General features: G+C 54.5%; 50 protein-coding genes (2 of these 50 only partly in view). 23 read left to right on the top strand and 27 right to left on the bottom strand.

All coding sequences use genetic code 11. The features are described from left to right. From APU02_RS08475 to APU02_RS08440, 8 genes are all read right to left on the bottom strand, one after another. Positions 1-1,163 carry part of the coding region annotated (locus APU02_RS08475) for an autotransporter outer membrane beta-barrel domain-containing protein (RefSeq protein ID WP_072197092.1) on the bottom strand (this coding region is incomplete at its 3' end). Its footprint begins 879 nt before the window's first position, so 1,163 of the 2,042 annotated nt are shown. A gap of 338 nt (positions 1,164-1,501) precedes the next feature. Next, complete coding sequence (gene narI, locus APU02_RS08470; protein WP_042283097.1) at positions 1,502-2,182, bottom strand: respiratory nitrate reductase subunit gamma; 681 nt, start codon at positions 2,180-2,182, stop codon at positions 1,502-1,504. Continuing rightward, positions 2,179-2,874 (bottom strand): nitrate reductase molybdenum cofactor assembly chaperone, encoded by a 696-nt coding sequence (gene narW, locus APU02_RS08465; protein ID WP_060569792.1) that lies wholly within the window; start codon positions 2,872-2,874, stop codon positions 2,179-2,181. The genes narI and narW overlap by 4 nt, the downstream gene beginning before the upstream one ends. Next, positions 2,874-4,418 (bottom strand): nitrate reductase subunit beta, encoded by a 1,545-nt coding sequence (gene narH / locus APU02_RS08460; protein WP_060569791.1) that lies wholly within the window; start codon positions 4,416-4,418, stop codon positions 2,874-2,876. Before narH ends, narW begins: the two co-directional genes overlap by 1 nt. After that, complete coding sequence (locus APU02_RS08455; protein WP_060569790.1) at positions 4,415-8,155, bottom strand: nitrate reductase subunit alpha; 3,741 nt, start codon at positions 8,153-8,155, stop codon at positions 4,415-4,417. Before APU02_RS08455 ends, narH begins: the two co-directional genes overlap by 4 nt. Positions 8,156-8,251: 96 nt before the next feature. After that, the gene (locus APU02_RS08450) at positions 8,252-9,640 is read right to left on the bottom strand and encodes a NarK family nitrate/nitrite MFS transporter (protein ID WP_060569789.1); all 1,389 of its coding nucleotides are present in this window, start codon (positions 9,638-9,640) and stop codon (positions 8,252-8,254) included. Positions 9,641-9,866: 226 nt separating this feature from the next. Beyond that, on the bottom strand, positions 9,867-10,445 hold the full coding sequence (locus tag APU02_RS08445; protein WP_042283084.1) for a TetR family transcriptional regulator: 579 nt from the start codon (positions 10,443-10,445) through the stop codon (positions 9,867-9,869). A gap of 68 nt (positions 10,446-10,513) precedes the next feature. Next, positions 10,514-11,311 carry an IclR family transcriptional regulator C-terminal domain-containing protein gene (locus APU02_RS08440; RefSeq protein ID WP_042283082.1) on the bottom strand — a complete coding sequence of 266 codons (798 nt, stop codon included), beginning with the start codon at positions 11,309-11,311 and terminating at the stop codon, positions 10,514-10,516. 211 nt (positions 11,312-11,522) lie between these two features. On the opposite strand from APU02_RS08440, the gene APU02_RS08435 reads away from it, so the two are divergent. The 8 genes from APU02_RS08435 to APU02_RS08400 all read left to right on the top strand — a co-directional run bounded on the left by APU02_RS08435 (position 11,523) and on the right by APU02_RS08400 (position 19,394). Next, entirely contained in the window at positions 11,523-12,695 is a 1,173-nt protein-coding gene (locus tag APU02_RS08435; RefSeq protein WP_192841977.1) for a muconate cycloisomerase family protein, read from the top strand. 12 nt (positions 12,696-12,707) lie between these two features. After that, positions 12,708-12,998, top strand: coding sequence for a muconolactone Delta-isomerase (catC, locus tag APU02_RS08430; RefSeq protein WP_042283075.1), 291 nt, complete (start codon positions 12,708-12,710; stop codon positions 12,996-12,998). 66 nt (positions 12,999-13,064) lie between these two features. Next, complete coding sequence (gene catA / locus APU02_RS08425) at positions 13,065-13,991, top strand: catechol 1,2-dioxygenase (protein WP_060569787.1); 927 nt, start codon at positions 13,065-13,067, stop codon at positions 13,989-13,991. Positions 13,992-14,053: 62 nt separating this feature from the next. Further along, complete coding sequence (locus tag APU02_RS08420; protein ID WP_060569786.1) at positions 14,054-15,436, top strand: Rieske 2Fe-2S domain-containing protein; 1,383 nt, start codon at positions 14,054-14,056, stop codon at positions 15,434-15,436. Further along, the gene (benB, locus tag APU02_RS08415; protein WP_042283068.1) at positions 15,436-15,921 is read left to right on the top strand and encodes a benzoate 1,2-dioxygenase small subunit; all 486 of its coding nucleotides are present in this window, start codon (positions 15,436-15,438) and stop codon (positions 15,919-15,921) included. Before APU02_RS08420 ends, benB begins: the two co-directional genes overlap by 1 nt. 9 nt (positions 15,922-15,930) lie before the next feature. After that, positions 15,931-16,947, top strand: a complete 1,017-nt coding sequence (benC, locus tag APU02_RS08410; protein ID WP_060569785.1) for a benzoate 1,2-dioxygenase electron transfer component BenC — start codon at positions 15,931-15,933, stop codon at positions 16,945-16,947. A gap of 10 nt (positions 16,948-16,957) precedes the next feature. Beyond that, complete coding sequence (gene benD, locus APU02_RS08405; RefSeq protein WP_060569784.1) at positions 16,958-17,731, top strand: benzoate diol dehydrogenase BenD; 774 nt, start codon at positions 16,958-16,960, stop codon at positions 17,729-17,731. 175 nt (positions 17,732-17,906) lie between these two features. Beyond that, entirely contained in the window at positions 17,907-19,394 is a 1,488-nt protein-coding gene (locus APU02_RS08400) for an MFS transporter (RefSeq protein ID WP_060569783.1), read from the top strand. 1 nt (position 19,395) lies between these two features. Here APU02_RS08400 and APU02_RS08395 read toward each other — a convergent pair whose 3' ends face one another. From APU02_RS08395 to yddG, 3 genes are all read right to left on the bottom strand, one after another. After that, positions 19,396-19,782: a GFA family protein gene (locus APU02_RS08395; protein WP_256380021.1), complete on the bottom strand. Its 387-nt coding sequence runs from the start codon at positions 19,780-19,782 to the stop codon at positions 19,396-19,398. Positions 19,783-19,923: 141 nt separating this feature from the next. Continuing rightward, positions 19,924-21,024 carry a porin OmpC gene (gene ompC / locus APU02_RS08390; RefSeq protein ID WP_042283054.1) on the bottom strand — a complete coding sequence of 367 codons (1,101 nt, stop codon included), beginning with the start codon at positions 21,022-21,024 and terminating at the stop codon, positions 19,924-19,926. Positions 21,025-21,475: 451 nt separating this feature from the next. Beyond that, a complete protein-coding gene (gene yddG / locus APU02_RS08385; protein WP_060569782.1) occupies positions 21,476-22,357 on the bottom strand; it encodes an aromatic amino acid efflux DMT transporter YddG in 882 nt (293 codons plus the stop codon). Positions 22,358-22,645: 288 nt separating this feature from the next. On the opposite strand from yddG, the gene fdnG reads away from it, so the two are divergent. Genes fdnG through fdnI form a run of 3 tightly spaced genes read left to right on the top strand, consistent with a single transcriptional unit; the run spans position 22,646 to position 27,239 of the window. Continuing rightward, complete coding sequence (fdnG, locus tag APU02_RS08375; RefSeq protein ID WP_082636799.1) at positions 22,646-25,693, top strand: formate dehydrogenase-N subunit alpha; 3,048 nt, start codon at positions 22,646-22,648, stop codon at positions 25,691-25,693. A 12-nt stretch (positions 25,694-25,705) separates the two neighbouring features. Then, positions 25,706-26,590, top strand: a complete 885-nt coding sequence (fdxH, locus tag APU02_RS08370) for a formate dehydrogenase subunit beta (RefSeq protein WP_042283047.1) — start codon at positions 25,706-25,708, stop codon at positions 26,588-26,590. After that, entirely contained in the window at positions 26,583-27,239 is a 657-nt protein-coding gene (gene fdnI, locus APU02_RS08365) for a formate dehydrogenase-N subunit gamma (protein WP_060569780.1), read from the top strand. The genes fdxH and fdnI overlap by 8 nt, the downstream gene beginning before the upstream one ends. Positions 27,240-27,350: 111 nt before the next feature. On the opposite strand, the gene maeA is transcribed toward fdnI, so the two are convergent. The 3 genes from maeA to bdm form a co-directional block, all read right to left on the bottom strand. Beyond that, entirely contained in the window at positions 27,351-29,048 is a 1,698-nt protein-coding gene (maeA, locus tag APU02_RS08360; RefSeq protein WP_042283043.1) for a malate dehydrogenase, read from the bottom strand. Between the two features lie 158 nt (positions 29,049-29,206). Beyond that, entirely contained in the window at positions 29,207-29,350 is a 144-nt protein-coding gene (gene sra / locus APU02_RS08355) for a stationary-phase-induced ribosome-associated protein (protein ID WP_042283041.1), read from the bottom strand. A gap of 92 nt (positions 29,351-29,442) precedes the next feature. Beyond that, positions 29,443-29,658 (bottom strand): biofilm-dependent modulation protein, encoded by a 216-nt coding sequence (gene bdm, locus APU02_RS08350; protein ID WP_042283038.1) that lies wholly within the window; start codon positions 29,656-29,658, stop codon positions 29,443-29,445. A gap of 331 nt (positions 29,659-29,989) precedes the next feature. On the opposite strand from bdm, the gene osmC reads away from it, so the two are divergent. After that, positions 29,990-30,421 (top strand): peroxiredoxin OsmC, encoded by a 432-nt coding sequence (osmC, locus tag APU02_RS08345; protein WP_060569779.1) that lies wholly within the window; start codon positions 29,990-29,992, stop codon positions 30,419-30,421. 69 nt (positions 30,422-30,490) lie between these two features. Here osmC and APU02_RS08340 read toward each other — a convergent pair whose 3' ends face one another. Genes APU02_RS08340 through APU02_RS08315 form a run of 6 tightly spaced genes read right to left on the bottom strand, consistent with a single transcriptional unit; the run spans position 30,491 to position 36,205 of the window. Continuing rightward, entirely contained in the window at positions 30,491-31,261 is a 771-nt protein-coding gene (locus APU02_RS08340; protein WP_060569778.1) for a 3-hydroxybutyrate dehydrogenase, read from the bottom strand. A gap of 10 nt (positions 31,262-31,271) precedes the next feature. Further along, entirely contained in the window at positions 31,272-32,666 is a 1,395-nt protein-coding gene (locus APU02_RS08335) for a GntP family permease (protein WP_199957257.1), read from the bottom strand. Positions 32,667-32,709: 43 nt separating this feature from the next. Next, positions 32,710-33,633 (bottom strand): 3-hydroxyacyl-CoA dehydrogenase family protein, encoded by a 924-nt coding sequence (locus APU02_RS08330; protein WP_042283028.1) that lies wholly within the window; start codon positions 33,631-33,633, stop codon positions 32,710-32,712. Continuing rightward, a complete protein-coding gene (locus tag APU02_RS08325) occupies positions 33,623-34,828 on the bottom strand; it encodes an acetyl-CoA C-acetyltransferase (RefSeq protein ID WP_060569777.1) in 1,206 nt (401 codons plus the stop codon). The genes APU02_RS08330 and APU02_RS08325 overlap by 11 nt, the downstream gene beginning before the upstream one ends. Before the next feature lie 10 nt (positions 34,829-34,838). Continuing rightward, positions 34,839-35,495 (bottom strand): CoA transferase subunit B, encoded by a 657-nt coding sequence (locus APU02_RS08320; RefSeq protein WP_042283025.1) that lies wholly within the window; start codon positions 35,493-35,495, stop codon positions 34,839-34,841. Positions 35,496-35,506: 11 nt separating this feature from the next. After that, on the bottom strand, positions 35,507-36,205 hold the full coding sequence (locus tag APU02_RS08315) for a CoA transferase subunit A (protein ID WP_060569776.1): 699 nt from the start codon (positions 36,203-36,205) through the stop codon (positions 35,507-35,509). 142 nt (positions 36,206-36,347) lie between these two features. Here APU02_RS08315 and APU02_RS08310 point away from each other — a divergent pair, with 142 nt between their 5' ends. From APU02_RS08310 to APU02_RS08300, 3 genes are all read left to right on the top strand, one after another. Next, entirely contained in the window at positions 36,348-37,235 is an 888-nt protein-coding gene (locus tag APU02_RS08310) for a LysR family transcriptional regulator (RefSeq protein ID WP_060569775.1), read from the top strand. Between the two features lie 213 nt (positions 37,236-37,448). Then, complete coding sequence (gene hdeB, locus APU02_RS08305) at positions 37,449-37,778, top strand: acid-activated periplasmic chaperone HdeB (protein ID WP_042283018.1); 330 nt, start codon at positions 37,449-37,451, stop codon at positions 37,776-37,778. A 156-nt stretch (positions 37,779-37,934) separates the two neighbouring features. After that, a complete protein-coding gene (locus APU02_RS08300; protein ID WP_060569774.1) occupies positions 37,935-39,866 on the top strand; it encodes a methyl-accepting chemotaxis protein in 1,932 nt (643 codons plus the stop codon). Between the two features lie 49 nt (positions 39,867-39,915). Here APU02_RS08300 and dosP read toward each other — a convergent pair whose 3' ends face one another. Next, complete coding sequence (dosP, locus tag APU02_RS08295; protein ID WP_060569773.1) at positions 39,916-42,321, bottom strand: oxygen-sensing cyclic-di-GMP phosphodiesterase DosP; 2,406 nt, start codon at positions 42,319-42,321, stop codon at positions 39,916-39,918. Between the two features lie 26 nt (positions 42,322-42,347). Then, positions 42,348-43,730: a diguanylate cyclase gene (locus APU02_RS08290; RefSeq protein WP_042283011.1), complete on the bottom strand. Its 1,383-nt coding sequence runs from the start codon at positions 43,728-43,730 to the stop codon at positions 42,348-42,350. 578 nt (positions 43,731-44,308) lie between these two features. Between APU02_RS08290 and treZ the strand changes: the two genes are divergently transcribed. Genes treZ through APU02_RS08270 form a run of 4 tightly spaced genes read left to right on the top strand, consistent with a single transcriptional unit; the run spans position 44,309 to position 51,539 of the window. Further along, positions 44,309-46,099, top strand: coding sequence for a malto-oligosyltrehalose trehalohydrolase (gene treZ / locus APU02_RS08285; RefSeq protein WP_060569772.1), 1,791 nt, complete (start codon positions 44,309-44,311; stop codon positions 46,097-46,099). Next, complete coding sequence (treY, locus tag APU02_RS08280) at positions 46,096-48,666, top strand: malto-oligosyltrehalose synthase (RefSeq protein WP_060569771.1); 2,571 nt, start codon at positions 46,096-46,098, stop codon at positions 48,664-48,666. The genes treZ and treY overlap by 4 nt, the downstream gene beginning before the upstream one ends. Further along, positions 48,666-50,747: a glycogen debranching protein GlgX gene (glgX, locus tag APU02_RS08275; RefSeq protein ID WP_060569770.1), complete on the top strand. Its 2,082-nt coding sequence runs from the start codon at positions 48,666-48,668 to the stop codon at positions 50,745-50,747. Before treY ends, glgX begins: the two co-directional genes overlap by 1 nt. Further along, positions 50,748-51,539, top strand: coding sequence for an OBAP family protein (locus APU02_RS08270; protein WP_042282999.1), 792 nt, complete (start codon positions 50,748-50,750; stop codon positions 51,537-51,539). A gap of 65 nt (positions 51,540-51,604) precedes the next feature. Here the strand turns inward: APU02_RS08270 and APU02_RS08265 are convergent, their stop codons facing one another. The 3 genes from APU02_RS08265 to ycgZ are packed head-to-tail and all read right to left on the bottom strand — an operon-like array spanning position 51,605 to position 52,514. Continuing rightward, positions 51,605-51,871: a biofilm development regulator YmgB/AriR family protein gene (locus APU02_RS08265; RefSeq protein WP_060569769.1), complete on the bottom strand. Its 267-nt coding sequence runs from the start codon at positions 51,869-51,871 to the stop codon at positions 51,605-51,607. A gap of 46 nt (positions 51,872-51,917) precedes the next feature. Then, on the bottom strand, positions 51,918-52,223 hold the full coding sequence (locus APU02_RS08260; protein ID WP_060569768.1) for a hypothetical protein: 306 nt from the start codon (positions 52,221-52,223) through the stop codon (positions 51,918-51,920). Positions 52,224-52,274: 51 nt separating this feature from the next. Beyond that, a complete protein-coding gene (gene ycgZ / locus APU02_RS08255; RefSeq protein WP_042282993.1) occupies positions 52,275-52,514 on the bottom strand; it encodes a regulatory protein YcgZ in 240 nt (79 codons plus the stop codon). A 344-nt stretch (positions 52,515-52,858) separates the two neighbouring features. Here ycgZ and APU02_RS08250 point away from each other — a divergent pair, with 344 nt between their 5' ends. Next, positions 52,859-54,076 (top strand): diguanylate phosphodiesterase, encoded by a 1,218-nt coding sequence (locus APU02_RS08250; protein ID WP_060569767.1) that lies wholly within the window; start codon positions 52,859-52,861, stop codon positions 54,074-54,076. Between the two features lie 149 nt (positions 54,077-54,225). Next, a complete protein-coding gene (locus APU02_RS08245; RefSeq protein WP_042282988.1) occupies positions 54,226-54,963 on the top strand; it encodes a MerR family transcriptional regulator in 738 nt (245 codons plus the stop codon). A gap of 4 nt (positions 54,964-54,967) precedes the next feature. Here APU02_RS08245 and APU02_RS08240 read toward each other — a convergent pair whose 3' ends face one another. Further along, on the bottom strand, positions 54,968-56,329 hold the full coding sequence (locus APU02_RS08240; RefSeq protein WP_060569766.1) for a glycoside hydrolase family 10 protein: 1,362 nt from the start codon (positions 56,327-56,329) through the stop codon (positions 54,968-54,970). Between the two features lie 204 nt (positions 56,330-56,533). Here APU02_RS08240 and APU02_RS08235 point away from each other — a divergent pair, with 204 nt between their 5' ends. Next, on the top strand, positions 56,534-56,800 hold the full coding sequence (locus APU02_RS08235; protein WP_060569765.1) for a DUF1778 domain-containing protein: 267 nt from the start codon (positions 56,534-56,536) through the stop codon (positions 56,798-56,800). After that, positions 56,788-57,273 carry a GNAT family N-acetyltransferase gene (locus APU02_RS08230; RefSeq protein ID WP_060569764.1) on the top strand — a complete coding sequence of 162 codons (486 nt, stop codon included), beginning with the start codon at positions 56,788-56,790 and terminating at the stop codon, positions 57,271-57,273. The genes APU02_RS08235 and APU02_RS08230 overlap by 13 nt, the downstream gene beginning before the upstream one ends. Before the next feature lie 277 nt (positions 57,274-57,550). On the opposite strand, the gene APU02_RS08225 is transcribed toward APU02_RS08230, so the two are convergent. Continuing rightward, positions 57,551-57,671, bottom strand: the final stretch of a protein-coding gene (locus APU02_RS08225; RefSeq protein WP_060569763.1) for a PLP-dependent aminotransferase family protein. Its footprint extends 1,343 nt past the window's final position; the window shows 121 of its 1,464 coding nt (coding positions 1,344-1,464); its start codon lies beyond the right edge, outside the window; it ends in the stop codon at positions 57,551-57,553.

Here is a 57,671-nt window from a genome sequence, read left to right as displayed (position 1 = left end):
ATGGCAATGTTGCCGACGATCGTATCGGCGTCCCATTGCACGATACCGTCATCCTGATTCACGTTGGCGCTAAAAAAGCCCCACAGCGTTGCCTTATCATTGCCGGATAACGTTATTTTCGCATCGTTGATACGATGCGTAGCCGTCTCAGCAGGATCGTCACCCCACAAATAAATACCGCGGACAATATCATTTCCCGAGCTATCAATATCAATTTTATTGATAATCAGATCGGTATGTTTACCGTTGCCGCCGAGGTATGTCAGGCCATCAGCGTAGCCTTCCTCGGTGGTGCTTTTAATTTTGATGCTGACATCGTTGAAGACACGCTTACCGCTCAGGGAGGAACTGGTGAACGAGTCGAAAATAAGAATGCCTGTGACATCAGAGTAGCGGTCAGTTGAATTACTGGTTAACTGAATATCCGTATGTCCGGCCAACTCCAGGTCGGTATATGTGCGAATCCCTTCCAGATAAAAGGTGGGGGAGACAATATTAATGGTGGTGTTACCGGTGACGGTGACTTTCCCGCCCCATAAAGCCATGCCGGTATCGGTTGAGTCGCCAGATTCACGGATGCCGGGACGGGTATACGCGATATCAATATTCTCGGCGTTTAAAATCCCCTGCGATCCGGCGCTGATACCGCCGCCTCTGATGGTGGTCAGGCCTTTCAGGTCGGCCCGGGCATTATCGCCAACGTACAGCCCGTCCGATTCTTCGCTGTCATTCATGTTAATGAAGGTGTAATTTTCGGCGGTCAGTTTGCCGGTGCCGTACAGGGCAATACCATCGGAAGTCGAATAGGTCCCATTCGTGCGCGGGTCGAAGTTAAGGGTAAAATGATTACCCAGATTTATTTCACCGGCTTTAAGGTAAGCGAACCAGACGTTTCGGGAACCTGTTGCGTTTACTACGCCGGTACTGTTCATTGTGATATTGTCGGCGAAATCAACGCGACCATCAGCAACGTTAATATCAATTCTTGAGATTTCATCCCCATTGGTGATATTCACCGTGCGTTGGTCGCTGGGCGTGCTGGCGTCGAGAGTATATTTTACTGGCGCGGAAAAAGCAGAAAAGGTTGTAGTGGCTAATAATGCACTTAATAATAAAGCAATTTTTTTGGGTTTAATTTGGGGTGATAAGGCAGGTATCTTCATAGATAAATTCCAGTATCCTTGAGTAATGCGTAGATAAGACACCAGTCCTGGCGTCTGTTATTTATTTCATAGAAAGAAAGGTAGAACGGCAGGAAAATTGTCTAATTCTGCTTAAGCGAAGGCAAATGAAATTATTTTAACTCGTTGCCAGCATTAATGGCTCAGGCGGGCGCTGAGTGCTGGTCAGAGATGCGATATTTAAGGTATTTAAGAGAATTTTCAACTGTGGCACACAAATCTTCGTCATTTCTTAAATACAGCGCCGTCGTGTTAAGGAAACAGAAAATGATACTTAAGGAAATAAACCCGGCAGGCGAGGCGCTACCGGGCGAAAAAACTTATCGGCGAGAACGGACTATCTGGTATCGGCGGGTAAAATACTCAAACGGCGCGCTCCAGACGTGTACCAGACGGGTGAACGGGAACAGCAGAAAAATGGTCATCCCCAACACCAGATGGACGCGGAAAACAAAGGCAACGCCATTAAGCATTTCTGACGAGCCGCCACGGAAGGTGACAATACTCTGTGCCCAGCCAACCAGCTTCATCATTTCACTGCCGTCAGGATATTGGGCTGAAAACGGAATAGTACTCAGCCCAAGCAGGCACTGGATCAGCAGGATGCTCATGATGATTATGTCAGGCGTGGTCGAGGTGGCGCGGACGCGCTGGTTGGTGAGACGACGCCAGAGCAAACCAGCGCCGCCAATGAGCGTCAGTACACCGCACACGCCGCCGAGAACCATCGCCATTTGCTGTTTGACCGCGATCGGCAAAAACCAGGCGTACATCCAGTGCGGTGTCAACATGCCGAAAAGATGGCCGAAGAAAATGCCGAGTATGCCGATGTGGAACAGGTTCGACCAGACCACCATGCCGCGCTTATCCAGCATCTGGCTGGACGAGGCGCGCCAGGTGTACTGACCATAATCATACCGCAGCCAACTGCCGAGAAAAAAAACGGTCGCGCAGATGTACGGGTAGATATCGTAAAAAAAGACGTTCAGGTACTGTATCATTTCGGGCCTCCCGCACTGACGTCGACGTACTGCGGCGCCACGTCCTGGCTAAAGCGTCGTTGATATTGCTGTAACGGTGAGCTGTCACAGGCTGTGGCGTTATCTTCAATAAACTTCACCTGTTCTTCTTCCCAGACGGCATCAAGCGCCTGACGAGTGTCATCACGGCTTTCTTGCGTTACCTGTGGCGTGACGCTGTCACTTGAAAGCGGGCTTCCGGCGAGGTTCAGCAGGGCATCGAATAATTGATACCACGGGGCGCCGCGCTGTTTCAGCCTCCCTCCCAGTAACGCCAGAATCGGCGCGACGTTTTGCAGACCTTCGCGCGCGTCGGCTTCCGACAAAATGCTGAGATATTCGAGATACAGCGGCAAATGGTCGGGAAGTTCGCGACAGTCGAGTTGCAGACCCACTTTCTCGTACTGGGTCATCAGATCGACCATCGCCTGGCCGCGATCGCGGGACTCGGCGTGGACATGTTCAAACAGCAGTAGCGACGTGGCGCGGCCACGGTCAAAGACTTCACACCATTCGGCCTGCTTATCCAGCAGCGGGGCGTTGAGCATGTCGGTGGCGAAGCCGTTGAGCGCAGGCGCGTCGTGACGCACCATCGCCAGCACTTCGTCTTTGCATTCCCAGAGAAACTCATCCGGGTATTCCATCAACAGACCGATCGCTTTGAGGATTTGCATTATTCTCCCTCCGCTTTATCACGCACTTCGGTGATGTTGATGGCGTCAATGCGGCTACTGTTGAACAGGTTGAACTTGGTGTCGGAACCGTGGCAGCCGTCGCCAAAGGTAAAGCCGCAGCCGTTGCGCTCAGGGAAGGCGTCGCGCGCCATCTCGCGATGGCTGGTCGGGATCACGAAACGGTCTTCGTAGTTGGCGATCGCCAGATAGCGATACATCTCCTCAACCTGTTCGACGCTCAGGCCCACTTCCTCAATGGCGCGGGTATCCGTCACGCCTTCCACTGTTTGCGAACGCATGTAATGACGCATGGCCATCATGCGCTTCAGGGCGCGCAGCACCGGGCCGGTATCGCCTGCGCTGAGCATATTCGCAAGGTACTGCACCGGAATGCGCAGGCTTTCGATCGCCGGCAGTACGCCATTTGACGGCGGCAGCCCTCCGGCGTCGGCGTAAGACTGAATCGGCGACAGCGGCGGGACGTACCAGACCATCGGCAAGGTGCGGTATTCCGGATGCAGCGGCAACGCCAGTTTCCAGTCCATCGCCATTTTATAGACAGGGGAACGCTGCGCCGCGTCGATCACGTTCTGCGGAATACCCTGTTTCAAGGCCTCATCAATCACCGCCGGGTCGTTCGGGTTCAGGAACACGTCGCACTGACGCTCGTACAGATCGGTTTCATGCTCGGTGCTGGCGGCTTCTTCGATGCGGTCTGCGTCATACAGCAACACGCCGAGGTAGCGAATGCGCCCAACACAGGTTTCAGAACACACGGTTGGCTGCCCGGACTCAATGCGCGGATAGCAGAAGATGCATTTCTCAGACTTGCCGCTCTTCCAGTTGAAGTAGATTTTTTTGTACGGGCAGCCGCTAATGCACAGACGCCAGCCGCGGCACTTGTCCTGGTCGATCAGCACGATGCCGTCTTCTTCACGCTTATAGATCGCGCCGCTCGGGCAAGTGGCGACGCAGCTTGGGTTCAGACAATGTTCGCAAAGGCGGGGCAGATACATCATGAAGGTGTTTTCAAACTGCCCGTACATTTCCTTCTGGATCTTGTCGAAGTTACGGTCACGGGCGCGCTTTTCAAACTCGCCGCCAAGCAGTTCTTCCCAGTTTGGCCCCCAGATGATTTTGTCCATCCGCTTACCGTCAATCAACGAGCGCGGGCGGGCAGTCGGCTGGTGTTTACCCTCCGGCGCGCTGTGCAGGTGCTGATAGTCAAAAGTAAAGGGCTCATAGTAGTCGTCTATCTGCGGCACAACCGGGTTTGCGAAGATTTTGGTGATGACGCCCATTTTTCCGCCCATGCGCGGACGTATTTTACCGTTCACGTCGCGAACCCAGCCGCCTTGCCACTCCTCCTGATCTTCCCAGTTTTTCGGATACCCGATACCCGGTTTGGTTTCGACGTTGTTAAACCATGCGTATTCCATCCCTTCACGTCCGGTCCAGACGTTTTTACAGGTGACAGAGCAGGTGTGGCAGCCAATGCATTTATCGAGGTTAAGCACCATCCCAACCTGTGAGCGTATTTTCATTTTTTCGCTTCCTGTACCTGATTGCGACCTTCATCATCCAGCCAGTCGATATTTTTCATTTTTCGAATCATGATGAACTCGTCGCGGTTAGAGCCGACGGTGCCATAGTAGTTAAAGCCATAGGCCAGTTGAGCGTAGCCGCCGATCATGTGTGTGGGTTTCGGACAGACGCGGGTTACCGAGTTATGAATACCGCCACGCATCCCGGTAATTTCTGACCCCGGAATATTCATGATGCGTTCCTGGGCGTGATACATCATGGTCATCCCCGGCGGTACGCGCTGGCTGACCACCGCGCGAGCGGTCAGTGCGCCGTTGGCGTTGAAGGCTTCAATCCAGTCGTTATCTTCAATGCCCAGCTCGCGGGCGTCGGTTTCGCTGATCCAGACAATCGGTCCCCCACGTGACAGCGTCAGCATGAGCAGGTTTTCGCTATACGTAGAGTGGATGCCCCATTTCTGATGGGGCGTCAGGAAGTTGAGCGCTTTTTCCGGGAAGCCGTTGGGCGGGATCTCGCGCATTTCGCTGACGCTGCGGGTGTCTATCGGCGGTCGATAGGCGACAAGGCTTTCACCGAATGCGCGCATCCACTGATGATCCTGATACAACTGCTGGCGGCCAGAAAGGGTGCGCCAGGGGATCAGTTCGTGGACGTTGGTGTAACCCGCGTTATAAGAGACATGTTCGCTTTCCAGACCGGACCAGGTGGGGCTGGAGATGATTTTGCGCGGCTGCGCCTGAATATCACGAAAACGGATCTTCTCATCTTCTTTATTCAGCGCCAGATGGGTATGTTCGCGCCCGGTCATCGCGCCGAGCGCTTCCCACGCTTTCACCGCCACCTGACCGTTGGTTTCCGGCGCCAGCGCAAGGATCACTTCGGACGCGTCCAGCGCGGTGTCGATCCGCGGTCGGCCTTTAGCCGGGCCTTCGCGCTTGGTATAGTTCAGTTTACCGAGGAATTCGACTTCCGCCTCGGTATTCCAGGTGATGCCCTTGCCGCCGTTGCCCAGTTTATCCATCAGCGGGCCGAGCGAGGTGAAGCGCTCGTAAGTGGCGGGGTAGTCGCGTTCCACGACCACCAGGTTGGGCGCGGTTTTGCCGGGGATCAGATCGCACTCGTTTTTGCGCCAGTCGAGGATATCAAACGGTTGCGACAATTCTGCCGGGGAGTCGTGCTGCAACGGCTGCAACACCACGTCGGTTTCCTGACCCAGATGGCCGACACACACCTCGGAAAAGACCTTAGCGATACCCTTGTAGATCTCCCAGTCGCTGCGCGATTCCCACGCGGGATCCACCGCCGCCGACAGCGGGTGAATAAACGGGTGCATATCCGACGTGTTCATATCATCTTTTTCGTACCAGGTGGCGGTCGGCAATACGATATCGGAGAACAGGCAGGTGCTGGACATTCGAAAGTCGAGCGTGACCAGCAGATCCAGCTTGCCTTCAATGGCGGCAGACTGCCATTCCACTTCTTCCGGCTTAATCCCCTCGCTAGAGCCGAGCGCTTCACCCTGAATGCCGCTTTCGGTCCCGAGCAAATATTTGAGCATGTATTCATGCCCTTTGCCGGATGAGCCGAGGAGATTCGAGCGCCAGACAAACAGGTTGCGCGGGTGGTTATTGCCGCTGTCCGGCTGTTCGCAGGCAAAGCGGATATCGCCCGATTTTAGCGCCTGCACGGTGTAATCCACGGGTGACTGACCGGCTTTTTCCGCACGGGTTTTTAGCGTCAGCGGGTTAAGATTGAGCTGCGGCGCGGACGGCAGCCAGCCCATACGCTCAGCCCGCACGTTGAAGTCAATTAAATGGCCGGTAAATTTCGCCGGGTCGGCTAACGGTGAGAGAAGCTCCTGCGCAGTGAGTTTCTCATAACGCCACTGGCTGGCGTGATTATAGAAGAATGAGGTGCTGTTCATCTGGCGCGGCGGACGGTTCCAGTCCAGCGCGAAGGCCAGCGGCAGCCAGCCAGTCTGCGGACGCAGTTTTTCCTGGCCGACGTAGTGCGCCCAGCCGCCGCCGCTTTGTCCGACACAGCCGCAGAACACGAGGATGTTGATCATTCCGCGGTAGTTCATGTCCATGTGATACCAGTGGTTAACGCCGGCACCGAGGATAATCATCGAACGCCCGTGGGTTTTATGCGCCGTATCGGCAAATTCGCGGGCAATGGTTTCAATATGGTAACGCGGTACGCCGGTGATCTGTTCCGCCCAGGCGGGCGTATAGGCTTTCACTTCCGCATAATCTTTCGCGCCGTACGCATCGTCCAGCCCACGATCGAGGCCGTAGTTGGCTAGCACCAGATCATAGACGCTTACTACCGGACAACTGCTGCCGTCAGCAAGCGTCAGGCGTTTCACTGGCAACTGACGGACCAACACCGGTTCCTGCTTCACGCTACGGAAATGCGGGTTTTCGTTCCCTCCGAAATAGGGGAACGCCACCCCCAGGACCTCGTCATGTTGACCGAGCAGAGACAGCGTCAGTTCAGTTTCGTGGCCTGCCGCCAGCGGCTCGAGGTTCCATTTGCCTTTTTCACCCCAGCGGAAGCCAATTGAGCCGTTGGGCGCAACTAACTCACCGGCGCTGTTGTATGCCACGGTTTTCCATTCCGGATTGTTGGCTTCGCCGAGACCGCCGACCAAATCGGACGCACGCATCATGCGGCCCGGAACGAAGCTGCCATCTTCGCGCGCATCCAGCAAAACCAGCATCGGCATGTCGGTATAGCGGCGGCAATAGTTGAGGAAGTAGTCGCTGGGGTTATCGAGATGGAACTCTTTGAGAATGACGTGGCCCATCGCCATCGCCAGCGCGCTGTCGGTGCCTTGCTTCGGCGCCAGCCACTGGTCGCTCAGCTTGGCGACCTCCGAAAAGTCAGGCGTAATGGCAACGGTTTTCGTGCCTTTGTAGCGGACTTCGGTAAAGAAGTGGGCGTCCGGGGTTCGGGTCTGGGGGACGTTTGACCCCCAGGCGATGATGTAGCTGGAGTTGTACCAGTCGGCGGATTCCGGCACATCGGTCTGTTCGCCCCACGTCATGGGCGATGCAGGCGGCAGGTCGCAATACCAGTCGTAGAAGCTCAGGCAGGTCCCGCCGAGCAGCGAGAGATAACGGGTTCCGGCGGCATAGGACACCATCGACATTGCCGGGATCGGCGAAAATCCGGCAACGCGGTCCGGACCGTAGGTTTTTATCGTCCAGACGTTGGCCGCCGCGATCAGTTGATTCAACTCTTTCCAGTTGGACCGGATAAATCCGCCACGCCCGCGCACCTGTTTGTAACTCATGCATTTCTGCGGGTCGTTCATGATCGATTCCCAGGCCAGTACCGGGTCGCTGCACTGGGTCAACGCTTCGCGCCACAGTTCGATCAGGCGCTTGCGCACTAACGGGTACTTCAGACGATTGGCACTGTATAAATACCACGAATAGCTGGCCCCGCGTGGGCAACCGCGCGGTTCGTGGTTGGGCAGATCCGGACGGGTACGCGGATAGTCGGTCTGCTGGACTTCCCAGGTGACCAGGCCGTTTTTCACATAAATTTTCCAGCTACAGGAGCCGGTACAGTTCACCCCGTGGGTGGAACGCACAATCTTGTCGAACTGCCAGCGTTGACGATAACTGTCTTCCCAGTCGCGGTTGGTGTGCATCACCTGACCGTGACCGTCAGCGAAGGTGTCGCCCTTAGATTTAAAATAGCGGAAGCGATCCAACAGCTTGCTCATGACATTTCTCCTGCTTCGATAATGTTGCCGTCGTTCTGCAAGCCGGAGGATGGGGCAAGCGCCTTCTCCGGCCTGATAACAGCGATGTATATGTTGTTATTGTTGTGTGGGTTTGCGGCGACCGTAGACCAGCCAGGTCACCAGTACGCAGACGATGTAGAACACCAGAAAAATTTTCATGGCGCCGACGGGGGAGCCGGTCATTGCCAGTGACGTACCAAAGGCTTTCGGGATAAAGAAGCCGCCGACCGCGCCGATGGCGGAAATAAAGCCCAATGCCGCCGCGGTATCGGTCACCGCTTCACGCTGCGCCTGCTCATCTGTGCCGCCGCGAAGTTTGACTTTGTAAAGGGTGAGCTGGCGGAAGATCACGGCAATCATCTGGAAGGTGGAGCCGCTGCCCAGGCCCGCCGAGAAAAATAGCCCCATAAAGACGAGGTAGAAGGCGATAAAACTTCCTGAACCTGTACCGGGCAATGTCAGGAACAGTAGCGCGGAAAACAGCGCCATAAAGATGAAGTTGATCAGCGTCACGCGAACGCCGCCGAACTTATCGGAAATCACACCGCCAGCAGAGCGCGCCAGTGCGCCGATAAACGGGCCGAAAAACGCCAGATTCAGAATGTCGACCTCCGGAAACTGCGTTTTGGACAGCATGGCAAAGCCTGCTGAAAAACCGATAAACGAGCCGAAGGTCGCCAGATACAGCAGGCTGAGCAGCCAAAGATGAAAACGCTTGAGCACCGGTAACTGCGAGGCGATGGAGGCTTTTGAACTGGCGATATCGTTGGTGCCCATCCAGGCGGCGACAGTGGCGATAGCCAGTAGCGGCACCCAGATCCACGCGGCATTCGCCAGGGAGAGCAGACTGCCGTCAGGCTGCGGAACGCCCTGCACGCCGAGGAAGGTGAAAAGGGGCAAGAAGATCACCAGCGGCGCGACCAACTGCATTACGCTCACCCCGAGGTTGCCCAACCCTCCGTTAACGCCCAGCGCGCTACCCTGTTTCGCCTTTGGAAAAAAGAAGCTGATATTGCCCATGCTGGAAGCAAAGTTGGCCCCGGCAAATCCACAGAGCAGCGCAATAATAATAAACACCCCGAAAGGGGTATTCGGGTTCTGAACGGCAAAACCGAGCCAGACGCAGGGAATAATCAGGATCGCGGTGCTGAAAACCGTCCAGCGACGTCCGCCAAATATAGGCACCATAAAGGAGTAGGGGACGCGTAATATTGCGCCAGAGAGAGAGGGTAATGCCGTTAATAAAAACAATTGATCGGTGGTGAAATTAAAACCAATTTTATTAAGATTGACCGCTACCGCGCTAAAAAGCATCCAGACACAGAAGGCAAGTAACAGACAAGCCACTGAAATCCAGAGATTTCGTCGTGCGATGTGTTTTCCTTTATGTTCCCAGAAAGCGGGATTTTCAGGCTTCCAGTCACTCAAGAGATAACGATTATTTTTCTCATTTTGTAGCGCCATATTGCCCCTCGCATGCACATGTCGTTCATAAAAAAATAAAAAAGCAGGCCAAAGGGCGCATAACGCACGCTGTGCATTCGCCCTTTTTAGAATTTATTGATGTTTTTAGGAATATTGATGAAAGGATAGATAGAAAACGCGCAACCGGGCGGCGCGAAGGGGCAGAAAAAGTTGCTTAAGTGTTACTAAATGTAAACAAAAGATGTACTGTTTTTACATCTACGGTTCAGGAAAACAGCTCCAGGCTGATCATACGATCCAGATGACGTTCAAAAGCGGGATCCGCCATTTCCTGAAGACCAAGCACATACATGCCATCCAGGCCGCACACCAGGGCAATCAAACGCCAGGCAATATCCGCAGGGCCATCTGCCGTCGAGAATTCCCCTTCTGCCAGTCCACCTTCAATAATGGCCGTGGTCTTTTCATGCCACATGCGCATAGTGAGCAGGTAGGCGCTTTTGATATCCGCGTCCTGGTCGGCAAGGATCTGCGCTTCACGCCAGAGTTTGATATAAGGTTCGAAACCGCCGTCGTCGCTGCCAAGCATAGCATGCAGGCGCGCGCGCCAGCTGGCATCTTCGCCCGGGACGTCTGCGTCAAGCAACGTACTGATAATGCGCACAAATGCTTGCGATTTCAGATCGCCGGCAGAGGTAAAGTGATGATGTACCTGACCAGCGGCGACTTTCGCCTCGGTGGCAATACGTCGGACCGTCATGGCTTTAAACCCATCTTCCAGCCCCACGCGCATTGCCGCCTGCAAAATCACTTCACGACGCTCATCTTTATGCAGATAGCCCATATGTACCTGTATCTTCCTGAAAAATGGCAGTGTAACAAAAAGCTGGACGCCTGTTCAATTACGGCAGTTTATAGCTTAAGCGACAGCTCCATCGCAGCGCGACGCAAGGGCGCGAGGGCTTTTAGCTTTAGTGCGTCGGCGCTCATCGATGAAGCCGGTACGCCGACGTTTAACGCGGCGACAAGGGTGCCGCTACGCGAAAGCAGCGGTACCGCCAGCGAGCATAAGCCCACTTCGATCTGACGATCGGCGAGCGCGTACCCCTGCATCCGCACCCGTCTGATTTCATCGCGTAGCGCAGAACGATCGCAAAGGGTATACGGGGTATAACGCAGTAAACTTGCTCGTGACAGTGTCACCTCTAACTGCTCTTCCGGCAGCGCGCTTAGCAGTACCCGTCCCATTGACGTAGCCCACGCCGGTAAACGACTCCCGCGCCCGATATCGACGCTGAGCAAATTGTTCATGGCTGCCCGGGCGATGTAAAGCACGTTGTCGCCGTCCAGCGTGGCCGCAGAGCACGACTCGCCGAGCGTTCTGGCAAGGTCATCTAATGCCGCCTGCGCCACTTTCGCCAGCGGCGTACCGGCCAGATAGGCATGGCCTACGGCCAGAACGCGCGGAAGCAGCTCATAGCTGCGGCCATCAGGGGTGTGCACCATGCCAAGTGCGGCGAGAGTGTACAGACAACGCCTGACCGCGGCGCGTGAAATCTGCGTCTTTTGACTGAGTTGTGAGATGGTCAGGCGCTGACGCTGCGGGGTGAAGGCGTTCAGTACCGCCAGACCGCGCGCCAGCGACAGCATGAAATTCGGGTCCGATGCGGCCTGTCGCGTGCCGATCGTCGGCTGATGTTCATCGCTCATTGAATTCCTCTCCGCTGCAATTCGAAGCCATAGCGCACTCACTATACCTCGCGTGTGGGGACGGAAGGCGGAATATCCCCGTTTTCCCACGGGGATCACATTATTAACTTCAATGTAACATTCGCGCCGATAATCGCACACCATTTCGATTATCGCCGTTGACCCACTTCCCGGCTGACCCCTATTGTCAAAAGCACCGTCACCGTTCGTTATTGATGACGATCGCAAAAGTTATGACACGCATTCTCAGGAAGAAATGATGAGCGCAACCGTTGAAGAGATTGAAAGCTGGCTGGTCGATGTTCCGACCATCCGCCCCCATAAATTATCGATGACCACGATGGGCTGTCAGAGTCTGGTTATCGTGCGTATCACCCGTTCGGACGGCATTCAGGGCCTGGGAGAGGCGACAACCATCGGCGGGCTGAGCTACGGCGTAGAAAGTCCGGAGGCAATCCAGTCTGCGATTAGCCATTATCTGACCCCGCTGCTCAAAGGTCAGCCCGCAGATAATCTCAATGTGCTGACGGCGCGGATGAACGCAGCCGTGAAGGGCAATACTTTTGCGAAATCGGCCCTCGAAACGGCGCTACTGGACGCGCAGGCAAAAGCGCTTGGGTTGCCCGTTTCTGCGCTACTGGGCGGCGCGCTGAACACTGCGCTGCCCGTTCTCTGGACGCTGGCAAGCGGGAATACCGCAAACGACATTGCCGAAGGGCAGCGACTGCTGGAGGAAGGTCGACACCAGGCGTTTAAGCTGAAAATTGGCGCCAATGCGCTGGATGACGATCTTGGCCACACGCGGGCTGTTGTCGAGGCGCTTGGCGACCGCGCCAGCATTCGGGTAGATGTCAATCAGGCATGGGACGCGACCGTCGCCGCGAAAGGCTGTCGGGAACTGGCGGCGATGGGGGTCGATCTGATTGAGCAACCGGTCAGCGCGCAGGACAGCGCGGCGCTGGTACGCCTGAGTCAGCAAACTGACGCCGCCATTCTGGCCGACGAGTCCGTCGCCAGCCATTTTGACGGTTACCGTCTGGCACAGCAGGGGTTTAGCGGCGCCTGGGCGTTAAAAATCGCCAAAGCGGGGGGGCCCGCCAGCGTGTTGAAACTGGCGCACGTCGCGCAGGCTGCCGGAATCAGTTTGTATGGCGGCACCATGCTGGAAGGAACGATTGGCACTGTCGCGTCGCTGCACGCCTGGTCGACGTTGTCATTACCGTGGGGAACGGAGATGTTTGGGCCGCTGCTCCTGAAGGATGACATTGTCTGCGTACCGCTGTCTTTCGCGAATGGCCACGTGGCGCTGCCGCAAACGCCCGGACTGGGCGTGGAACTGGATGAGGATAAATTACGCTTTTATGCCCGCGCACAGCGGGAATAACAGGAGGTCAACATGCTATTTAAAGTGGAAATGACCGTCAATATTCCGTACGGACTGCCGGTTAAAGAACAAGAAGAGATGAAAGCCCGCGAAAAAGCGTATTCCCAAAGGTTACAACGGGAAGGGAAATGGCGCCATATCTGGCGCGTCGCAGGGCTGTACGCCAATATCAGCGTTTTCGATGTTCAGGATGCTGAAGAATTACATCAAATACTTATGGGGTTGCCGCTTTATCCTTTCATGGAGATTCATGTGGAAGCGCTGTGTCGCCACCCGTCGTCGATTCATGACAGCGATAAATAATCCTTACGCCGAACGCCGGAAATCGTTCTGGTATGACCCTACAGAAAATAAGAAGCGAGAAATATTATGAGCCATTCATTTATCAACCAACACACTGTTCAGGATTTATTGCGTGAAAGCGCCGGATTAAACTCGACCGATGGAAACGAACGTTTTAAATCGATTATTCATCGCTTGCTCACGAATATCTGTACATTAATTGACGACTACAATGTGACACAGGAAGAATTCTGGCATGCGGTGAATTATCTGCATGAACTTGGCGGACGTAAGGAAGCGGCGTTATTGGCGGCCGGATTGGGTCTGGAGCACTTTCTTGATCTGCGCCAGGAAGCGATCGAAGCCAGCCAGTCATCCGAAACGGGAACCCCACGCACCATTGAAGGGCCACTTTATGTTGCAAACGCGCCGCTGGCTGACGGGCATGACCGGATGGATGACGGTCTGGACGACGGAGAAGTCATGTGGCTGTACGGTGAAGTAAAAGACGTGCAGGGACGCCCCGTCGCAGGCGCGATCGTGGACATCTGGCACGCCAATACGCTCGGCAACTATTCGTTTTTCGACTCCAGCCAGAGCGAATATAACCTGCGTCGCCGCATACGCACCGACGCGGAAGGACGCTACAGCGTGCGGAGTATTTTGCCTTCCGGCTATGGTTGTCCTCCTGATGGCCCTACCCAGGCGTTACTCGTCCGTCTGGGCCGCCACGGTAACCGGCCTGCTCATATCCATTTCTTTGTCTCTGCGCCGGGCTTTAAGCACCTTACCAGCCAGATTAATCTTAATGGCGATCGCTACCTGTGGGACGATTTTGCGTTTGCCACTCGCGATGGTCTGATCGCCGATCCGGTGAAGGTTACCGATCCCGCATTAATTGCGCAGCGTCAACTGGCAGGAGAACATACCGAGGTGCGATTCGACTTTACGCTCTGCAAGGCGCAGCGCGCCGAAGAAGAACAGCGTATTACTCGCCTGCGCGCGCTGGAATAATTCACCGCCTAATAAAGATTCACTGAATGCTTAATCCTGAATGATGCAGGAGGACCAGACACATGCAAAAAACGCTCTCGGCATTAAAAGATAAAATTTCCCAGGCCTTAATTGTCGATCGGGAAAACCATATTTATCGCTGTCATCGCTCTATCTTTACCGATAGCCAATTATTTGATTTTGAAATGAAGCATATATTCGAAGGTAATTGGGTATTTCTGGCGCATGAAAGTCAGATCGCGCAACCCGGCGATTATTATACTCTGACACTGGGCCGCCAGCCCGTTATTATTACACGCGACAAGCAGCAGACCCTCCATGCGTTAATTAATAGCTGTGCGCACCGCGGCGCGATGTTATGCCGACGTAAAACCGGAAATAAAAACTCGTTTACCTGTCCGTTTCATGGCTGGACGTTCAGTAATAACGGCAAGCTGCTTAAGGCGAAAGATGAAAGTACCGGCGGGTATCCAGACTCTTTTAAGCAGGACGGATCGCATGATTTAAAAGCCCTGCCACGCTTTGCGTCTTATCGTGGATTTTTATTCGGTAGCCTCAATGACGAGGTACAACCGCTGGAGGAGTATCTTGGCGAGACACGGAAAATCATCGATCTGATTGTCGACCAGGCGCCGGAAGGGCTGGAAGTGCTGAAGGGGTCTTCCAGCTATGTCTACGAAGGGAACTGGAAGTTGGGAGCGGAAAACGGCGCCGACGGCTACCATGTCAGCGTCGTGCACTGGAACTATGCCTCGACGATGTCGCGACGCAACTATGAAGCGGACGGTACGCGCGCGGTGGACGCCAACGGCTGGTCAAAAAGCCTCGGTGGCGGCTATGGCTTTAAAAATGGCCACATGTTGCTCTGGACGCGCGCCATCAACCTGGAAGTGCGCCCGGTTTATGATCACCGGGCGCGGCTTCAGGCGACATTCGGAGAACGACGCGCAGACCAGATGGTCAACGAAACCCGCAATTTATGCCTGTATCCCAACGTCTATCTGATGGATCAGTTTTCGACACAAATTCGCGTTATTCGTCCTCTGGCGGTAGACAAAACGGAAGTCACGATCTGGTGTTTCGCGCCAAAAGGGGAATCTGATCAAGCGCGAGCGCTACGTATTCGTCAATACGAGGATTTCTTTAATGTCAGCGGTATGGGAACCCCTGACGATCTCGAAGAGTTCAGCGCCTGCCAGCGTGGATACCTGGGGGAAAATCTGGCCTGGAGCGATCTGAGCCGCGGCGCGCTGCACTGGGTCGACGGTCCGGACGAGCACGCCCGTCACGCCGGTTTTACGCCACTGTTGAGCGGGGTGAAGTCCGAAGACGAGGCGCTGTATATCGCGCATCACCATCACTGGCAAAACGTGATGCTCGCGGCAGTCGAAAAAGAGCGGCAACGTTACGAGCAGTCGATCACCCAACGCGTGGAGGTAGTCTGATGTTGACCCTGGAACAGGTGCGTCAGTTTCTGTATTACGAAGCGCGGTTGCTGGATGATCGCCAGTGGGATGCGTGGCTGAACTGCTATAGCCCCGGCGTGGTGTTCTGGATGCCCGCGTGGGGAGATGATGATAAACCGACCCGCGATCCGCAACGTGAAATCTCGCTTATTTATTACCCGAATCGCGAGGGGCTGGAAGATCGGGTGTATCGCATCAAAACGGAACGGTCCGGCGCCAGCACGCCGGAACCGCGTACCACCCATATGATCGCGAATGTCGAACTGTTGGGCGAAACGGCGGAAGGCCTGGCGGTGCGCTACAACTGGGTGACCTACAGCCACCGGTATCAGCATACCGATGCGTATTTTGGCACGACGCACTGCACGCTGATTGAAGAAAGCGGCGTCCCGCAAATTGTGCGTAAAACAGTGCGGCTGAACAATGACTATATCCGTCAGGTGATTGATGTGTATCACATTTAAGAGGTGCTTATGAGTTTTACGATTGCCCTTAATTTTGAGGACGGCATCACCCGTTTTATTCAGTGCAACGCGGGCGAAAAGGTGCTTGATGCGGCTTACCGGCAGAAGGTTAATCTGCCAATGGATTGCTCAGATGGCGTCTGCGGCACCTGTAAATGTCATTGCGCCAGTGGGGAATATGCCCTCGGTGACGATTTCATCGAAGACGCTTTGAGCGACGATGAAGCCCAGGCAAGACAGGTACTGACCTGCCAGATGGTGCCGTGCAGCGACTGCGTGATCGATGTGCCTGTTGCCGCCGCGCAGTGTAAAACCGGGCTTATGACGCTGGACGCGACGGTACGGGCAGTGGAAGCGCTGTCGGCTACGGCGTTTGAACTGGTGATAGACGCCGATGAACCGCTGGCATTTTTGCCGGGACAGTACGTCAATATTCAGGTTCCCGGCACGAACCAGGTGCGCGCCTATTCATTCAGTTCGCTGCCGGATAACCGCGAATGCCGGTTTTTGATCCGCAATGTGCCGGGCGGGCTGACGAGCCAGTGGCTGACCCAGCGCGCACGTTCTGGCGACCGTCTGACCCTCAGCGGCCCGATGGGCAGTTTTTATCTGCGCGGCGGCGAGCGTCCGTTGTTGATGCTGGCGGGCGGAACCGGGCTGGCGCCCATGCTCTCCATGCTGGAAGCGCTGGCGGCGCAGGGAAGTCAGCGTCCGGTGACGCTGTTGTATGGCGTGACTTATGACATTGATCTTGTCAAAACGGCCCGGCTGGAGGCATTTCGCGAGGCGCTGGTCAATTTCCACTGGCTACCGGTGGTTGCGGATGCCGACAGCGCCTGTCCGCAGCGGGGTTATGTCACCGCGTATCTCAATGACGCCCTGCTGAATCAGGGGGATGTGGATATTTACCTGTGCGGGCCGCCGCCGATGGTCAACGCGGTCGCTGCTACGCTGCGGGAAAGGGGAATCGATCCCGCCGGATTCTGGTATGAGAAGTTTATCGCCAGTCAAAGCGCCGCGGCATAAGGAGAACAGGATGCGATTTCACACTAAAGTCGTCGCGATTACCGGCGCGGCGCAAGGGATTGGTCGCCAGACCGCAGAGCAGGCGGCAAAAGAGGGCGCAACGCTGTTACTGATCGATCGTTCCCGTCACGTTCATGAACTGGCTGCGACACTCACCGCTGAGGGCGTTCAGGTGCTGGCGCTGGAGGCCGATCTTGAGCAGTGGGAAAGTACCGAACAGGCCTTCGGAGCAGGTGTTGCACATTTCGGTCGTATAGACGTATTGATTAATAACGTCGGCGGGACGATCTGGGCGCGGCCTTTTGCCGACTATCAACCAGATCAGATCGAAAAGGAGATCCGCCGCTCTCTGTTTCCTACGCTATGGGGCTGTCGTGCAGTGCTGCCGTGGATGCTGAAACAGGGGACTGGCAGCATTGTCAATGTGTCGTCCGTGGCGACATCTGGGGTGAATCGGGTGCCTTATTCGGCAGCGAAAGGCGGGGTCAACGCCTTAACCCGCTCCATTGCCATGGAATACAGCCACCAGGGGATCCGGATAAACGCCGTGGCGCCGGGAGGAACAGAGGCCCCAGAGCGTGTCACGCCGCGTAATACCGAAACGCCCACCGCGCAGGAAAAAATCTGGTATAAGCAGGTTGTGGATCAGACCCTGGACAGCAGCCTGATGCACCGCTATGGCACGCTTGAAGAACAGGCGCAGGCGATATTGTTTCTGGCAAGCGACCAGGCGAGCTATATCACCGGTGTGACCCTGCCGGTGGCCGGGGGCGACCTGGGCTGAGTTTATTCTCGCCATCCGGCTGGCTGGTCGGATGGCGCTGTTTTCCTGTCTTGTTTTCCCTGATACCCACGAATTCAGATAATCACGGCGCTCAATAAAAAGTTGGACATATGTTCAATTTTCCGTAGGATCGGTAAATCTGGACGCGTGTCCAGTTTGTCTTAAGGGAAGCGTTATGTTTCGTCAGTGGTTAACATTAGTGATTATTGTGTTGGTCTACATTCCGGTTGCTATCGACGCGACGGTGCTGCATGTGGCCGCTCCCACGCTGAGTATGACGCTGGGCGCCAGCGGTAACGAGCTGCTGTGGATCATTGATATTTACTCGCTGGTGATGGCAGGGATGGTATTGCCGATGGGCGCGCTGGGCGATCGTATTGGTTTTAAACGTTTGCTGTTACTTGGCGGGGGCCTGTTTGGTCTGGCTTCGCTGGCAGCCGCATTCGCACACAGCGCCAGTTGGCTGATCGCCACGCGCGCCATTCTGGCGATCGGTGCGGCGATGATCGTTCCGGCAACGCTTGCCGGGATCCGCGCGACCTTCAGCGACGCACGCCATCGTAATATGGCGCTGGGCGTCTGGGCGGCGGTAGGTTCCGGCGGCGCTGCGTTCGGGCCGCTGGTGGGGGGAATACTGCTGGAGCACTTTTATTGGGGCTCGGTATTTTTGATCAACGTGCCTGTCGTACTGGTTGTGCTGACCCTTACCGCGCGCTATGTGCCGCGTCAGACGGGACGCCGCGATCAGTCATTGAATTTGGGGCACGCCATCATGCTGATTATGGCCATCTTACTGCTGGTTTACAGCGCGAAGACCGCGTTGAAAGGGCATATCGCCATTGGCGCAATTGCCTTAACCGTCATTAGCGGCGCGCTGCTGCTGATACAGTTTATCCGTATCCAGCTTGCGGCCTCGCGTCCGATGATCGACCTGCGGCTGTTTACGCATCGCATCATTTTAAGCGGCGTGGTGATGGCGATGACCGCCATGATCACGCTGGTCGGTTTTGAGCTATTAATGGCGCAGGAATTGCAGTTTGTGCATGGCTTCACACCGTATCAGGCGGGGCTGTTCATGTTACCTGTCATGCTTGCCAGCGGCTTCAGCGGCCCCATCGCCGGTATGTTGGTGTCCCGATTTGGACTACGCACCGTGGCGACGGGGGGGATGGCATTGAGTGCGCTGAGTTTTTATGGCCTGGCGATGACTGATTTCAGCACACAGCAACTGCAGGCCTGGGCACTGATGGCGCTGCTGGGATTTAGCGCTGCCAGCGCGCTGCTGGCGTCAACGGCAGCCATTATGGCCGCGGCGCCGGGCGAGAAAGCGGCAGCGGCAGGGGCGATAGAGACAATGGCCTATGAGCTGGGCGCTGGACTGGGCATCGCCATTTTCGGTCTGTTGCTGAGTCGTAGCTTTTCTGCCTCGATTAGCTTGCCGGAAGGGCTGAACGCCGAAGAAATGACCCGCGCATCGTCGTCGATGGGGGAAGCGGTGCAACTGGCGCAGACGCTGCCTGACGCGCTGGGAGAACACATTATTGATGCCGCGAAACAGGCCTTTACCTGGTCACACAGCGTGGCGCTAAGCAGCGCCGGCAGTATGCTGATTCTGCTGGCGGTGGGTATGTGGTTTAGCCTCGCAAACGTCAACCGCGACTAGCTTAGTGGGTTAACTGGCACAGGCTGTCCAGCGCTTCGACCTCTTTGCCGCTTAACCGGGCGTACTGTCCGGTCAGCCGCCAGAACGCGGGCTGGGTTTCTGTGTAGATTTCAGCGGCGAGGATCAAACGACGGCGATCGCCTTCGTTCAGTTCAAGCAGCGTCCAGGGGATAAAATAGCGCAGCGTGTCGGTGAGCTTAAACCACAGCGGACAGCCGCAGCCGGAACAGAAGTAGCGTTCCCCCCGCGAGGAGGAGGTAAAAAAGGCCGGTTCAGGCGCGTCGGGATCCATCATCGGATGACCGCTGGCCTCCAGGTACATTGCAATGCCGCCTGACCATTTCTGGCACAGCGTGCAGTGACAGGCGTAAACATCGAGCGATTCGATATCAACGGTAAAATGGCTCTGCCCACAGAGACAACGTCCTGTATAGGTTTGCACGGCATACTCCTTATGACCGGTTTATGCATCGGTAAAAAAAGCCAGCCCGACGTGGGCTGGCTTCTATACCGCTCAATTCTAAATGAATTAGAACTGGTAGGTCAGACCCACAGCAACGATGTTGTCAGTGGAGATACCAGCAGCGCGGGTGAAGTTGTTTTCGTCAACCAGGTTGATTTTGTAATCAACGTAGGTGGACATGTTTTTGTTGAAGTAGTAGCTCGCGCCAACGTCAACGTATTCAACCAGATCCTGGTCGCCGTAACCGCCGATGTCTTTACCTTTGGATTTCAGGTAAGCCAGGGACGGACGCAGACCGAAGTCGAACTGGTACTGTGCTACCACTTCGAAGTTCTGCGCTTTGTTAGCAATACCGTTTACATCACCAAAGGTGGTCATGTTGCGGGTTTCTGCATAGGTTGCCGCCAGGTACAGGTTGTTCGCGTCATATTTCAGACCCGCAGCCCACACTTCTGCGTTCTTGCCGCGAGCGTAGAACACGTTGTCACCCGCAGTCTGAGAATCGGTACGGTCAGATTTCGCGTAAGCGGCGCTTGCGGCGAAGCCTTCGTACTCGTAGCTGGTAGACAGACCAAAGCCGTCGCCATTCTGTTCGGTGAGCTTAGAACGACCGTTGTTCGTTTCGTCGCTGGCGCCATTTTTACCCTGGTACTGAACGGCAAAGTTCCAGCCGTCAACCAGACCGAAGAAGTCGGTGTTACGGTAGGTCGCCACGCCAGAAGCACGCTGGGTCATGAACACGTCGGTCTGGGTCCAGGTGTCGCCACCGAACTCAGGCAGAACGTCGGTCCATGCGCCAACGTCATACGCGACGCCATAGTTACGGCCATAGTCAAAAGAACCGTACTCACCAAATTTCAGACCGGCAAACGCCAGACGGGTTTTATTACCTTTGGTGCCGTTAGATTCGGAGTTATTGCCTTTGAATTCGTATTCCCACTGGCCGAAACCGGTCAGTTGGTCATTGATTTGTGTTTCACCTTTGAAACCCAGACGTGCGTAAGTTTTGTCGCCATCATCGCCGTTATTGTCAGAGAAGTAGTGCAGAGCGGTAACTTTGCCGTACAGATCCAGTTTGTTGCCGTCTTTGTTATACACTTCTGCTGCATTAACAACGCCTGCTGCCAACAGGCTGGTCACTGCCACTGCGACTAATTTAAGTTTCATTTTAGATAATCCTTATAATTTTCTTAATGTGTTTCCTAAACCATTGCTAAACGAGGCTTCTCATCAATGGCAAGCTATTTTTAAATTACGCAGTAGCACCAATTCAATAATAAGTTTCATCTTATTGCTGGATATTTACAGATGTGTGATCCAGATCTCCTTAATATCCTGAAATAAATTAGTTACAAATGGGATTAGGCTTAAGTGAAATATTTATTAGGCTAACAATGTGCGATGAAGTGGTTATTTTGCGGTAAATTACGCAGGCTAACTATATCGGGATAAATGAATTTGGCAGGCAGGAATTTAATAGTTAAGCATCATTTTAGTATCATTAATTTAACAGAGTACTAAATTCGAGGAAATATTTTGGTTTAATCTTAATAAAGACTAAACCAAATTCAAAAAGGTTGCCAGACAGAGAAAAAGCGGTCGCCAGTTGTGATGACGGTCACGCCCGGCGGGTCGCCCACCAGCACAGCAACGATCCCACACAGACCATCACCGCGCCCTGCCAAAAAGAGAAAGAGAGCGGAGCGCTCAGCAGTACGGCTGCGAGCGCAGAGGAAAGCACCGGCGTGAAATAGGAGCCAACCGCCATAATGGTGACATTTCCGTGCAGAATTCCCACGTTCCAGGCGGCATAAGCAAAACCTAACGTCAGGGCGGCGGAAAACAGTTTTATCACCACCGGCGTGGTAAAAACCATTACAGGCTGCGGCGTCATAAAATAATGCGCCCATAAGCTCAGCGCTGTGAGCAAAACAAAAACCGTAATGCCGTTAAAGCCACGTGCATATTTATTGGTCACTGTGCAGTAGGTTGCCCAGATAAACGCACCGAGAAAGGCGAGAAAATAGCTCAGCGGACTGGTTGTGACATTGTTGATAATTTCGTCGGGATTCAGTCCATTCTCACCGCCCAGTACCCAGCAGACGCCGACCAATGCCAGCAGTAATCCGGGAACAATCACCCAGTTGGTTTTTTGTCCGTTAAATAAAATGGCGAACAAAATAGTCAGGCTGGGCCACAAATAATTGACCATGCCGACTTCAATCGCCTGATGACGTGACGCAGCATAGCCAAGCGAAAGCGCAAGGCAAATTTCATAACTGACAAACAGAACGCTACCGGCAATCAAATAGCGCACAGGAAAACGGCGAATATTGGGAAAACCGACGGTAAAAATCAGCAGCAACCCGCTGAGGGAATAGATTGCCGCCGCGCCACCCACTGGCCCCAGCCCTTCACTTACGCCGCGAATCAACCCCACCATTGTGCTCCACAGCACGATCGCGATAAGTCCAATGAGCGTTGCTTTTTGTCTTGTCATTCTGTTTGCCGCTTCCCTAACCCTGCAAAAAAATAAGCTGAAATATATAGCACTTTTTTAGCGGAGGATGCCAGGTCAATGCGCATACGAGTTACCACTAAGGTGGTATATAAAACCGGCAAAAGGCACTATTTAGTAGCGGAAGCGTTTCGTTATTGATTTGACGCAATATGCGTAAGGTTATTGCTGTTAGTTTCCTCGCGGAAGTTTATACGCGACATTTTTCACCCTGCTTTCGTGCAGGAAGAAAGATGGCGGGTATCTCACTCTGGAAAAAAGAGGAAAGCAATGGACGTCAGCCGCAGAAAGTTTTTTAAAATCTGCGCGGGCGGTATGGCCGGAACCACAGTGGCAGCGCTGGGATTCACCCCAAAAATGGCACTGGCTCAGGCGCGAAATTATAAGCTGTTGCGCGCGAAAGAGATCCGAAACACCTGCACATACTGTTCCGTGGGTTGCGGGCTATTAATGTATAGCCTGGGGGATGGAGCTAAAAACGCGAAGGAAGCGATTTATCACATTGAGGGGGACCCGGATCATCCGGTAAGCCGTGGTGCGCTGTGTCCAAAAGGCGCAGGCCTGCTGGATTATGTTCACAGTGAAAACCGTCTGCGCTATCCGGAATACCGTGCGCCGGGTTCCGATAAATGGCAACGCATCAGTTGGGATGAAGCGTTTACCCGCATTGCAAAACTGATGAAAGCTGACCGCGACGCCAACTTTATTGAAAAGAACGAGCAGGGCGTTACGGTTAACCGTTGGCTTTCAACAGGGATGCTGTGCGCCTCAGCCGCCAGTAATGAAACCGGCATGCTGACGCAGAAGTTTGTGCGCTCGCTCGGCATGCTGGCTGTCGACAACCAGGCGCGCGTCTGACACGGACCAACGGTAGCAAGTCTTGCTCCAACATTTGGTCGCGGTGCGATGACCAACCACTGGGTTGATATTAAAAACGCTAACGTCGTGATGGTGATGGGCGGTAACGCCGCTGAAGCCCATCCGGTGGGATTCCGCTGGGCGATGGAAGCGAAAAACAACAATGACGCCACACTGATTGTTGTTGACCCACGCTTTACGCGTACAGCCTCGGTAGCGGATATTTACGCGCCGATTCGTTCCGGCACGGACATTACGTTCCTGTCCGGCGTGTTGCTGTACCTGATCGAAAATAACAAAATCAACGCGGAGTACGTTAAGCATTACACCAACGCCAGCCTGCTGGTGCGTGATGATTTTGCTTTTGAAGACGGACTGTTCAGCGGTTACGACACGCAAAAACGGCAGTACGATAAGTCGTCCTGGAACTACCAGTTCGATGAAAACGGCTATGCCAGACGCGACGACACGCTGACGCATCCGCGCTGCGTATGGAACCTGTTGAAACAGCATGTTTCCCGCTATACGCCGGACGTGGTGGAAAACATCTGCGGTACGCCGAAAGCTGACTTCCTGAAGGTTTGTGAAGTGCTGGCTTCCACCAGTGCCGCCGACAGAACCACCACGTTCCTGTACGCGCTGGGCTGGACGCAGCATACCGTCGGCGCACAGAACATCCGTACGATGGCGATGATTCAGCTGCTGCTCGGCAACATGGGGATGGCAGGCGGCGGGGTTAACGCCCTGCGCGGTCACTCCAACATTCAGGGCTTAACCGATCTCGGTCTGCTGTCTACCAGCCTGCCTGGCTATCTGACGCTGCCGTCCGAAAAGCACGGCGACTGGCAGAGCTGGCTTGACGCCAACACGCCTAAAGCGACCCAGGCCGATCAGGTGAACTACTGGAGCAACTATCCGAAGTTTGCCGTCAGTCTGATGAAAGCATTCTATGGCGACGACGCGCAAAAAGAGAATAGCTGGGGCTTCGACTGGTTGCCGAAGTGGGACCAGGCTTATGACGTCATCAAATATTTCAATATGATGGATAGCGGAAAAGTCACCGGCTACATTTGCCAGGGCTTTAACCCGGTTGCGTCCTTCCCGGACAAAAACAAAGTGGTCCGCAGCCTGAGCAAGCTGAAGTACATGGTGGTGATCGATCCGCTGGTGACCGAAACCTCGACTTTCTGGCAGAACCACGGCGAGTCGAACGACGTCGATCCGGCAGCGATTCAGACTGAAGTGTTCCGTTTGCCATCCACCTGCTTTGCGGAAGAAGATGGCTCGATTGCCAACTCCGGTCGCTGGCTGCAGTGGCACTGGAAAGGGCAGGACGCGCCGGGTGAAGCGCGTAACGACGGCGAAATTCTGGCGGGTATTTACCACCGTCTGCGCGAGATGTATCGCACAGAAGGCGGTAAAGGCGCAGAACCGCTGCTCAAAATGCGCTGGAGCTACAAACAGCCGGATCATCCGGAATCGGAAGAAGTGGCGAAAGAGAACAACGGTTACGCGCTGGCCGATCTCTATGACGCCAACGGCGCGCTGATTGCGAAGAAAGGGCAACTGTTGAGCAGTTTCGCGCAGTTGCGTGACGACGGCACCACGTCTTCCTCCTGCTGGATCTACACCGGTAGCTGGACCGAGCAGGGCAACCAGATGGCCAACCGCGATAACGCCGATCCGTCCGGGTTGGGTAATACGTTGGGCTGGGCATGGGCGTGGCCGCTGAACCGCCGCGTACTGTATAACCGCGCATCGGCGGACATCAACGGTAAACCGTGGGATCCGAAGCGAATGTTGATCCAGTGGAACGGGACGAAGTGGACGGGGAACGATATCCCGGACTTCAACACCGCGCCGCCGGGAAGCAAAACCGGTCCGTTCATTATGCAGCCGGAGGGCGTTGGGCGTCTGTTCGCGCTGGATAAACTGGCGGAAGGGCCGTTCCCGGAACACTACGAGCCAATGGAAACGCCGCTGGGGACCAACCCGCTGCATCCGAACGTGGTTTCCAGCCCGGTGGTTCGCATCTATGAAGACGACGTACTGCGCTTAGGCAAGAAGGATAAATTCCCGTATGTGGGAACAACCTATCGTCTGACCGAACACTTCCACACCTGGACCAAACACGCGCTGCTGAATGCCATCGCGCAGCCGGAACAGTTCGTGGAGATCAGCGAAACGCTGGCGGCGGCCAAAGGCATCGCCAATGGCGATCGCGTTACGGTGAGCAGCAAGCGTGGGTTTATCCGTGCGGTAGCAGTTGTTACCCGCCGCCTGCGTACGCTGAACGTGAACGGTCAGCAGGTTGAAACCGTTGGGATCCCGCTGCACTGGGGCTTTGAAGGGGTGGCGCGTAAAGGTTATATCGCCAATACCCTGACGCCAAACGTCGGTGATTCAAACTCGCAAACGCCGGAATACAAAGCGTTTTTAGTTAACATCGAGAAGGCGTAAGGGGGCTAGCATATGTCTTTGGAAACGCAGGACATTATCAAACAGTCCGCAACCAACTCCATCACGCCGCCCCCACGGGCGCGTGATTACAAGGCTGAAGTCGCCAAGCTCATTGACGTCTCCTCCTGCGTAGGCTGTAAAGCCTGCCAGGTGGCGTGTTCAGAGTGGAACGACATTCGTGATGAGGTGGGCCATTGCGTCGGGGTGTACGACAACCCCGCCGATCTCAGCGCCAAGTCGTGGACGGTGATGCGCTTTAGCGAAACCGAGCAGAACGGCAAACTGGAATGGCTGATCCGCAAAGACGGCTGTATGCACTGTGAAGATCCGGGCTGTCTGAAGGCGTGCCCGTCTGCCGGCGCGATCATCCAGTACGCCAACGGGATCGTCGATTTCCAGTCAGAGCACTGCATCGGCTGTGGCTACTGCATCGCCGGGTGTCCATTTAATGTGCCGCGCCTCAATAAAGAGGATAACCGCGTCTATAAATGTACGCTTTGCGTCGATCGGGTGAGCGTGGGTCAGGAACCGGCCTGTGTGAAAACCTGTCCGACCGGGGCAATCCACTTCGGCACCAAGAAAGAGATGCTGGAGCTGGGCGAGCAGCGCGTCGAGAAGCTGAAAGCGCGCGGCTATGAACACGCAGGCGTCTACAATCCGCAGGGCGTCGGCGGGACGCACGTAATGTACGTGCTGCACCACGCGAACCAGCCGGAGCTGTATCATGGTCTGCCGAATGAGCCGAAGGTCGACACCTCAATCAATCTGTGGAAAGGGGCGCTGAAACCGTTAGCCGCCGCTGGCTTTATCGCCACCTTTGCCGGGCTTATCTATCACTACATTGGTATTGGCCCGAACAAAGAAGTGGACGATGACGAGGAGGAGCATCATGAGTAAGTCGAAAATGATTGTGCGCACGAAGTTTATCGACCGCGCCTGTCACTGGACGGTGGTCATTTGCTTCTTCCTGGTGGCGCTGTCGGGGATTTCGTTTTTCTTTCCGACCCTGCAATGGCTGACGCAGACCTTCGGGACGCCGCAGATGGGACGCATTCTGCACCCGTTCTTCGGCGTGGCGATCTTTATCGCCCTGATGTTCATGTTTGTGCGTTTTGTCCACCACAACATACCGGATAAGAAAGACATTCCGTGGCTGAAAAACATTGTGGAAGTGCTGAAAGGTAACGAACACAAAGTGGCGGATGTCGGCAAATACAACGCCGGGCAGAAGATGATGTTCTGGTCGATCATGAGCATGATTTTTGTGCTGCTGGTCACCGGCGTGATCATCTGGCGCCCGTACTTCGCGCAGTATTTCCCGATGCAGGTAGTGCGTTACAGTCTGCTGATCCATGCCGCTGCCGGCATCATCCTGATGCACGCGATCCTTATCCATATGTATATGGCATTTTGGGTGAAAGGGTCGATCAAGGGGATGATTGAAGGAAAGGTGAGTCGTCGCTGGGCGAAGAAACACCATCCGCGCTGGTATCGCCAGATCGAGAAAGCCGAAGCGAAAAAAGAGAGTGAGGAAGGGTTACGTTAATCCCCTCATGGTTCAACAGGCGTGACTGCGGTCGCGCCTTTTTTTATCTGTAGAAAATTTCTGAAGGCAAAAGCGTAAGCCCGGTAAGCGCAAGCGCCACCGGGCAAAACATCAGATAGAGGTGCGGCGATAGTCGCGGTATTCCGCGCGCCAGAAATTGTCGTCGATAGCCTGTTGCAGCGCTTCGGCAGAGGTTTTCACCGCCACGCCTTGCTGTTGCGCCATTTTGCCGACAGCAAAAGCGATGGCGCGGGATACCGTCTGGATATCTTTGAGTTCCGGCAGCACCAGACCTTCACCGTTAAGCACCAGCGGCGAGTACTGCGCCAACGTCTCGCTGGCCGACATCAGCATTTCATCGGTAATACGCGACGCGCCTGAGGCGATAACCCCCAGACCAATGCCCGGGAAGATATAAGCGTTGTTGCACTGGGCGATAGGGAAGACTTTATCTTTCCAGACGACCGGCGCGAACGGACTGCCGGTCGCGACCAGCGCGTTACCTTCGGTCCACGTAATGATGTCCTGCGGTGTGGCTTCCACCCGTGAAGTCGGGTTTGACAGCGGCATGACGATGGGGCGCGGACAGTGCTTGTGCATCTCGCGAATGATCTCTTCGGTAAACAGACCGGTTTGCCCGGAGACGCCAATCAGAATATCCGGTTTAACGTTACGCACCACATCCAGCAGCGACAGCACTTCACTGTCGGTGTCCCACGTCTTCAGATTCTCACGCTTCTGCACCAGTTTGGTCTGGAAGGAGAGCAGGTTCGGCATCTGATCGGTAAGCAGACCAAAACGATCCACCATAAACACTTTCTGCCGCGCGGCTTCTTCGCTAAGGCCTTCGCGCTGGGTCTGGGCAATGATCTGCTCGGCAATGCCGCAACCGGCGGAGCCTGCGCCGAGGAAGACGATTTTCTGTTCGCTGAGCTGGCTGCCTGCCGCACGGCTGGCGGCAATCAGCGTCCCGACGGTCACTGCCGCAGTACCCTGAATGTCGTCGTTAAAGGAACATATTTCATTACGATAGCGGTTCAGCAGCGGCATTGCGTTTTTCTGCGCGAAATCCTCAAACTGCAACAGCACGTCCGGCCAGCGGTGCTTAACGGCCTGGATGAATTCGTCGACAAATTCATAATAGTCATCGTCGGTGATACGCGGGTTACGCCAGCCCATATACAGCGGATCGTTGAGCAACTGCGGGTTGTTGGTACCCACATCAAGGACGACAGGCAGGGTATACGCCGGACTGATGCCGCCGCAGGCGGTGTACAGCGACAGCTTACCGATAGGAATGCCCATCCCTCCGATCCCCTGGTCACCCAGGCCCAGAATCCGCTCGCCGTCGGTCACCACAATAACTTTGATATTGTGGTTTGGTACGTTTTGCAGGATGTCGTCCATGTTGTGACGGTTCTGGTACGAGATAAAAACGCCGCGGGCGCGACGGTAAATCTCGGAAAAGCGTTCACATGCCGCGCCGACTGTCGGGGTATAAATAACCGGCATCATCTCATCAAGATGATTGTTTACCAGACGGTAGAATAGGGTTTCGTTGGTATCCTGAATGTTGCGCAGGTAGATGTGCTTGTCGATTTCGGTTTTGAATCCCTGATACTGGATCCACGCGCGTTCAGCCTGTTCTTCGATCGTCTCGACCACTTCCGGCAGTAACCCCAGCAGGTTGAAGTTACGACGTTCTTCCATGCTGAAAGCACTCCCTTTATTTAACAGGGGGAACTCCAGCAGTACCGGGCCAGCGTAAGGAATATAAAGGGAACGCATTTTTTTGCTTTTGGTTTCCATGTCACTCACTCTTTTTGAATTTCCGTCCCTGGCTCCTTTTATAATACTGTGCCGTTCAACCAGGGCATCGGACACCGAGTATAAAGCATCATGCCCCCTGGAAACAAAAACACCATCGCTTTTGCGATGGTGTTTATCATCAGATTCTGACTACGCGGTTACTTTTTGCTATCCGGACGACGCTTTCTGCCGGTAGGGTTGTTCACCACGCTGGACGTGTCGCCTTCCGTCACCAGTTTGCGCTGATTGGAAATTTTATGGTCCAGTCCAAGAATATGACGGGCCTGACGGTTCGATTTCATTTTAACTCCTCAATCCTGTTCCAAGTTTTAAGGACAAATTCGCCAATGCGAAAGAAACGTAACCCCTTAGGTTGCGGTATCAGCATAGCACCTTATGCAGAAGCGTGCTGGCCGCTGACCACATAATTGATCGTTTGCTGGTAGATGTCACTGAGGATGTCATTGTCGGTGGCTTCCACCCATTTGGTCAGTTCCATTAAAATGTCATCTTCGGTGACAGCGCCATGTTCTGCGCGGAGACCTTGCTCAATAGCATGAACCAAAGCCGGTTGTGCGTTTGAGGTATTTGCTGAGTAATAAGTAAACATAGGATGCCTCCGTGTCGGTGTATTTATAAGTACGGCTCGCAGAAATTTAATTCACATTCAGAATGGCAAATATTTTTATCGCTGTAGCTCAGAAAAGTCCTGGAAGATAATAAAACTATTTTAACTCTCTGATTTGCCGGTGTTTAAAAGGGTTTTAATTCGCGTTCATCACGCTTTAATATATATTTAATATGCCTGTAAATATAATCTATATGGTATTGGGGCAAGCGTTATTTTTCATTTTAATCGTATTCTGAATTTTATTGAATAGTCCATCAGACCTGCCAGCCATGGTCTATACTTGCATTTTTGAGCCAACAGGAGAGCAGCAATGACAATCCATAAAAAAGGTCAGGCACACTGGGAAGGCGACATTAAACGTGGAAAAGGCACTGTTTCTACCGAAAGCGGTGTCCTGAATCAACAGCCTTATGGCTTCAATACCCGTTTTGAAGGCGAAAAGGGCACGAATCCGGAGGAGCTGATTGGCGCGGCGCATGCGGCGTGCTTTTCTATGGCGCTTTCGTTGATGCTGGGTGAAGCGGGCTTTACGCCGGAGGCGATTGATACCACTGCCGATGTGTCACTGGACAAAGTGGATAACGGGTTTGCAATTACCAAAATCGCGTTGCACAGCGAAGTGCGCGTGCCAGGGATTGATGCGGAAACTTTTGACGGCATTATCCAGAAAGCCAAAGCGGGATGCCCGGTGTCTCAGGTGCTGAAAGCGGAAATCACCCTCGATTATCAGCTGAAAGCCTGACAAGCCCTGTTACCGGGTGACGGGGCGTCACCCGGTAAACAAAACGTCTCCGGGCGACGCCAAACCGCATTACTGCGCCACCCACCCTCCATCCATATTCCACGCCGCGCCGCGAACCTGGGCCGCGCCTTCGGAACATAAAAACAGAGCCAGTTCCCCTAATTGCTCGGGTGTGACAAACGCCCGCGAAGGTTGTTTTTCCGCTAATAACGCTTCCCGCGCGTCACTGGGGTCTGCGCCTTCCGCGATGCGTTTGTCGATCTGCTGTTGTACCAGCGGAGTCAGCACCCATCCTGGACAGAGCGCGTTACAGGTTATGCCGGTCTGCGCGGTTTCCAGAGCGGTGGTCTTCGTGAACCCCACCACGCCGTGCTTGGCCGCGACGTAGGCTGCTTTGTCTTTTGATGCCACCAGCCCATGCACCGAGGCGATATTGATGATGCGGCCCCAGTTTTGGGCGCGCATAGAGGGTAACGCCAGACGCGTGGTGTGAAAAACCGAGGAGAGGTTAATGGCGATAATCGCATTCCACTTCTCTACGGGAAAATGTTCAATCGGCGAGACGTGCTGGATCCCGGCGTTGTTAATCAGGATATCCACGCCGCCGAATTCCCGTTCGGCGTAGCGCATCATCTCTTCAATTTGTCCGGCATCGCTGAGATCTGCGCCGTGGTAGCCCGCGCTGACGCCACAGGCGTCAATGGCGTCTTTGGCGGCCTCAACGTCACCAAAGCCGTTCAGGATAATCCGCGCGCCGGCTTTTGCCAGGCTCTGCGCAATGCCCAACCCGATGCCGCTGGTGGAGCCGGTAATCAGCGCCGTTTTTCCGTTCAAAGTCATCGCATTCTCCTCAGACAATTCCGGTGGTATAGAACACACCAATCACAAACAGTACCGCCAGGCTTTTGATGATCGTAATGGCGAATATCCCGCCGTAGGCCTGACGGTGGCTCAGCCCGGTAATGGCGAGCAGGGTAATGACCGCGCCATTGTGCGGCAGGGTGTCCATTCCGCCGCTGGCCATTGACGCCACGCGGTGAAGCACTTCCAGCGGAATGTTGGCGGCGTTTGCCGCCGCAATAAAGGTATCTGACATCGCCGCCAGCGCAATACTCATCCCGCCGGAAGCGGAACCGGTGATCCCGGCGAGGGTGGTGATGCTGATTGCCTCATTCAACAGCGGATCGGGGATAGCCGCCAGCGCGTTAGACAGCACCAGAAAACCGGGAAGGGCGGCGATCACCGCGCCAAAGCCGTATTCGGACGCGGTGTTCATGGCCGCCAGGATCGCGCCGCCTACTGCGGTTCGGCTGCCTTCCGCCAGACGCCCCTGTATATTGCGATAGCCGAAAATCACCACCATCAGGATCCCTGAGACCAGCGCCGCCTCAACGGCCCAGATGGCGGTTATCTTGCTGATTTCGGTCGTCACCGGCGTAGCCAGTCCGGGCAGGTCAAGCTGGTGAGTGCTGCCGTACCAGACCGGGATCCAGCGGGTAAACAGCAGATTGAGCACGCCCACCAGGATCAGCGGTGAAATGGCGACGAAGGGATTGGGCAAATTGATATTGTCCGGTGTTTCCGGTTCGTTTTGCAGCTCGGTACCATAACCTTCATTCCTGGCTAACGCTTTTCGCCGCTGGCGTTCAAGGTACAAAAGCCCGACAAAAATGATGAACAGCGAGCCGATCAACCCAAGCCACGGCGCGGCCCAGGCATTGGTGCCAAAAAAGCTGGTCGGAATGATGTTCTGGATCTGCGGCGTTCCCGGCAGCGCGTCCATGGTGAAAGAGAATGCGCCCAGCGCCACCGTCGCGGGGATCAGTCGCTTGGGTATCTGGCTCTGGCGAAACAGTTCGGCGGCAAAAGGATACACGGCGAAAGCCACCACAAACAGCGACACGCCGCCGTAGGTCAGCAGGGCGCAGACCAGCACAATCACCGGGATCGCATGACGCCGTCCAAGCAGATTGATCGCCGCGGCAACGATTGAACGCGAAAAACCGGACAGTTCAATCAGCTTGCCAAACACCGCCCCCAGTAAGAAAACGGGGAAATACAGCTTTACAAAGCCAACCATCTTTTCCATAAACAGGCCCGTAAAGGCCGGGCCGACAGCGGCAGGCTCGGTCAGTAAGACCGCCCCTAATGCCGCGATAGGCGCAAACAGGATAACGCTGTAACCGCGATAGGCTGCCAGCATCAGCAGACCCAACGCGGCCAGGGCAATTAACACACTCATCATGACTCCTCGGTATCGTTGTTATAGTGGGGTACAGAAAGAGAAGTTACGGTTTCAGGGCAAAACGCAGCTGATGCCGTCTGCGTTCGCGAATACTGTCTTTTCGCGTCTCGTCCCAACGGTAAAACCCCTGGCCGCTGCGCATCCCGGTGTCACCGTTGGCGACGATGTCCGCGACCAGCGACATCATGTCGCTGCCGCTGGCCAGTTCCGGCAGCAGATGGCGGCAGATATCCTGAACGGTGTTGAGTCCGGTCATGTCCGCCGCTTCCAGCGGGCCGACCATGCCATAACGTCGACCCAATGAGGCGCGCATCACCCGATCCACCACGTCCGGGCTGGCGATGCCGCTTTTGACGATATGCAGCGCTTCGCGCAACAGCGCAAACTGCAGACGGTTGCCGACAAAGCCCGGCGCGGCGCGATCGAGGATCACGGCTTCCAGTTGCATACCGCTCAGCAGCGCCTGAACCTCCTGCATATACCGTGGCGCAGTTGCGCTGCCCGGTACAATCTCAACCAGCGGGATAAAATGCGGCGGATGCCAGAAGTGGGCGATCAATAAGCGCTGTGGATGGCGAAGCTTTTCCGCCAGCGCGTCCGGCGGCAACCCGCTGGTGTTGCTGGCGATGATGGCCTGCGGATCGATAACCTGCTCCAGCTGCGCATACAGCGCGTGCTTAAGTTCAAGGCGCTCGGGAATGGCTTCGATCAGTAGCGATGAAGCGGCAATATCGGCAAGCGATGTGGTCCCCTGCAGCCGGGACAGGACAGTGGCTTTATCTGCCGCGGAAAACTGCCCGGCCGCGATCAATTCCTCCAGGATCTCGCCAGCAACGGACGTTATTTCCGCAGTACGTGCTCTGTCGGTGTCGTACAGCCAAATCTCATGCCCGGAACGGGCAAAATGGCAGGCGATACCTACGCCCATCAGTCCTGCGCCCAGGACAGCGAAACGGTTAGTTTGCATGGCGATCACCTCTGGTGCGTTCCACCGCCAGCGCCACACCCTGACCACCGCCGACGCACAAGGTTGCGAGTCCTTTGCCGACGTTGCGTCGCGCCATCTCGTGCAGCAGTGTGACCAGAATGCGGCAGCCGGACGCGCCAATCGGATGACCGAGCGCGATAGCGCCGCCGTTAACGTTAACTTTGCTTTCGTCCCAGTCGAGTGCCTGACCGACCGCCAGCGCCTGTGCGGCAAAGGCCTCGTTCGCTTCGATCAGATCGACTTGCGCCAGCGTCCAGCCCGCGCGTTGCAGGCATTGCTGTGAGGCCTCAACAGGACCGATCCCCATGACCGCCGGATCGACGCCAGAAACGGCGTAGCCAGCAATGCGCGCCAGCGCCGGTAAATTCAGCGCCGCGGCGCGGCTGGCGCTCATCAGCATCACGGCGGCGGCGCCATCGTTAATCGACGAGGCGTTCCCGGCGGTAACCGTCCCGTCTCCCGGACGAAAGGCCGGTTTTAGTTGGGCCAGTTTCTCAGCCTGTGTGTCCGCACGCGGCTGTTCGTCTCGCTCAACCCGTCGCGGCGGTTTCTTACCCTGCGGAACGTTTAGCGGTGTGATTTCGGCGCTAAAGTAACCAGCCTCGAGCGCCAGCGTCGTTTTTTGCTGTGAGCGAAGGGCAAACGCATCCTGTTGCTCACGGCTAATGACAAACCTCTCTGCCAGATTCTCGGCAGTGATGCCCATGTGGTAGTCATTAAACGCGTCCCAAAGGCCGTCATGTACCACGCTGTCCTTCATGCTGGCGTGGCCGAGGCGCAGACCCGTCCGTGCGCCGTCCAGAAGGTAGGGGGCGTTGCTCATACTTTCCTGTCCGCCTGCAATAACAATCTCCGCATCACCGCAGCGAATGGCCTGAGCCGCTTGCAGCACCGCTTTTAATCCCGATCCACAAACCAGATTCAGCGTCACCGCCGGCGTCGTGACCGGCAGTCCGGCGCGGAGGGCCGTTTGCCGCGCCGGGTTTTGTCCACAGCCTGCGGTCAGTACCTGCCCGAAAATGACTTCGTCGATCGCATCGGCTGGCAGGGCGGTTTTCTCCAGCAATGCGCGAATGACGCACGCACCGAGTTCTACCGCCGGAAGCGGGGCTAAAGCGCCGTGAAAGCTGCCAATGGGCGTGCGGGTGGCCGCAACGATAACAACATCCTGCATGGTCATCTCCTCAGGTGAACTGCATTTCAGGCACGTTTTCCGCCACAACCAGCTTGCCGGCGGTTTTCGCGACGATCTCCTCGACGCTCACGCCTGGCGCACGTTCGCGCAGGATGAAGCGGCCATCGGCAATGTCCAGCAGCGCCAGGTCGGTGAGGACACGTTTGATACAACTCACGCCGGTGAGCGGTAATGTGCAGGCCGGAAGCAGCTTGGATTCGCCGCTTTTAGACGCGTGGGTCATGACCACGATGATGTTTTCCGCCCCCGCGACCAGATCCATCGCGCCGCCCATCCCTTTCACCATCTTGCCGGGGATCATCCACGAGGCGATGTTGCCGTTAACGTCAACTTCAAACGCGCCCAGCACGGTCAGGTCAACGTGTCCGCCGCGGATCATGGCGAACGACTGCGCTGAGTCGAAAATCGCCGCGCCCTTGCGTGCGGTGACGGTCTGTTTTCCGGCGTTGATCATATCGGCATCCAGTTCGTCCTCCGTCGGGAACGCCCCCATTCCCAGCAGTCCATTTTCCGATTGCAGCATCACGTCCATGCCCTCGGGGATGTAGTTGGCGACAAGGGTGGGGATGCCAATCCCCAGGTTGACGTAATAGCCGTCGCGCAGTTCCCGGGCGACGCGCATAGCCATTTGTTCGCGGGTTAACATGTTCTGTCTCCTTAGCGGCGTAATGTGCGTTGCTCAATGCGTTTTTCGAAATGGCCCTGAATCAGGCGATCGACGAAAATGCCAGGGGTATGAATCGCGGCAGGATCAAGTTCGCCAGGGGGGACGATTTCTTCGACTTCAACCACTGTGATGCGTCCGGCGGCAGCCATTAGCGGATTGAAATTTTGCGCGGTATGGCGATAGATAACGTTACCGTACCAGTCGGCCTTCCAGCCTTTAACCAGCGCGAAATCACCGGTAATCGCGCGTTCCATAATGTACGGGCGACCGTTGAACTCCCGCACTTCTTTACCCTCGGCCACTGGCGTACCGTAACCGGTGGCGGTGAAGAAAGCAGGGATCCCCGCGCCGCCTGCGCGTAACTGTTCCGCAAGCGTGCCCTGGGGCGTCAGCGTCGCTTCCAGTTCGCCGCTCAGTACCTGTTGTTCAAAGAGGGCGTTTTCACCGACGTAAGAGGCCACCACTTTGCGTACCTGGCGTGTTTCCAGCAGTACGCCCAGACCGAAGCCATCGACGCCGCAATTGTTTGACACCACTGTCAGTCCCTGAACCCCGCGACGGCGAACCTCGGCAATCAGGTTTTCCGGTATACCACAGAGTCCAAAGCCGCCCGCCAGCAGCGTCATGTTGTCGGTGATCCCGTCCAGCGCCTCTTGATACGTAGCGACGCGTTTATCCAGTCCAGACATATCATTGCCCCTCCAGTTGTCCTTGCCGACATCATTAGGGGCGGAAAATGATTTGTTAATTTTAAATTTGTGACTCACTCATTTGGTTTTTTTATCAATTTGATGTTAATTAAATGTATTCAAACAGTTAATGGGGCGCAAAATGAGAATGAGCATCAAACAGTTACGCGCATTTTTAGCGGTAGCTCACACTCTGAATTTCGCCCACGCCAGCGAACGGCTGAATATATCCCAGCCCGCGCTGAGTTTGACGATCAAAGGCCTAGAGGAATCGCTGGGGGGGCCATTACTGTTGCGAACCACGCGGAGAGTCACGCTGACCCAGGCGGGGGAAACGTTGCTGACGATGGCGCGTCAGCTTATTGCCGACTGGGATAACACTGAAGAAGCCATGCGCCAGCGCTTTACACTCCAGCGGGGAAAAGTGTCGGTAGCGGCGATGCCGTCCTTTGCGGCGAACGTCCTGCCGCCGGTGCTGAAAGCCTTTCGTGACCGCTACGCCGGGATCAACGTTACCGTTCATGATGTGATCAATGAACAGGTGATTGAAATGGTAAGTGAAGGGCGGGTGGAAATGGGGATTGCCTTCGAGCCGGATTATTCCGGGCATCTGCACTTTACCCCGCTCGGTCTGGACCGCTTTGTGGCGATAGTCCCGCCGGATTCCCGCCTCGCGACGCGGGAACGGCTTTCCTGGCGCGAGCTGTTGAGCCTGGATTTTATCGCTCTCCAGCGTCCTTCGGCTGTGCGTCTGATGCTGGAAGAACAACTGGCGCAAAGCGGCCGCCCGCTGGAGGTGGCGCTGGAAAGTCATCAACTGGTTACCGTGGGGCGTCTGGTGGCAAACGGCCTCGGCGGTAGCGCGGTGCCCGCGCTCTGTCGCACGCAGATGACCGAGCTTGGCGCGGTGTGCCTGGAACTGGACGGTCCGGTGATCGAACGCAGAGTGGGTGTGCTGCGATCGGCCCATCATAAGCTCTCTACCGCCGCCCAGGCATTGTTAGACACGTTGAAGAAGGCGTATAGATAAGCGTCAGGTTAGTCCCGGTTGCCCGGCGGGGTAGTTCACGGAGAGCCGCCTCTTTGCAAACAGCGGGATTAGCATCCAAAAATATAAAAAATAGCCATAACATCAGAGCGCATATTTATTTCATGTTCATGAAGGGTATTATTTCTTTCGTTCTACATTAACGGTTTAAGCGCGCATGTAGAGATTATTGATCTCATAAATGGAGTAAGAATAATGAACACATTTTCCTTCGCGACTGCAGGTATTTTAGCAGCAGCGCTGTTAACCAGTCTCAGCGTCAATGCGGCGACCAGTAACACAAAAACAGACGTTACCCCCAGGGGGATGAGCTGCCAGGAGTTTGTTGACCTGAACCCGCAAACCATGGCGCCCGTGGCTTTCTGGGTATTGAACGAAGATGAAGATTTTAAAGGCGGGGATTACGTGACCTTTGACGAAACCGTCACCACGGCGGTGCCGCTTGCTGTCGAAATATGCAAAAAACATCCTCAGAGCGAATTAACAAAAATCAAAGACGAAATCAAAAAAGAATTAAGCAAATAAATCTGAGTCGTTATTTAAACCCAGCCAGAGTGCTGGGTTTTGTTATTTGTGACAACGTCACATATCAATCATCTTCATCACGGAAATAAATAATAAAGCTCTTCTCCGGCGTGCCGATACTGAATACAAATTAGCCTGAATGATAAGGAAGTTTGTATGGACTGGTATCCGTCACGTATTTCCACGCGCCTGACGCTCGGCGGGATCGTGCTGCTGATTGTTACGACGCTGGTGATTGTGGTGATTATGCTCTGGCGAGGTCAGCCTCGCGTTGTGGAGATTAACACTGCGCTAATAGAGGAGACAGGACATGGCCTGACGCGCCAGCTCAGTACCGTCCTGTCCCGGGTAGAGGGGGAAACTGTCAGCCTGGCGCGTCTGGCAGAGGTCTTGCCCAATGATGAAACACTGTATCGCACCGTTGCTCCGCAGTTACTGGGCATCGACAGCGACAGCATTATTACCGGAGGCGGTATCTGGCCGGAGCCGAACGCTTTTACGCCTGGCCTGGAGCGACGCAGTTTTTTCTGGGCGCGTAATACCGATAATAAGTTGGTGTATTCGGATGAATATAACGCTGCTACCGGTAATGGTTACCATAACGAAAGCTGGTATCAACAGGCGAAAGGACGGTCTGCGGAAAACTGCCTGTGGTCTGACGTTTATCAGGACGCCATTTCCGGGATTAACATGGTGACCTGCAGTGTGCCTTATCTGCTGTCGGGTCAGTTTGCCGGGGTTGCCACCACGGATATACGCCTTGATAACGTCGCCCGCTTTATGCAGAAAGAGGGCGGTCACACCGGTGGTTACGCCTTTGTGGTGGATAAGCAGGGGCAGATCCTCTATTTCCCACCAATCGAGCAGCAACAATTTAAAACCGTCAGTGAGCTGGTCAACGCCTCGCCATGGCTCGCGCCTGTCGCCAGCCAGTTACGGGCGCTCAGCGTAGCGAAGACCAGCACTGCGTCCGTCGCGCTGGAGCACGACGGCATTCTTAACGCCGCTTCGCGGGTCATGCTGTTTCCAATGGCGGATACCGGCTGGGTGGTCGGACTGGTTACGCCAGAAGCACGTATTGTCGGGCTGGCAAAGGAAATGATGCGTGACGTTCTGGTGGTATTGATCCCGCTGATGGCGTTGCTGCTGTTGGGCGCGTGGCTGCTGGTGCGCCGGTTAATTGCCCGTCTGGATGATACCCGCAAAGCGCTGGATGATATTGCGCAAGGGGAAGGCGATCTTACGCGTCGTCTGGCGGTAAAAGGTAAAGACGAGATTTCCGCTATCGCTGAAGCCTTTAATCTCTTTGTCGATAAAATCGCCGCAATCCTGGTCACGGTACGCGGAAGCAGCGAAGTGGTCGCCAGTACGGCCACAAGCCTCGCTGACAGCAACACCGAACTGTCCACCCGCGTCACGCAACAGGCGGCGGCGCTGGAAGAGAGCGCTGCCGCAATGGAACAGCTTAACGCCACGGTACAGCAGAATGCCGCCAATACCGCACTGGCGGATGAGCTTTCGGAAAATACCGCGCAGACCGCCAACCGCTGTGGCGATGTGATGCACGAGGTGATTTCCACTATGGATAACGTCAGCGCGTCGTCCGGACGGATGGTAGAAATTGTGTCGGTAATCGACAGTATCGCTTTCCAGACCAATATTCTGGCGCTCAATGCGGCGGTAGAAGCGGCGAGAGCCGGGGATGCGGGACGGGGCTTCGCCGTCGTTGCCTCGGAAGTTCGCACGCTGGCACAGCGTAGCGCAACGGCGGCTCAGGAGATCAAAGCCCTGATAGACGAGTCGGTTTCACATGTTGACAGCAGCAGCCAGCAAATCCATCACGCGGGAGATCGGCTACAGGAGCTGGTGGGGCACGTCCGTCAGGTTCGTCAGTTGATGGGCGAAATTCGCGTGGCCGGGGAAGAACAGCGTAAGGGCGTGGCGGAGGTGACGCTGGCGGTGACCGAAATGGACGGAACCGTGCAGCAAAACGCGTCGCTGATTGACGATGCCGCCGCGCGTACTCAAATCCTGAAAGCCGAGGCGGATCAACTGGCGAAGCAGGTCTCTTCTTTTACGCTGCCTTAAATCTGTGGCAGTGCTTCAGGCCCGGCGGAAAACGTGCCGCCGGGTCGCATCAGAGGCTGACGGGAAGCGTACTGTTCATCCACCCTGGGATCTCCTCTGCCGCAACCGGACGCGAGAAGTAATATCCCTGAATCACTGGGCATTTGACCGAGCGTAAAAATTCAAACTGTTCTTTGGTTTCCACCCCTTCTGCGATCACCACCAGATTTAAGCTTTGTCCGATACGGGTAATGGCTTCCAGCAGCGACTGGATCCGTGTTTCCGTCAGGCAGCGGTCAACAAACGATTTATCAATTTTCAGCTCGGTCACGGGCAGACTGACCAACCGCGACAGACCGGAAAAGCCGGTGCCAAAATCATCGACCGACAGCCCAACGCCCATATCACGTAGCACCGTGATGCGTTTGAGGATCTCTTCATCCTGCTCCATCATCATGCTTTCCGTGATTTCCACCGTCAGCTGTTCGCCCGGTATGGCGAATTCCAGCATCGCTTCCGACACCTGGTTGGGCAATTGATTGCTGCGAAAATGCAGGGCCGAGAGGTTAACCGATAAGGTGGGTATGGTCAGCGACTGCGCGCGCCATTCGGCCAACTGACGGCAGGCTTCCCGAACCACCCAGCGTCCGATGTTTTCGATTTCCCCAATTTCTTCCGCCAACGGAATAAAGCGGCCTGGAGGAACATTCCCGTGCTTCGGGTCGCTCCAGCGGGCCAGCGCCTCGAAACCGTAAAGCTCACCGGTTTCGGCGAAAATCTGCGGCTGATAGACCAGACGCAGATGGTTGTTGGCAATGGCGCTTTTTAACGCTGCGCCCATCCTCAGGCGTTCTCTAACCGCGCGGTTCATCTCCGGGTCAAAGAATTGCCAGCCGTTACCGCCTGCCTTGCGGATAAAGTCCATCGCATTGTGCGCCGTCGACAGCAGGTAATCACGGTTTTTACCCGCTTCATAGCTGATGCCAATACTAAACGTCAACGGGAAGGGCTTATCGTCAAACAGCGTCGCTTCATTACCAATGCTAATAAGCTCGTCGGCGAAGTGCGTAATGTTGCTCATTTCACTGTCATGGCTGACCAGCACAAACTGGGTGCCTTCAATTCGGCTGAGGTACTGGTCGGGTCTTAGCCGTTCACGGATCTTATTGATAATCTGCAATAGCACCTGGTCGGCCACGGCGTAGCCCAGGCTGTCTATCACGTCCTGGAAATGATCCACGCCTATCAGAAAAACCACCGGCGAGCGCAGAGGCTCTTCGCGGGTGGTTTCATCGAGATAAGCATGCAGATGGTTACGGTTAGGCAGACCGGTGAACGGGTCAAACTGCAGCAAATGTTCAATCTGCTGTCGGCTTTTTTCCTGCTCAAGCGCCAGCGCGGCCAGATGCTGGCTGATATCGGCAACCCGCTGGATGAAGGCGCTGGTCTCTTTTCCTTTAACGGTTTTAATTAACAGCGTACCGGCGGGAGAGCCGTCGCGCTGGCGGATCGTCAGCGACCAGACGTCGAGGTTTTTGCGCGCCGCTTTTCCAGAAGATGAGGCCCAGAAATGCCGGGCGCCATCTTTTAGCGCATACAGCGAGACGTGGGTGTCTCTGAGAACGGCTTCAATATTGCGGCAGATGATTTCTCCCATTTCCTGGAACGGCGGGCTGGCGCACATTGCCGCAAGAATATTGCCTTCCAGTTGGCGAATTTGCCGTTCTTCCGTGACGTCAGAGAAGGTCATCACCAGATTGGGCAGATCGGTTTCTTTGCCATATACCGGGCTGATGGAGGCTTTGATCCAGATTTCCTCGCCGGAACGGGTAATGACCAGGAACTCGTCCTGGTCGCGGGTGGTTTTCCAGAGCAACTGTTGCAGCCGCAGACGATTATCTGACGGCGTTTCGGGAATGTGGAGCAGGCTGTCCGGCAACTGGCCTGACGCCTCCTGAATGCTGTATCCGAACATTTCGCTGAAGGCGCGATTGCACTGGACGATGCGCCGCTCATGGTCAAGAACGATAACGGGACGATCAAGGTGGTCGACGGCTAACAGCAGCAGACGCGTTTGCTCCTTTTGTTCCATTTCGACGCTGGCGTCACGGGCAAACGCCAGATAAAAGATCCGGCCCTCCACGCTAATTTTCGACAGCGCAAAGCGGGTCCACACTTTGCTGCCGTCTTTGCGTTCCAGCAGCAGTTCCCGGCTCATACCGACGACGCGCGGCTGCCCGCCTTCGCGGTTATGGCGAATATAGTCCGGATGCACCGCGCGCAAATCCCGGGGAATAAGCATCGAAATGCCTTTCCCGAGCACTTCATCACGGCTGTATCCCCACAGCTTTTCCGCCGCCGGATTAAAAAACAGCACTTCGTCGTTGTCGTTGATCAGCACGGCGCCCATCATGCTTTGCTCAAGCGCGGGAATGAAAATGCTGTCTCCGGTGCTTTTAACGTCGGTTAGCTTCATGTGTTACCTCTGCGTCCGGAAAACACTCAGGCGCCTGGTTTCCAGAGTTCAACACGGTTTCTGCCGTGCCTTTTCGCAATGTATAACGCCTCGTCAGCAATCTGAATTAAGCGTTCATAATCGGGGTGGCCGTTAAACATCGCCGCGCCAATGGAAAGCGAAAGCGGGATCGCTTCACCATCGGGAGACTTAATTTTGGTTTTCTCAACGCGGCTGCGAATACGCTCCGCGATGCGCAGGGTATCGGTCTGGGTGGCTTCGGTCAGCACAATAATAAATTCATCGCCGCCGTAGCGAAAAACATAGTCACTGCTGCGCACGTTGTCGTAAAAGGCCTGGGAAACGCGCCGCAGGATCTCGTCACCGGTATTGTGTCCCCAGGTGTCATTAATCTCTTTAAATTTATCCACATCAATAATCAGAATGGAAAGCGGCGTTCCGGCACGGTTGGCGTGGGCGATTTCGCGTTTAAAAATGGTGGGCAGAAACCGGCGATTGAGTAGCTTCGTCAATACATCCATTCCCACTTCATGGCGTGAAACTTCTTCAAACAGTTCGCGAAGCAGAGTGATGATTTGCGAAACGGTATTGCGGATTTGCAGAAGGAACTTTACCCGCGAGGCTTTATTGTTCAGCGCTTTTGCGGTTCCCCGGGTTTGATGAAACAGGCCGTCAAAATCCTGGATCAGTCGGGAAATATGGCCCACTTCAGCGATGCCGCTAAAATAGTGACGCCCTTTATGGTTAAACCACAGCCCAAAATCCGCCTGACTTAACGGCAGACTGTTGCCAAAGTCGGCGTCGAGCATAATTTTATAGATAATATCCATTTCCCAGGCGAGCAGTGAGGCAATCTGGCGCTCTTTTTCTTCTTCGGCATTTTCCAGCAGGGAAAAAATACGATAGTTTTCATCTTCTTTTGCCGCGCTGCTTTCGCTAAAAGAGAAGGCCCGGGACATGACTTCCATCGCCAGATCGATGCTGTTAATAGAAAAATGGTAGATCAGGAGTTTCTCAGTCGCCTCATGGTGACTGTCTATGATGATCGGGTAGAGCAATTTTTTCAGAACCCGAAAACCCATTTCCACCAGTTCGACGGGAATCCCGATTCGGGCATGAACTTCAGCGACCGTATGCTGCACTTTGATTAACTCATCAACGTCACCGCTAGTGCAGGAGAGCACATCGACAATCCACTTTTCCAGCGCGTGTTTTAGCTGCCGCTCCACCTGTTCATTACTTAAAAATTCTTCAGCATGCGGGTCGGCAAGCACAATACGATAAAACTCGATGCTCAGGGTGTGCGCGTGGTGAATCGCAATCTCAGAAGCCAGTTTACGAATATGCGGGTCCGTTTGTTCAACCAACGCGACCCATTCGTCTTTCATTCTTTTAAGATACATCTCCATCAGGCAGATCCTTACGGTCGTTCGCGAAAGACACGGGACAGGCGTCTTCGCAGTTTTATGGATAGTAGATCGAATTAAATAATACGTCACACCTGTAATGTAGCATCATCATATGAAAGAAAGAGTGTCATGACTTAAGGGATATTTTTATACAAATCTGCAGGCAAAGCCTGAAAATCCGGCGTTATCACCATAAGCAATAAAAAGCCCGTTCTTTTAGTCTGTTTTTAGATGAATAACCTTTTTGCGCCTGCGTGAATAAAAGTCAAAATGAAAACCAAAAGCCATCATGGTTTATACGTATTTATTTTGGTCAATTCTTCGCGTATTGATTTCAGGAAATAATGTTCGTCATTATTCATTGAAAGAAATATCAAACACCTGCGTAAACCCCGTTTATCGATCCGCTTTTCAGGGGGGCGCGAGTCAGAAAAGCGCTTCATACGTGACGCTGTCACCTCGCAATCGTCAGAGCTGGTCTATGCTTGTTCTGCGTATGCTGTTTCATACAGCAACGGTAGGGGTATTTGCTGCATAAAACTCACCCGAGGATGAAACGGGTCTAATGGGGCGACAGTATGAGTTCAAAATCCTTTATCAGAAGTTGGGGGTGTGAATTTGTGGCCGCGGATGTCGTTCGCTTTCGCATTTGGGCGACGAGTCAGGAAAAGATGTATCTCCGTATTCACGATCGAAACCACGAAATGACGGCCAGCGGAGAGGGATGGTTTGAGTGCCAGGTTAACGGCGTCAAGGCGGGAACGCCTTATCAGTTTGTATTGAACGACGGGACGGCAATCCCCGATCCGGCCTCGCGTGCGCAGTGTGACGATGTGAACGGCGCGTCGCGCGTCGTCGATCCCGAGGCCTATTGCTGGCAACACACTGACTGGCAGGGATGTCGCTGGGAAGAAGCGGTGTTCTATGAGCTGCATCTCGGCGCCTTTACGCCTGAAGGGACATTCCAGGCGGCAATCGCCAGACTTCCGTATCTCGCGGAACTGGGCGTTACCGTCATTGAACTGATGCCGGTTTCGCAGTTTGGCGGTCAACGCGGCTGGGGTTATGACGGCACGTTGCTGTATGCGCCGCATTCCGCCTACGGTTCACCAGACGATTTTAAAGCCTTTGTTGATGCCGCACACGGTTACGGTTTGTCGGTGGTTCTTGATATCGTGCTCAACCACTTTGGGCCGGAAGGTAACTATTTGCCGCTGTTATCTGAGAACTTTTTCGACGCCGCGCGCATGACGCCGTGGGGTAACGGCATCGCCTATGAAAACGACGCGGTACGCCGCTATATTGCTGACGCGCCGCTGTACTGGCTGGTGGAGTATCAGCTTGACGGATTGCGCTTTGACGCCATCGATCAGATCAAAGATGACGCGCAACCGCATCTGCTGGTAGAGATAGCCGAACGTATCCGTCGTGAGATTAGCGACCGGCCGATACATCTCACCACCGAAGACAACCGTAATGTCTTGTTTTTACATCCGCGTTCTAAAGATGGCGCGACGCCACTCTTTTCCGGTGAGTGGAACGACGATTTCCATAACGCCATTCACGTCATGGCGACCGGGGAAAATCACGGGTATTACGCCGACTTCGCCACTCAGCCCGAACGCTATGTTGCCCGCGCACTGAGCGAAGGGTTCGCCTGGCAAGGGGAAATGTCCGCCGTTAGCGGAGAAGCGCGCGGCGTTAGCAGCCGACAGCAGCCACCGACGACCTTTGTCGATTTTATTCAGAATCACGATCAGATTGGTAACCGTGCGCAGGGCGAACGGCTGATTACGCTGGCGGGAGCCGAGAAAACACGGGTACTGCTTGCCACGCTCCTGATGTCGCCACATATTCCGCTGCTGTTTATGGGCGAGGAATACGGCGAAACGCATCCTTTTTTATTTTTTACGGATTTCCATGGCGATCTTGCGCGCGCGGTGCGTGAAGGCAGGGCGAAGGAATTTGCCGGACACGCCGGACATGAAGGCGAGAACGTACCGGATCCCAATGCGCCTGAGACGTTCCAGCGCGCGAAACTCGACTGGCAAAAAATGCAGCATGAAGAAGGAAAAGCGTGGCTGACCTTCACCCGGGATCTGTTGTGCAGACGCCGGCGCGTTATCGTCCCGCTGCTGAAAACCGCACGCGGCGGTGAAGGCGAAGTGGTGCAGACTGCCCCCGGTTTTGTTGCTGTGCGCTGGCGTTTCCCGACAGGCGTTTTGTCGCTGGCGTTCAATATTGGCGATGTGCCAGTGGTGCTGCCGGAAATGCCGGGGAAAACGGTTTTCGCCTGGCCGGAAGCCAGCGAGCGTCTTAATCCAAATGCCATTGTCGTCCGATTCGCACAGGGAGAAACCTTACCATGATCCCTTCATCGACCTACCGAATTCAGTTTCGCAACGGCATGACTTTTGACGCCGTTAGCGAACGGATACCGTACCTGAAAAAGCTCGGGATCAGCCATTTGTATGCCTCGCCAATCTTTACGGCGACAGCGGGCTCGACCCACGGTTATGACGTCACAGACTGTAATGAGATCGATCCTGCCATCGGCGGGCGGGAAGGATTTGATCGCATGGTGCAAGCGCTTCACGCTGCGCAAATGGGTCTGATCCTCGATATCGTCCCTAACCATATGGCCAGTTCGCTGGAAAATCGCTGGTGGCGTGACGTTATTGAACACGGAGAGAAAAGCGCTTACGCCAGCCATTTCGATATCGACTGGTCACAGCGACTGACATTACCGTTCCTTGGCGACACTTTTGAGAAAGTCCTGGAAAAAGGGGAGATCAGCATCAAAGCGGATCCGCAAACGGGTAAACCGACGCTGGCCTATTATGACGCCTTGTACCCACTGGATCCGTCAACCTGGCAGGGAAATGAAGCGGATGTGCTGGCGATGACCGATAAACAGGCCATTGCCGACTTGCACCAACGGCAACCCTGGCGGTTGATGTCCTGGCGCGAGGCCGCGACAAATCTGAGCTATCGCCGTTTCTTTGAAGTCACTGGACTGGTTGGCGTTCGCGTGGAGGACAATCGGGTATTTGATGACACCCATCAACTGATCCTTGAACTGGTGGCAAACGGCGCTGTGGACGGATTGCGTATCGACCATATTGACGGCCTTGCCGATCCGCAGGCCTATCTTCAGCGTTTACGTCAAAAGGTCGGTGAGGCGTGCTATATCACCGTTGAAAAAATTCTTGCCCGCGGGGAGGAATTACCGCAGGAATGGCCGATTTCGGGTACCACCGGCTATGAGTTTATTGCGGCTCTGGCCGAAGTGCTGGTGGACGATCGCGCGCTGGGCGATCTCCGACGCGTCTGGCAGGATGCAGTCGGTCAGCAGGTGGATATGCGCGCTGAACTGCGTAAGGCGCGGGTCCTGATGATAGAGCGTAATTTTGCCGGCGAATTTGCCCGCTTGTTGAAACTGGCAAGCGAACTGGCCCGTCAACAGCGCGTCGATATTGATGACGAGACGCTGCGCGGCGCGCTGCGAGAACTGCTGATTGCCTTTCCGGTGTACAGAACGTATGGCACCGCGCAGGGATTCAGCACGGCGGATCGCGAGCTGCTGCGACATGTCACCGCACAGCTGAGCGCCAGTGAGTTTGCCCCGGACGCTCAGGCGCTTGGTTTTCTCTCTCGGTTGTTGGTCGGTGCCGATGACGCCTGCCTGACCACCACGGCGGCGACCTTCCGCACGCGCTTCCAGCAGCTCACCGGCCCGCTAATGGCCAAATCGGTAGAGGACACGTTGTTCTTTCGCCAGAACATGGATCTGGCGCTAAATGAAGTTGGCGCAGAGCCCGTTCAACGCTTTTTCTCACTCACGCGCTTTCATCAGGAGATGCAGTCCCGTATGCGGCTACAGCCGGATGCGCTGTCCAGCACGTCGACTCACGACACCAAACGCGGCGAAGACGCCCGCGCCCGGTTATACACGTTGACCGAGGCGCCGGCGCGTTGGGCGGAGCATCTGGCGCGATGGCGGCAAATGAACCAGACCCATGTCCGGTTTCTCAATGACGGCACCGCGCCCAAAGCGGCGGATACCTGGATGCTCTATCAGGCGCTGGCGGGGGTATGGCCCGCGGTATTCCGTCCGGATGACGCGAACGGTTTGCAGGCGCTTGAGGAGCGATTCCTTGAATTTGTGGAAAAAGCGCTACGCGAAGCCAAGCTGCGGACGGACTGGGTGGATACTAACGAGGCCTACGAAACGGCGGTCCTGGATTATGCCCGGCATATGCTGTCACCAGAAAACTCGCTGTTTTTGCAGGATTTTCACGCTGCGTTGCAGCCGTTTATTCGTGCCGGACTGGTGAATAGCCTGACCCAGACGTTGATTAAACTGACCGCCCCCGGCGTGCCGGATATCTACCAGGGCAGCGAGGCGCTCAATTTCAGTCTGGTTGACCCGGATAATCGTCGCCTGCCGGACTTTGCCCTGCTGGCCCGCCAGCTCGCACAGGCAGACAGCCGCGTATTTACGCAGGAAGCGAGTTGGATGAATGGTCAGGTGAATCAGTATGTGACCGCCGTCCTGCTGCATCTGCGACAAAGGTTTCCCACGCTGTTTCGCAAGGGCGACTATCTGCCGCTCGACGCCGAGGGGGACAACGCGGAGCACGTCATTGCTTATGCCAGAGCAGATGAAAAAAACGCGCTGGTGGTGGTGGCGCCACGCTGGGTATTCCATCGCATAGAGGGCGAACTCTCCTCTGCTGGCGGCACGCTGTGGGCAGACACCCGTATCGCGTTGCCCGCACGGCTGGCGAATCGTCAGTATGAAGACGTCTTTCATCACGAGACGGTCGATGTCGGCGCCACGCTTGACGTCGCGCAACTCCCCGGTCATCCACTTATTGCTGTTTTACGCGAACACCCGTCTGAACAGACGAGTGCAGAAAGGGAAAATGGATAATGGCAAAAGCAAAAGGTAAACAATTTGATATCACAGCAGGGCACAGCCAGCAGTTAGGGGCAAACTACGACGGACAGGGGGTTAATTTTGCGCTTTTCTCCGCCCATGCCGAGCGCGTAGAACTGTGCCTGTATGATCCGAGCGGACAAAACGAAATTGCCCGCCTGACCTTACCGGAATTTACGCATGAGATCTGGCACGGCTACGTGCCGGGTCTGGAACCCGGGGCGCTGTATGGCTATCGGGTTCACGGGCCTTTTGATCCAGAGAACGGGCACCGTTTCAATCCCCATAAATTGTTGATAGACCCTTATGCCCGGGAACTGGTGGGGGATATCGCCTGGAATGAGGCGCATTTCGCTTACGATCTGGAAAGCGAAGAAAAGGATCTTAGCTTTGACACCCGCGACAGCGCCCCGTTTACGCCAAAATGTAAGGTTGTCGACCCGAATGCGTTCGACTGGCAGGATCACCGTCGCCCGGATATTCCCTGGCCCAGCGCCATTGTCTATGAAACTCACGTCAAAGGTTTCACCTGGCTGAATCCCGCGATACCGCAAGAATTGCGCGGCACGTTTGAAGGGATGGGCCATGCGGCAAGCGTGGATTACATTAAAAGTCTTGGCATTACCTCCGTCGAACTGCTGCCGGTTCACTGGTTTCCGGACGATCAGCATCTGCTGGACAAAGGTCTGAAAAACTTCTGGGGATATAACACGCTGGGCTTTTTCGCTCCGGCGACGCGCTACTACGGTCCGCGCGGCATACAGGGCTTTCGCGACATGGTGCGCGCCTATCATGATGCGGGTATCGAGGTCATTCTGGATGTGGTGTATAACCACACCGCGGAAGGTAACGAGCTGGGGCCGACGCTGTCATTTAAGGGTATTGATAACTTCTCCTATTACCGCACGCTGGCGGATCAGCATCGTTATTATATTAATGACACGGGGACGGGGAATACCGTTAATACCTCTCATCCCCGCGTGCTGCAGATGGTGATGGACTCGCTGCGCTATTGGGCGGAAGCGATGCACGTTGATGGTTTCCGTTTTGATCTCGGGACGATCCTCGGTCGCGAACCGGAGGGTTTTGATCAGCGCGGCGGCTTCTTTGACGCGATGATGCAGGATCCGGTGCTGTCGAAACTCAAGCTGATCGGTGAACCCTGGGACATTGGACCGGGCGGGTATCAGGTAGGCGGTTTCCCGCCAGGGTGGGGAGAATGGAATGATAAATACCGCGATACGGTGCGCGAATACTGGAAGGGCGACAACGTTTCTACCGATTTTGCCGCACGCCTGCTTGGCTCCGGCGATCTCTATGACCTGCGAGGGCGGCGGCCATGGGCGAGCGTCAATTTTGTTACTGCGCATGACGGTTTCACCCTGAACGATCTGGTGTCCTATAACGAGAAGCACAACGAGGCGAATGGCGAGGACAATAACGACGGACATAACGATAACCGGTCATGCAATTATGGCGCGGAAGGTCCCACGGATGATGCCGTCATTAACGCCACGCGCGAACAGCAAAAGCGTAATTTCCTCGCCACGCTGCTGCTGTCCCACGGTACGCCGATGCTGTTGGCCGGTGATGAGTTTGGCCGCAGCCAGAACGGGAATAACAACGGCTACTGCCAGGACAGCGACATTTCCTGGGTCCACTGGGAGAATTTACCGGAGTCAGCGCAACAATTGCGGGAATTTACGCGCCACCTTATTGAACTGCGGAAACAGCAGCCGTTGCTGCGTCGGGAAAACTGGCGCGATGGCATGGTTATCCAGTGGTTTAATGCCGGGGGCGGGCTACAGCAGCCGGAGCAGTGGGATGAAGGCTCCACGCTTGGCGTGTATATCGGTCGTCCCGATCCCGAGACCGAAGACGGGATCTGGCACGAGGTTCTGCTTCTGTTGAATCCCTTCGAATGTAGCGTGCCGTTCAGCATCCCGCAAACGGGGGATGGCGGTTGGGTACTGGAACTGAACACGGCTAATGACCCTGAACAGGGACTGATTATCGAAAATGAAACGGATTATGAACTTGCCGGACGCAGCATCGCATTATTCAGGAGGCCATAAGTGAAAAAAGGGTTATGCATTGCAGCATCGGTTGCGTTATTAACGGCCTGCGGGGCGAACACAACCCCGCCGAAGACGCCGATACCCGGTAAAGAAACGTCTGCAAGCCTGCGTACGCTGGAAGCCGGGGCGGAAGTGATACAGTCCCGGCCGCCGATCGAGGCCATCAGCGCCTATCTGGATGGCTTCCATTTCTACAGTGGCGATAAAAATGGCCAGATGGAAGCGCATCATTATGTCACTGTACTTAATGATGAAGTGATGCAGGCGGTGATCTACGACGGGAATACCAAAGACGCGCGTCTGATGGGCGTTGAATACATCATTAGCGAGCGGTTATTCAATACGCTGCCGCCAGAGGAAAAAAAACTCTGGCACAGCCATCAGTATGAAGTGAAGTCTGGCAGCCTGGTGGCGCCGGGTCTTCCCGCCGTCGCGGACAAAGCGTTGATGAGCAAAATCGTCAACACCTACGGCAAAACCTGGCATACATGGCATACCGATCGCGATAAAACGCTTCCAATGGGGATCCCCGCGTTGATGATGGGCTTTACCGGCGACGGGCAGTTGGACCCGGCGCTATTAGCCGATCGGGACCGTCGACTGGGTATTAATACGCAAGAAATTAAACAACAGCGGCGGGATATTGTGGCGCATCCGGTAGCACAAGGCGCCAACGCCTGGGAGAAAGGGCAAGTGATACAGTTAAAAAGGGTCAGCGGCGCGGGGGAGCATGGTCATGGCATGACGCGCTCTTTTGGTAAGGCTGAGCAAAATCAACAAAAGCCGTAATGTTCACAGCCCATCCTGCAACGGGACAGCGTGTCAGGATGGGCCAGAAAGACAGTGGGTAAACCTTAAATATCATCCATGGTGTAGCCAACGACAATTTCCAGTGTTTTCCGTAACACATCAGCCTGTACCACGCTGTCCGTAGTTTCCAGCGCCTGGACCAGCCATAAAATAATCGCTTTATTGGTGATATGCCCATCAGAAGCCATAATGCTGCTGATAGCGGTCGCCAGTACCGCTGACTCCTCGGCAAGACGGTCGCCTGCGTTGCGGAAAAATTCGGACATTGCTGTATCTGGAAGAACTGCGTAAAAATCGGTCTGCTTAAGCATCGCTTGTCTCATGTGCTTTCACCGTTAAGTTGTAAAATGGCGTTGGTTAGTGCATTTTTTTTGTGCTGTCTGACTGGCGACTGCCAAACAGTTCAAGCACGTTGCCCCGTCGTACTGCATGTGAATCTGGTCGGCGCGCGCGTTGACGCTTTCTGGCCGCCATGGCGGTGACTTCGGTCATGACGCTTTGTATGGCCTCTTGTCGTTTACTGTCTCCCGCGTTGGCCTTCATATTTCCCAGCGTCACGATCAGTGCCTGGGTGCTAATGGGACCATGGCTTTTCAGCAGCGTTAATACCGCTTCACCGATAATTTCATCCGTCAGTCGTTCATATTCTTCACTTCTGTTCATAACCGCATCTCTGGTTGCCAACGCTGACACTGGCGTTGGCGTGAACCTCCACTAACGATCAAACAGCAGACCAATCAGCGTGTGATAGTGGTGTTCCTCCGCTTCGCTATTCGCTTTTTCAAGGCGGCTCAGCAATTTAGTACAAAGCGACTTCCTGTTCAGGCTCTTGCCGTCGGTGAGGATTTCCACCACAAGTTGACCCAGGGTTTCCTGCTGAGTCGGCAGGCTAGCTTTATTGAAGTACTGGGCAATCGCATTCGCTGAATCGGACATGTTGATGTTGTGATGCATGTGTGACTCCCATTTGTTTCAATAATCTACAAAGTTGTAATTTAAGTTATACAAATATAGAAAATGTGTACATAGGATGCGTACAAAATAGCATGCTAATTTTTAGCTTTTTGTGCTAACCGTTTAAAATCAATAAATTAAAATCAATAATTTACAATTTGTGTCATCAATAGCTGTACAACATTTTTAGGCGGGAATTGGGTAAATTATGCCAATATTTAGACAATAGAAATGTAACATTTTCCTTTGTGAACATATTGTTAGCGTAAAGTGAGTTTTCTGGAGACGGGAAGGCACGGTTCTGGTAGGGTATTTATGTTCCCTCCTATATATCTGGACTCATCATGCTCACAACGGTTATCTACCGTAGTCATATTTGCGACACTTTTTCTCTGATCTCTCTTGAAAAAATGGTGGCAGCAGCAAAGGTAAAAAACGAACAGGCCAACGTCACCGGGATCCTGTTGTTTAACGGAAAACATTTTTTTCAACTGCTTGAAGGGCCAGAGGAGGGCGTTCAGCAGATCTATCAACACATCATCAACGATGAGAGGCATCATAATCTGGTAGAGTTATTGCGTGACTACGGGCCGTCACGCCGCTTTGGTAAAGTGGGAATGGAGCTTTTCGACCTGCGCGAATTTGCCAGAAATGACGTTTTGCAACACGTACTCGATAAAGGTACCACCCGGTATCAATTGGCGTTTAACGACCGACCGCTGAAATTCTTTCGCACTTTTATAGAGGCGACCGAAAAGGAAAATTATTTTGCCATTCCACCGGCAAATACATGGGAATTTATTGCCGAAGGTGTAAGCAGGGAAAAGAGTGTGCAAGAAGATACCCACGCAGAATGTTGCTTTGCCTTTCAACCATTAATCGATCCTTTCGCCCGGGAGATTGTCGCGCTGGAAGCCTTGCTGCGAACGCCAGACGGACAGGGGCCAGAACGTTATTTCGCCGGGCTTACCGGGACGGCACTTTACGAAGCGGATCTGCACAGTAAAACACAGGCCTTTGCGCTGGCGGGCAGGCTGAATTTGCAGCGATATTCACTGTCGGTGAATGTGTTGCCTATGACGCTGGTCAACATTCCCCACGCGGTACAAACGTTGCTGGACGCCATTGAGCGTTCCGGCCTGGTGCCGGAACAAGTGACGGTTGAATTCACAGAACGCGAAGTGATCTCGGGGCTTGAGCAATTTACCGCCTCTGTCAGACTACTCAAAAGCGTCGGAATTAGCGTGGCGATTGACCACTTTGGCGCCGGCTCTGCGGGCTTGTTATTGCTGTCGCAGTTCCAGCCGGATCGCATAAAAATTAACCGGGAACTCATTATGGATGTCCACAAAAGTGGGCCCCGGCAGGCCATTGTACAAGCGATCGTCAAATGCTGCTCGTCGCTGGAAATAGCGATTTCTGCGGTTGGCGTTGAAAAGGCGGAAGAGTGGATGTGGCTGGAATCAGCCGGTATCAGTCAGTTCCAGGGCTATCTGTTCGCCCGTCCATCTTTAGGAGGTGTCTCGCCGATTGCATGGCCGGAAAGGGCTGCCGATCTTTAATGCCAGGTTAAAAAATTGTTGTTCCATCTTACTGAGAATTGGGAATAAATTCACAAATCCCTGCTTGTACAGGAAAATTTGATTTGTACAGCGCTGGGGGTTTGGTTAACTTATACATGGAAGTACAGCTTTGCAGTAAGAGGGATGCTATGGCTTTTTACAGTATTGGTGATGTGGCCGAACGATGCGGAATCAACCCGGTTACGTTGCGTGCCTGGCAAAGACGCTATGGATTATTAAAACCTCAGCGCAGCGAAGGCGGTCACCGTCAATTCGACGAAGATGACATCAGACGTATCGAAGAGATTAAACGCTGGATCAAAAGCGGCGTGCCGGTGAGTAAGGTTAAAGCGCTGATTGAAGGCAGCCAGACTGCGCAACACGACGGCTGGTTATCGCTTCAGGAAGAGATGATGGTCACACTGCGTCGTGTCAGTCCCGACAAACTGCGCGTACGCATTGATGAACTGGGCGCCAGCTATCCGGTTGATGATGTGATCGATCACATTTTTGTTCCGATGCGTCAACGACTTAATCTTGAGCAGGCTACCGCACGCGTCATGGGCAGTCTGCTGGATGGGGTGCTGATCGACTATGCGATCACGCGCCTGAATGCCTTACGCGCTCAGGCTGATAAAGAGGCTTATCTGCTGTCATGGGAGTGTGAAGACCGGACACGTCTTTGGCTGGAAGGCTGGCGTTTGTCGCAGCAGGGCTGGAATATTCACGTGCTGCCGGAGCCGCTGGAATCGCCGCGCCCGGAAATGTTCCCCGGTCAGGATATTTTCGTCTGGATTGGGAAAGCGCCCACCACGCGCCAGCAAGAACAACTGGCGAGCTGGCGAGAGCAGGGGTATAGCATTGCCCTGCATTCATCGCCGTCCTGAATCGCTACATCTTTTCTTTATTTGACGGGTGACCACTCAGGTTTGCCCAACGCTGTCGTAAATAATGAACGGCCTGCTGCGTTTGCGGCTGATTAAGGTTGTTTTCCCTGAACAGTATTGTGCCGTTGATTTGCGGAACCGAGTCGTTCAGGTCGAGCTGTTTTTTCAGTTCCGGCACGCCGCCGTTTACCGTCCAGTCCGGCTCGTTACGCGAGGGTTCGCCCACCTTATACAACGCCACGCCAATATAAAGTCGGGTTTTCGTAGGCTTCACCACATCCGCCCACCATTTAGCGAGCACATCATAGCGCGCGGCGTCGCGAGAGAAGGGCCAGTACAGCTGCGGCGCGATGTAGTCCAGCAAACCTTGCTGCACCCAACGGCGCGTGTCCGCGTAAGACTCATCATACGCCGCGGCGCCCCGGGTGTCTGAACCGGCGGGATCGTGTGAGCGGTTACGCCAGACCCCTGCCGGACTCACTCCAAACTCTACGTCCGGGTTAATGTGTCGGAGGGTGCGCGACACCTGTTCAATTAACTGCTGCGTATTGTGACGTCGCCAGTCGGCTTTGATATGAAACCCTTCACCGTAGCGCCTGAAGGTCACGCTGTCATTAAGCGCAGATCCCGGCGATTCAGCATAAAAATAGTCGTCGAACTGAACGCCATCAACCGGGTATTTTTTCACGACCTCCGCCACAATACTGGTTATCCAGTCGCGAACCTCCGGGATCCCCGGGTCAAGAACATAGCGGTCGCCAGCTGTACGGATCCAGTCACGGTGAAGGACAAAAACGCTGGCGGGCTGTAGTGACACGGTGCGGTTCAGTTCGGCAACCGTAGAAGGTCGGGTATTAACCGAGACGTGATAAGGATTGAACCATGCGTGAACCCGCATCCCACGCTTATGCGCTTCGTCAAGCATAAACTGCAGCGGATCATAACCGGGGTCCTGGCCAATTTTTCCGGTAAGCATGTCTGACCAGGGCAATATCGCCGAGGGCCAAAGCGAGGTACCGTCAGGTTTTACCTGAAAAAATACGGTATTGATGCCGAGCCGCTGTAAATTATCGAGCTTATCGGTTAGCGCTTTTTGCTGCATGGCGATACGCGAACGCGCGTCGCTGACAGTGACTGACGCGACGGGAGGCCAGTCGAGACGGGAAACCGTCGCCAGCCAGACGCCGCGAACGGGTTCGTTCAACTTTTGTTGTTTCACGGGTGAAGCAGGCGTTGCTGATGGCGGCGTTACCAGCGAGGCGGGTGGTGTAGAAGAGCAACTAGCCAGCAGAAGCGCCGACGCGATTGCAGCCGTGTAAGTCCTGAGACGAAATAAAGGAAGAAAACGAGGAGAACTGATATCCATATACGTCCGTTGCCGGTTAGCGCGAAAGTGAAATTATTGTGGTCTGATTCGAGGGTAAGTCAAGATAACGGCGCGAATGATTTGATAGGTGAGGCGGGAACGAGGCTTTGACGGGATCTTAAAAGTTCTTTAACTGTATAGCATTCGCTATACACGTTTGATGTGTTATGCTTGTAAAGCAATTGCTATACAAGGAGCAGACCTATGAAATCAGATGTTCAGCTTAACCTTAGAGCGAAGGAATCTCAAAGGGCGCTCATCGATGCTGCAGCAGAGATTCTCCATAAATCACGTACAGACTTTATCCTGGAAATGGCATGTCAGGCTGCTGAAAATGTGATCCTCGAGAGACGTGTTTTCAATTTTAACGATGAACATTATGCCGATTTCATCGATATGCTGGACGCCCCGGTAGGGAATGATCCCGTTATAGAGAAACTCCTGGCGAGGAAGCCTCAGTGGGATGTGTAACAGCGCCTGAACCGTTATCGAGTTCCCATCAACTGGCTGAATTCGTCAGCGGAGAAGCCGTTCTCGATGACTGGCTAAAACAGAGAAGTTTAAAAAACCAGTCTTCTGGTGCGGCCCGAACCTTCGTTGTATGTAAAACAGGTACGAGACAAGTGGCTGGTTTTTACTCTCTGGCCACCGGCAGTGTTAATCATGTGGAAGCGACGGGCAATCTCAGGCGCAACATGCCAGATCCCATCCCAGTAATCATTCTGGCTCGCCTGGCAGTTGATGTCTCATTCCATGGAAAAGGGCTTGGTGCGGATTTGCTGCACGATGCGGTTCTGCGCTGTTATCGGGTAGCAGAGAATATTGGCGTTCGTGCGCTCATGGTGCACGCGCTCACTGAGAAGGCCAAAGACTTTTACATTCATCATGGCTTTAAAGCATCGCCAGCGCAAGAACGAACCTTGTACCTTAAACTCCCACAATAGTTTAAAAGAAAAGGGCATGTGCTTGATTTTAACCCACGGGTATTCAGTAGATGAATTGGGGGTACGATGCCATGGTCTATAAAATTCAATTTAACATAATATACATTATGCGCACCAAGGTTTTGTTAGCTCAATACTAGCGTCTATATGTGGGTCATTTTATCCCTACCAAGTCGATAACTCACTTTTCCTGATGAGGAGTTTCTGTGGCTATACATGACGCCGGGATATTCATCATGAAAGAAATTTCTCGTAGATACTTTTCGCTTCAGGACGTTCAGAAGCGACGTTCCTGTTTGCTTAGGGCTGCCAGCACACTAACAGCCTCTGGGATAACCTCCGCTGGCGTATTTCCATAGCCAATAACCAACCCTGCGGCGGCATCGTTGCTGACGCTG

Origin of the sequence: Citrobacter sp. 50677481 (assembly GCF_001463265.1) — a bacterium.
In the GTDB taxonomy this organism is placed as follows: domain Bacteria; phylum Pseudomonadota; class Gammaproteobacteria; order Enterobacterales; family Enterobacteriaceae; genus Citrobacter_A; species Citrobacter_A sedlakii.
The sequence above is the reverse complement of the archived record's forward strand: the minus strand, read 5'-3'. Positions and strand labels throughout refer to the sequence as shown.

Excerpts from the sequence above, each read along its gene's own strand:
- narI (WP_042283097.1), bottom strand. The coding sequence starts at position 2,182 with ATGATACAGTACCTGAACGTCTTTTTTTACGATATCTACCCGTACATC.
- narW (WP_060569792.1), bottom strand. The coding sequence starts at position 2,874 with ATGCAAATCCTCAAAGCGATCGGTCTGTTGATGGAATACCCGGATGAG.
- narH (WP_060569791.1), bottom strand. The coding sequence starts at position 4,418 with ATGAAAATACGCTCACAGGTTGGGATGGTGCTTAACCTCGATAAATGC.
- APU02_RS08455 (WP_060569790.1), bottom strand. The coding sequence starts at position 8,155 with ATGAGCAAGCTGTTGGATCGCTTCCGCTATTTTAAATCTAAGGGCGAC.
- APU02_RS08450 (WP_060569789.1), bottom strand. The coding sequence starts at position 9,640 with ATGGCGCTACAAAATGAGAAAAATAATCGTTATCTCTTGAGTGACTGG.
- APU02_RS08445 (WP_042283084.1), bottom strand. The coding sequence starts at position 10,445 with ATGGGCTATCTGCATAAAGATGAGCGTCGTGAAGTGATTTTGCAGGCG.
- APU02_RS08440 (WP_042283082.1), bottom strand. The coding sequence starts at position 11,311 with ATGAGCGATGAACATCAGCCGACGATCGGCACGCGACAGGCCGCATCG.
- catC (WP_042283075.1), top strand. The coding sequence starts at position 12,708 with ATGCTATTTAAAGTGGAAATGACCGTCAATATTCCGTACGGACTGCCG.
- catA (WP_060569787.1), top strand. The coding sequence starts at position 13,065 with ATGAGCCATTCATTTATCAACCAACACACTGTTCAGGATTTATTGCGT.
- APU02_RS08420 (WP_060569786.1), top strand. The coding sequence starts at position 14,054 with ATGCAAAAAACGCTCTCGGCATTAAAAGATAAAATTTCCCAGGCCTTA.
- benB (WP_042283068.1), top strand. The coding sequence starts at position 15,436 with ATGTTGACCCTGGAACAGGTGCGTCAGTTTCTGTATTACGAAGCGCGG.
- benC (WP_060569785.1), top strand. The coding sequence starts at position 15,931 with ATGAGTTTTACGATTGCCCTTAATTTTGAGGACGGCATCACCCGTTTT.
- benD (WP_060569784.1), top strand. The coding sequence starts at position 16,958 with ATGCGATTTCACACTAAAGTCGTCGCGATTACCGGCGCGGCGCAAGGG.
- APU02_RS08400 (WP_060569783.1), top strand. The coding sequence starts at position 17,907 with ATGTTTCGTCAGTGGTTAACATTAGTGATTATTGTGTTGGTCTACATT.
- ompC (WP_042283054.1), bottom strand. The coding sequence starts at position 21,024 with ATGAAACTTAAATTAGTCGCAGTGGCAGTGACCAGCCTGTTGGCAGCA.
- yddG (WP_060569782.1), bottom strand. The coding sequence starts at position 22,357 with ATGACAAGACAAAAAGCAACGCTCATTGGACTTATCGCGATCGTGCTG.
- fdxH (WP_042283047.1), top strand. The coding sequence starts at position 25,706 with ATGTCTTTGGAAACGCAGGACATTATCAAACAGTCCGCAACCAACTCC.
- fdnI (WP_060569780.1), top strand. The coding sequence starts at position 26,583 with ATGAGTAAGTCGAAAATGATTGTGCGCACGAAGTTTATCGACCGCGCC.
- maeA (WP_042283043.1), bottom strand. The coding sequence starts at position 29,048 with ATGGAAACCAAAAGCAAAAAAATGCGTTCCCTTTATATTCCTTACGCT.
- sra (WP_042283041.1), bottom strand. The coding sequence starts at position 29,350 with ATGAAATCGAACCGTCAGGCCCGTCATATTCTTGGACTGGACCATAAA.
- bdm (WP_042283038.1), bottom strand. The coding sequence starts at position 29,658 with ATGTTTACTTATTACTCAGCAAATACCTCAAACGCACAACCGGCTTTG.
- osmC (WP_060569779.1), top strand. The coding sequence starts at position 29,990 with ATGACAATCCATAAAAAAGGTCAGGCACACTGGGAAGGCGACATTAAA.
- APU02_RS08340 (WP_060569778.1), bottom strand. The coding sequence starts at position 31,261 with ATGACTTTGAACGGAAAAACGGCGCTGATTACCGGCTCCACCAGCGGC.
- APU02_RS08335 (WP_199957257.1), bottom strand. The coding sequence starts at position 32,666 with ATGATGAGTGTGTTAATTGCCCTGGCCGCGTTGGGTCTGCTGATGCTG.
- APU02_RS08330 (WP_042283028.1), bottom strand. The coding sequence starts at position 33,633 with ATGCAAACTAACCGTTTCGCTGTCCTGGGCGCAGGACTGATGGGCGTA.
- APU02_RS08325 (WP_060569777.1), bottom strand. The coding sequence starts at position 34,828 with ATGCAGGATGTTGTTATCGTTGCGGCCACCCGCACGCCCATTGGCAGC.
- APU02_RS08320 (WP_042283025.1), bottom strand. The coding sequence starts at position 35,495 with ATGTTAACCCGCGAACAAATGGCTATGCGCGTCGCCCGGGAACTGCGC.
- APU02_RS08315 (WP_060569776.1), bottom strand. The coding sequence starts at position 36,205 with ATGTCTGGACTGGATAAACGCGTCGCTACGTATCAAGAGGCGCTGGAC.
- APU02_RS08310 (WP_060569775.1), top strand. The coding sequence starts at position 36,348 with ATGAGAATGAGCATCAAACAGTTACGCGCATTTTTAGCGGTAGCTCAC.
- hdeB (WP_042283018.1), top strand. The coding sequence starts at position 37,449 with ATGAACACATTTTCCTTCGCGACTGCAGGTATTTTAGCAGCAGCGCTG.
- APU02_RS08300 (WP_060569774.1), top strand. The coding sequence starts at position 37,935 with ATGGACTGGTATCCGTCACGTATTTCCACGCGCCTGACGCTCGGCGGG.
- dosP (WP_060569773.1), bottom strand. The coding sequence starts at position 42,321 with ATGAAGCTAACCGACGTTAAAAGCACCGGAGACAGCATTTTCATTCCC.
- APU02_RS08290 (WP_042283011.1), bottom strand. The coding sequence starts at position 43,730 with ATGGAGATGTATCTTAAAAGAATGAAAGACGAATGGGTCGCGTTGGTT.
- treZ (WP_060569772.1), top strand. The coding sequence starts at position 44,309 with ATGAGTTCAAAATCCTTTATCAGAAGTTGGGGGTGTGAATTTGTGGCC.
- treY (WP_060569771.1), top strand. The coding sequence starts at position 46,096 with ATGATCCCTTCATCGACCTACCGAATTCAGTTTCGCAACGGCATGACT.
- glgX (WP_060569770.1), top strand. The coding sequence starts at position 48,666 with ATGGCAAAAGCAAAAGGTAAACAATTTGATATCACAGCAGGGCACAGC.
- APU02_RS08265 (WP_060569769.1), bottom strand. The coding sequence starts at position 51,871 with ATGCTTAAGCAGACCGATTTTTACGCAGTTCTTCCAGATACAGCAATG.
- APU02_RS08260 (WP_060569768.1), bottom strand. The coding sequence starts at position 52,223 with ATGAACAGAAGTGAAGAATATGAACGACTGACGGATGAAATTATCGGT.
- ycgZ (WP_042282993.1), bottom strand. The coding sequence starts at position 52,514 with ATGCATCACAACATCAACATGTCCGATTCAGCGAATGCGATTGCCCAG.
- APU02_RS08250 (WP_060569767.1), top strand. The coding sequence starts at position 52,859 with ATGCTCACAACGGTTATCTACCGTAGTCATATTTGCGACACTTTTTCT.
- APU02_RS08245 (WP_042282988.1), top strand. The coding sequence starts at position 54,226 with ATGGCTTTTTACAGTATTGGTGATGTGGCCGAACGATGCGGAATCAAC.
- APU02_RS08240 (WP_060569766.1), bottom strand. The coding sequence starts at position 56,329 with ATGGATATCAGTTCTCCTCGTTTTCTTCCTTTATTTCGTCTCAGGACT.
- APU02_RS08235 (WP_060569765.1), top strand. The coding sequence starts at position 56,534 with ATGAAATCAGATGTTCAGCTTAACCTTAGAGCGAAGGAATCTCAAAGG.